The organism is Halalkalibacter alkaliphilus (genome assembly GCF_023555415.1).
Lineage (GTDB): Bacteria > Bacillota > Bacilli > Bacillales > Bacillaceae_D > Halalkalibacter > Halalkalibacter alkaliphilus.
Map to the genome: position 1 here is coordinate 57,672 of NZ_JAKRYL010000015.1, position 57,671 is coordinate 115,342.

General features: G+C 34.6%; 60 protein-coding genes and 1 pseudogene (2 of these 61 cut by a window edge). 43 read left to right on the plus strand and 18 right to left on the minus strand.

Annotated features, from left to right (window positions below):
- The 3 genes from MF646_RS14825 to MF646_RS14835 all read left to right on the plus strand — a co-directional run.
- Window positions 1-499: the end of a sensor histidine kinase gene (locus tag MF646_RS14825; RefSeq protein WP_250097294.1), read on the plus strand. 881 nt of this gene lie to the left of the window's left edge; only the last 499 of its 1,380 coding nucleotides appear in the window; the start codon falls outside the window, past its left edge; its stop codon occupies window positions 497-499.
- A gap of 12 nt (window positions 500-511) precedes the next feature.
- Complete coding sequence (locus MF646_RS14830) at window positions 512-1,408, plus strand: F510_1955 family glycosylhydrolase (protein WP_250097295.1); 897 nt, start codon at window positions 512-514, stop codon at window positions 1,406-1,408.
- A gap of 107 nt (window positions 1,409-1,515) precedes the next feature.
- On the plus strand, window positions 1,516-1,893 hold the full coding sequence (locus MF646_RS14835; RefSeq protein WP_250097296.1) for a hypothetical protein: 378 nt from the start codon (window positions 1,516-1,518) through the stop codon (window positions 1,891-1,893).
- A 57-nt stretch (window positions 1,894-1,950) separates the two neighbouring features.
- Here the strand turns inward: MF646_RS14835 and MF646_RS14840 are convergent, their stop codons facing one another.
- Entirely contained in the window at window positions 1,951-2,655 is a 705-nt protein-coding gene (locus MF646_RS14840; protein ID WP_250097297.1) for a lytic transglycosylase domain-containing protein, read from the minus strand.
- A 382-nt stretch (window positions 2,656-3,037) separates the two neighbouring features.
- Window positions 3,038-3,574, minus strand: a complete 537-nt coding sequence (locus MF646_RS14845; protein WP_250097298.1) for a DUF2179 domain-containing protein — start codon at window positions 3,572-3,574, stop codon at window positions 3,038-3,040.
- A 174-nt stretch (window positions 3,575-3,748) separates the two neighbouring features.
- Here MF646_RS14845 and MF646_RS14850 point away from each other — a divergent pair, with 174 nt between their 5' ends.
- Together MF646_RS14850 and MF646_RS14855 are read left to right on the plus strand one after the other, a co-directional pair.
- Entirely contained in the window at window positions 3,749-3,892 is a 144-nt protein-coding gene (locus MF646_RS14850; protein ID WP_250097299.1) for a YfhD family protein, read from the plus strand.
- A gap of 488 nt (window positions 3,893-4,380) precedes the next feature.
- A complete protein-coding gene (locus MF646_RS14855; RefSeq protein WP_250097300.1) occupies window positions 4,381-4,788 on the plus strand; it encodes a hypothetical protein in 408 nt (135 codons plus the stop codon).
- A 96-nt stretch (window positions 4,789-4,884) separates the two neighbouring features.
- Here the strand turns inward: MF646_RS14855 and MF646_RS14860 are convergent, their stop codons facing one another.
- Window positions 4,885-5,340 carry a GNAT family N-acetyltransferase gene (locus MF646_RS14860; RefSeq protein WP_250097301.1) on the minus strand — a complete coding sequence of 152 codons (456 nt, stop codon included), beginning with the start codon at window positions 5,338-5,340 and terminating at the stop codon, window positions 4,885-4,887.
- A 230-nt stretch (window positions 5,341-5,570) separates the two neighbouring features.
- Between MF646_RS14860 and MF646_RS14865 the strand changes: the two genes are divergently transcribed.
- The 3 genes from MF646_RS14865 (at window position 5,571) to MF646_RS14875 (ending at window position 6,954) form a co-directional block, all read left to right on the plus strand.
- Entirely contained in the window at window positions 5,571-5,789 is a 219-nt protein-coding gene (locus MF646_RS14865) for a YdbC family protein (protein WP_250097302.1), read from the plus strand.
- Window positions 5,790-6,118: 329 nt separating this feature from the next.
- On the plus strand, window positions 6,119-6,394 hold the full coding sequence (locus tag MF646_RS14870) for a hypothetical protein (RefSeq protein WP_250097303.1): 276 nt from the start codon (window positions 6,119-6,121) through the stop codon (window positions 6,392-6,394).
- Between the two features lie 137 nt (window positions 6,395-6,531).
- Entirely contained in the window at window positions 6,532-6,954 is a 423-nt protein-coding gene (locus MF646_RS14875; RefSeq protein WP_250097304.1) for a hypothetical protein, read from the plus strand.
- A gap of 89 nt (window positions 6,955-7,043) precedes the next feature.
- On the opposite strand, the gene MF646_RS14880 is transcribed toward MF646_RS14875, so the two are convergent.
- The gene (locus tag MF646_RS14880) at window positions 7,044-7,241 is read right to left on the minus strand and encodes a cold-shock protein (protein WP_250097305.1); all 198 of its coding nucleotides are present in this window, start codon (window positions 7,239-7,241) and stop codon (window positions 7,044-7,046) included.
- A 192-nt stretch (window positions 7,242-7,433) separates the two neighbouring features.
- Entirely contained in the window at window positions 7,434-7,610 is a 177-nt protein-coding gene (locus MF646_RS14885; RefSeq protein ID WP_250097306.1) for a hypothetical protein, read from the minus strand.
- A gap of 305 nt (window positions 7,611-7,915) precedes the next feature.
- Here MF646_RS14885 and MF646_RS14890 point away from each other — a divergent pair, with 305 nt between their 5' ends.
- The 8 genes from MF646_RS14890 (at window position 7,916) to MF646_RS14925 (ending at window position 20,173) form a co-directional block, all read left to right on the plus strand.
- Window positions 7,916-8,284, plus strand: coding sequence for a hypothetical protein (locus MF646_RS14890; RefSeq protein WP_250097307.1), 369 nt, complete (start codon window positions 7,916-7,918; stop codon window positions 8,282-8,284).
- Window positions 8,285-8,593: 309 nt separating this feature from the next.
- Window positions 8,594-10,369, plus strand: a complete 1,776-nt coding sequence (locus tag MF646_RS14895) for an SLC13 family permease (RefSeq protein ID WP_250097308.1) — start codon at window positions 8,594-8,596, stop codon at window positions 10,367-10,369.
- Window positions 10,370-10,549: 180 nt separating this feature from the next.
- Window positions 10,550-11,545 (plus strand): BMP family ABC transporter substrate-binding protein, encoded by a 996-nt coding sequence (locus MF646_RS14900; protein WP_250097309.1) that lies wholly within the window; start codon window positions 10,550-10,552, stop codon window positions 11,543-11,545.
- 35 nt (window positions 11,546-11,580) lie between these two features.
- Entirely contained in the window at window positions 11,581-13,371 is a 1,791-nt protein-coding gene (locus MF646_RS14905; RefSeq protein ID WP_250097310.1) for a sensor histidine kinase, read from the plus strand.
- A gap of 124 nt (window positions 13,372-13,495) precedes the next feature.
- Window positions 13,496-14,866 carry a hypothetical protein gene (locus MF646_RS14910; RefSeq protein WP_250097311.1) on the plus strand — a complete coding sequence of 457 codons (1,371 nt, stop codon included), beginning with the start codon at window positions 13,496-13,498 and terminating at the stop codon, window positions 14,864-14,866.
- A gap of 78 nt (window positions 14,867-14,944) precedes the next feature.
- Window positions 14,945-18,439 carry a BREX-1 system adenine-specific DNA-methyltransferase PglX gene (gene pglX / locus MF646_RS14915; RefSeq protein WP_250097312.1) on the plus strand — a complete coding sequence of 1,165 codons (3,495 nt, stop codon included), beginning with the start codon at window positions 14,945-14,947 and terminating at the stop codon, window positions 18,437-18,439.
- Between the two features lie 17 nt (window positions 18,440-18,456).
- A complete protein-coding gene (locus MF646_RS14920; protein ID WP_250097313.1) occupies window positions 18,457-19,389 on the plus strand; it encodes an acetamidase/formamidase family protein in 933 nt (310 codons plus the stop codon).
- Window positions 19,390-19,519: 130 nt separating this feature from the next.
- A complete protein-coding gene (locus MF646_RS14925; RefSeq protein ID WP_250097314.1) occupies window positions 19,520-20,173 on the plus strand; it encodes a hypothetical protein in 654 nt (217 codons plus the stop codon).
- Between the two features lie 83 nt (window positions 20,174-20,256).
- Here the strand turns inward: MF646_RS14925 and MF646_RS14930 are convergent, their stop codons facing one another.
- Window positions 20,257-20,571, minus strand: a complete 315-nt coding sequence (locus MF646_RS14930; RefSeq protein ID WP_250097315.1) for a DUF3892 domain-containing protein — start codon at window positions 20,569-20,571, stop codon at window positions 20,257-20,259.
- A gap of 250 nt (window positions 20,572-20,821) precedes the next feature.
- Here MF646_RS14930 and MF646_RS14935 point away from each other — a divergent pair, with 250 nt between their 5' ends.
- Together MF646_RS14935 and MF646_RS14940 are read left to right on the plus strand one after the other, a co-directional pair.
- Window positions 20,822-22,450: a Na/Pi cotransporter family protein gene (locus MF646_RS14935; RefSeq protein WP_250097316.1), complete on the plus strand. Its 1,629-nt coding sequence runs from the start codon at window positions 20,822-20,824 to the stop codon at window positions 22,448-22,450.
- 187 nt (window positions 22,451-22,637) lie between these two features.
- Window positions 22,638-25,220 (plus strand): helicase-related protein, encoded by a 2,583-nt coding sequence (locus MF646_RS14940; protein ID WP_250097317.1) that lies wholly within the window; start codon window positions 22,638-22,640, stop codon window positions 25,218-25,220.
- 49 nt (window positions 25,221-25,269) lie between these two features.
- Here the strand turns inward: MF646_RS14940 and MF646_RS14945 are convergent, their stop codons facing one another.
- On the minus strand, window positions 25,270-25,908 hold the full coding sequence (locus tag MF646_RS14945; RefSeq protein WP_250097318.1) for a CBS domain-containing protein: 639 nt from the start codon (window positions 25,906-25,908) through the stop codon (window positions 25,270-25,272).
- Window positions 25,909-26,015: 107 nt separating this feature from the next.
- Between MF646_RS14945 and MF646_RS14950 the strand changes: the two genes are divergently transcribed.
- On the plus strand, window positions 26,016-26,192 hold the full coding sequence (locus MF646_RS14950; RefSeq protein ID WP_250097319.1) for a hypothetical protein: 177 nt from the start codon (window positions 26,016-26,018) through the stop codon (window positions 26,190-26,192).
- A 353-nt stretch (window positions 26,193-26,545) separates the two neighbouring features.
- Here MF646_RS14950 and MF646_RS14955 read toward each other — a convergent pair whose 3' ends face one another.
- The 3 genes from MF646_RS14955 to MF646_RS14965 are packed head-to-tail and all read right to left on the minus strand — an operon-like array spanning window position 26,546 to window position 28,968.
- Window positions 26,546-26,845, minus strand: a complete 300-nt coding sequence (locus MF646_RS14955) for a hypothetical protein (protein WP_250097320.1) — start codon at window positions 26,843-26,845, stop codon at window positions 26,546-26,548.
- Window positions 26,846-26,860: 15 nt separating this feature from the next.
- Window positions 26,861-27,556, minus strand: a complete 696-nt coding sequence (locus MF646_RS14960) for a hypothetical protein (protein ID WP_250097321.1) — start codon at window positions 27,554-27,556, stop codon at window positions 26,861-26,863.
- A gap of 26 nt (window positions 27,557-27,582) precedes the next feature.
- A complete protein-coding gene (locus MF646_RS14965; protein WP_250097322.1) occupies window positions 27,583-28,968 on the minus strand; it encodes a hypothetical protein in 1,386 nt (461 codons plus the stop codon).
- 205 nt (window positions 28,969-29,173) lie between these two features.
- On the opposite strand from MF646_RS14965, the gene MF646_RS14970 reads away from it, so the two are divergent.
- Window positions 29,174-29,746 carry a nitroreductase family protein gene (locus MF646_RS14970; RefSeq protein ID WP_250097323.1) on the plus strand — a complete coding sequence of 191 codons (573 nt, stop codon included), beginning with the start codon at window positions 29,174-29,176 and terminating at the stop codon, window positions 29,744-29,746.
- A 66-nt stretch (window positions 29,747-29,812) separates the two neighbouring features.
- Here MF646_RS14970 and MF646_RS14975 read toward each other — a convergent pair whose 3' ends face one another.
- On the minus strand, window positions 29,813-30,460 hold the full coding sequence (locus MF646_RS14975) for a M50 family metallopeptidase (RefSeq protein ID WP_250097324.1): 648 nt from the start codon (window positions 30,458-30,460) through the stop codon (window positions 29,813-29,815).
- Window positions 30,461-30,632: 172 nt separating this feature from the next.
- Here MF646_RS14975 and cls point away from each other — a divergent pair, with 172 nt between their 5' ends.
- From cls to ablB, 3 genes are all read left to right on the plus strand, one after another.
- Entirely contained in the window at window positions 30,633-32,078 is a 1,446-nt protein-coding gene (gene cls, locus MF646_RS14980; protein WP_250097325.1) for a cardiolipin synthase, read from the plus strand.
- A gap of 71 nt (window positions 32,079-32,149) precedes the next feature.
- Window positions 32,150-33,517 (plus strand): sigma-54 interaction domain-containing protein, encoded by a 1,368-nt coding sequence (locus MF646_RS14985; RefSeq protein WP_250097357.1) that lies wholly within the window; start codon window positions 32,150-32,152, stop codon window positions 33,515-33,517.
- Window positions 33,518-33,536: 19 nt separating this feature from the next.
- Complete coding sequence (gene ablB / locus MF646_RS14990; RefSeq protein WP_250097326.1) at window positions 33,537-34,397, plus strand: putative beta-lysine N-acetyltransferase; 861 nt, start codon at window positions 33,537-33,539, stop codon at window positions 34,395-34,397.
- Between the two features lie 143 nt (window positions 34,398-34,540).
- Here the strand turns inward: ablB and MF646_RS14995 are convergent, their stop codons facing one another.
- Complete coding sequence (locus tag MF646_RS14995; protein ID WP_250097327.1) at window positions 34,541-34,867, minus strand: hypothetical protein; 327 nt, start codon at window positions 34,865-34,867, stop codon at window positions 34,541-34,543.
- 188 nt (window positions 34,868-35,055) lie between these two features.
- Between MF646_RS14995 and MF646_RS15000 the strand changes: the two are divergent.
- The 3 genes and pseudogenes from MF646_RS15000 (at window position 35,056) to MF646_RS15010 (ending at window position 37,974) form a co-directional block, all read left to right on the plus strand.
- Window positions 35,056-35,513, plus strand: a pseudogene (locus tag MF646_RS15000) (RDD family protein).
- Window positions 35,514-35,675: 162 nt separating this feature from the next.
- Entirely contained in the window at window positions 35,676-37,223 is a 1,548-nt protein-coding gene (locus MF646_RS15005) for an ATP-binding protein (RefSeq protein WP_250097328.1), read from the plus strand.
- Between the two features lie 181 nt (window positions 37,224-37,404).
- Window positions 37,405-37,974, plus strand: a complete 570-nt coding sequence (locus tag MF646_RS15010) for a hypothetical protein (protein ID WP_250097329.1) — start codon at window positions 37,405-37,407, stop codon at window positions 37,972-37,974.
- Window positions 37,975-38,048: 74 nt separating this feature from the next.
- On the opposite strand, the gene MF646_RS15015 is transcribed toward MF646_RS15010, so the two are convergent.
- From MF646_RS15015 to MF646_RS15030, 4 genes are all read right to left on the minus strand, one after another.
- A complete protein-coding gene (locus tag MF646_RS15015) occupies window positions 38,049-38,255 on the minus strand; it encodes an alpha/beta-type small acid-soluble spore protein (RefSeq protein ID WP_034742580.1) in 207 nt (68 codons plus the stop codon).
- Window positions 38,256-38,598: 343 nt separating this feature from the next.
- Window positions 38,599-39,126, minus strand: coding sequence for a DinB family protein (locus MF646_RS15020; protein ID WP_250097330.1), 528 nt, complete (start codon window positions 39,124-39,126; stop codon window positions 38,599-38,601).
- Window positions 39,127-39,209: 83 nt separating this feature from the next.
- Window positions 39,210-40,187 (minus strand): hypothetical protein, encoded by a 978-nt coding sequence (locus tag MF646_RS15025; protein ID WP_250097331.1) that lies wholly within the window; start codon window positions 40,185-40,187, stop codon window positions 39,210-39,212.
- Between the two features lie 283 nt (window positions 40,188-40,470).
- Window positions 40,471-42,237 (minus strand): ABC transporter substrate-binding protein, encoded by a 1,767-nt coding sequence (locus MF646_RS15030; protein ID WP_250097332.1) that lies wholly within the window; start codon window positions 42,235-42,237, stop codon window positions 40,471-40,473.
- 240 nt (window positions 42,238-42,477) lie between these two features.
- On the opposite strand from MF646_RS15030, the gene MF646_RS15035 reads away from it, so the two are divergent.
- Together MF646_RS15035 and cynS are read left to right on the plus strand one after the other, a co-directional pair.
- Window positions 42,478-43,416, plus strand: coding sequence for a S16 family serine protease (locus tag MF646_RS15035; protein WP_250097333.1), 939 nt, complete (start codon window positions 42,478-42,480; stop codon window positions 43,414-43,416).
- A gap of 389 nt (window positions 43,417-43,805) precedes the next feature.
- Entirely contained in the window at window positions 43,806-44,333 is a 528-nt protein-coding gene (gene cynS, locus MF646_RS15040; RefSeq protein WP_250097334.1) for a cyanase, read from the plus strand.
- A 112-nt stretch (window positions 44,334-44,445) separates the two neighbouring features.
- Here the strand turns inward: cynS and MF646_RS15045 are convergent, their stop codons facing one another.
- Complete coding sequence (locus MF646_RS15045; protein ID WP_250097335.1) at window positions 44,446-44,778, minus strand: hypothetical protein; 333 nt, start codon at window positions 44,776-44,778, stop codon at window positions 44,446-44,448.
- A gap of 490 nt (window positions 44,779-45,268) precedes the next feature.
- Between MF646_RS15045 and MF646_RS15050 the strand changes: the two genes are divergently transcribed.
- The 12 genes from MF646_RS15050 (at window position 45,269) to solA (ending at window position 53,903) form a co-directional block, all read left to right on the plus strand.
- The gene (locus MF646_RS15050; RefSeq protein WP_250097336.1) at window positions 45,269-46,114 is read left to right on the plus strand and encodes an aldo/keto reductase; all 846 of its coding nucleotides are present in this window, start codon (window positions 45,269-45,271) and stop codon (window positions 46,112-46,114) included.
- Window positions 46,115-46,364: 250 nt separating this feature from the next.
- Window positions 46,365-48,191 (plus strand): MotA/TolQ/ExbB proton channel family protein, encoded by a 1,827-nt coding sequence (locus tag MF646_RS15055; protein ID WP_250097337.1) that lies wholly within the window; start codon window positions 46,365-46,367, stop codon window positions 48,189-48,191.
- Window positions 48,184-48,876, plus strand: a complete 693-nt coding sequence (locus MF646_RS15060) for an OmpA family protein (RefSeq protein ID WP_250097338.1) — start codon at window positions 48,184-48,186, stop codon at window positions 48,874-48,876. Before MF646_RS15055 ends, MF646_RS15060 begins: the two co-directional genes overlap by 8 nt.
- A gap of 293 nt (window positions 48,877-49,169) precedes the next feature.
- Entirely contained in the window at window positions 49,170-49,391 is a 222-nt protein-coding gene (locus MF646_RS15065) for a spore germination protein (RefSeq protein WP_250097339.1), read from the plus strand.
- 13 nt (window positions 49,392-49,404) lie between these two features.
- Window positions 49,405-49,605, plus strand: a complete 201-nt coding sequence (locus MF646_RS15070; protein WP_250097340.1) for a spore germination protein GerPB — start codon at window positions 49,405-49,407, stop codon at window positions 49,603-49,605.
- 21 nt (window positions 49,606-49,626) lie between these two features.
- Window positions 49,627-50,244: a spore germination protein GerPC gene (gene gerPC / locus MF646_RS15075; RefSeq protein WP_250097341.1), complete on the plus strand. Its 618-nt coding sequence runs from the start codon at window positions 49,627-49,629 to the stop codon at window positions 50,242-50,244.
- A gap of 1 nt (window position 50,245) precedes the next feature.
- Complete coding sequence (locus MF646_RS15080; RefSeq protein ID WP_250097342.1) at window positions 50,246-50,422, plus strand: spore gernimation protein GerPD; 177 nt, start codon at window positions 50,246-50,248, stop codon at window positions 50,420-50,422.
- Between the two features lie 12 nt (window positions 50,423-50,434).
- Window positions 50,435-50,818 (plus strand): spore germination protein GerPE, encoded by a 384-nt coding sequence (locus MF646_RS15085; protein ID WP_275980323.1) that lies wholly within the window; start codon window positions 50,435-50,437, stop codon window positions 50,816-50,818.
- A gap of 51 nt (window positions 50,819-50,869) precedes the next feature.
- The gene (locus MF646_RS15090; RefSeq protein ID WP_250097344.1) at window positions 50,870-51,088 is read left to right on the plus strand and encodes a spore germination protein; all 219 of its coding nucleotides are present in this window, start codon (window positions 50,870-50,872) and stop codon (window positions 51,086-51,088) included.
- 49 nt (window positions 51,089-51,137) lie between these two features.
- Window positions 51,138-51,563, plus strand: a complete 426-nt coding sequence (locus MF646_RS15095; RefSeq protein ID WP_250097345.1) for an Hsp20/alpha crystallin family protein — start codon at window positions 51,138-51,140, stop codon at window positions 51,561-51,563.
- A gap of 146 nt (window positions 51,564-51,709) precedes the next feature.
- Complete coding sequence (gene yunB / locus MF646_RS15100) at window positions 51,710-52,459, plus strand: sporulation protein YunB (RefSeq protein ID WP_250097346.1); 750 nt, start codon at window positions 51,710-51,712, stop codon at window positions 52,457-52,459.
- Window positions 52,460-52,775: 316 nt separating this feature from the next.
- A complete protein-coding gene (gene solA, locus MF646_RS15105) occupies window positions 52,776-53,903 on the plus strand; it encodes an N-methyl-L-tryptophan oxidase (protein WP_250097347.1) in 1,128 nt (375 codons plus the stop codon).
- A 90-nt stretch (window positions 53,904-53,993) separates the two neighbouring features.
- Here the strand turns inward: solA and MF646_RS15110 are convergent, their stop codons facing one another.
- The gene (locus MF646_RS15110; RefSeq protein WP_250097348.1) at window positions 53,994-54,962 is read right to left on the minus strand and encodes a bile acid:sodium symporter family protein; all 969 of its coding nucleotides are present in this window, start codon (window positions 54,960-54,962) and stop codon (window positions 53,994-53,996) included.
- Window positions 54,963-55,286: 324 nt separating this feature from the next.
- Between MF646_RS15110 and kamA the strand changes: the two genes are divergently transcribed.
- From kamA to MF646_RS15125, 3 genes are all read left to right on the plus strand, one after another.
- A complete protein-coding gene (gene kamA / locus MF646_RS15115) occupies window positions 55,287-56,714 on the plus strand; it encodes a lysine 2,3-aminomutase (RefSeq protein ID WP_250097349.1) in 1,428 nt (475 codons plus the stop codon).
- Window positions 56,711-56,983: a YokU family protein gene (locus tag MF646_RS15120; protein WP_250097350.1), complete on the plus strand. Its 273-nt coding sequence runs from the start codon at window positions 56,711-56,713 to the stop codon at window positions 56,981-56,983. Before kamA ends, MF646_RS15120 begins: the two co-directional genes overlap by 4 nt.
- Before the next feature lie 136 nt (window positions 56,984-57,119).
- Window positions 57,120-57,671 carry the 5' end (the start) of an aspartate aminotransferase family protein gene (locus tag MF646_RS15125; RefSeq protein ID WP_250097351.1) on the plus strand. The gene runs 756 nt beyond the window's last position, so 552 of the gene's 1,308 nt are visible here — the first part of the coding sequence; it begins with the start codon at window positions 57,120-57,122; its stop codon lies off the right edge, out of view.

Here is a 57,671-nt window from a genome sequence, read left to right on the forward strand (position 1 = left end):
TCAGTTAATGAAACTAGATGAAGGGAAATTTACGATTGAAAAAGAGAACTGTAATTTAATTGAAATAGGTAAAAAGACGATTCAAAAAGTGAAAGTAGCTGCTTCTGCAAAGGAGCTTCATTTAGAATTTTTATACGAATCTAATGAAATCATGGCTACAATCGATCCAGAACGGATGGAGCAAATTATATTGAATTTATTAAATAATGCAATTCGACATACGCCCCCAAATGGGGAAATTACGCTAAAAATGCAACAGAATGAACATGAAATTTCAATTACCGTACGAGATAATGGAGAAGGTATACCATCTAATCAACTAAATTATATTTGGGAACGATTTTATCGAGTGGATCAATCACGATCAACGAGGCATGGTGGCAGCGGTCTAGGATTAGCGATTACGAAACAATTGGTTATTCTTCATGGAGGTGAGATCAAAGTTAAAAGTACGTTAGGGGAAGGGACAACATTCACAATTTTTTTACCAAGGAACTAGGGAGGGATCATTATGGGGAAGATAACGTTAATGGTCATATTAATACTATTTTTGACTGCGTGCGGTCAGTCGGACGAAGTTGGATCATTTATGCATGTACATGGACTAGAGTTTGACAAAGAGGGGAATAGTTTCTATCTAGCTACACACCACGGTTTAATTCATGTTGATGAATCAAGCTGGAAGCAAGTTGGGGAAGAAACAGAACATCATGATTTAATGGGATTCACGATTTTAGAAGATGGCAAAATGATATCAAGTGGACATCCTAGTTACCGATCGGAACTTGAAAATCCTTTAGGAGTCATTGTTAGTCAGGATGAAGGGGAAACTTGGGAGCCGATCGCTCTACATGGGAAAGTGGATTTCCACGTTCTTCATGTAAGTAGGGAAAACGAACAGATTATGTATGGGATTGACTCTTATCATTCTGAATTATATCGTACAGCAGACGGCGGATATGAGTGGCAGCAAGTTAATGTTAGCGGCCTGCCAGTACCTATTGGTGAAGTATATGCCCTTTCGTCTCATCCACAAAAAGCTGAATTACTTTTAGCTGGAACAGGTTTAGGAATATTTGTTTCAGAAGACGGTGGTCAAAATTGGGAGGAGTATAAGACAGAAATATTTTCAACTGCTTTTCAACAAGTAGGGCAATCGGGTGGCCTAATTGCCTACCTATTTGGGGAGAAAGAGGGGCTATATATCAGCGAAGATTTTGGAAATACGTGGAGTTCACTTAACTTACAATTAGATGAAGATGCAGTTACCTATATAAGTGTTCACCCGGTTTTTGAGAGTGAGATTATTGTTGGTACAAGCCAACAAAACATATATAGAACGATTAATCATGGTGAAAGTTGGGAAGTGCTGGCTTCGGAGGGAGAACCAATTAAGGCGCTTCAATGATATATTATCAGTGAGAGCCCACGCGGCCCCCTAAAACAAGTATTTTTTTGTGTTTTACTGCTTAAAATAGGGAACATTATTCATATAAGATTAAAAGTGGTGATGGTATGACAAAGAAAATTATTGATTTGGCGAACTCAGAACTAGAAGATAAGATTAAAAAGGAAGTTCAAGCTTTGCGCTTTACGAAAAATTTTCGATCAGCTTCAGCTGAAGAGTGGTATGTTTTTCTTGAAAGCTATCATGATCCTAAGACTGGAGGAGCGGCAGGAAAAGCAATTATCCATTATGATCTCCAAGGTAACCGTGATATTTATATTAATACAACGATCATCTTTGATGCGCCAGAGCTTTATAACGAAGAGTTGGACCCGCTTGTTTACGCAATCGCAGATGAATTAGTGAACCGCCTTGTTGGTTATGCGAATACACTATTATCAGTTCACGCAGGTCGAAATTCGTATGAAGCTGAATATATAAGATGAGGAAAAAGGAGATTCGAGCCTAACGGCATGGAATCTCCTAGCATAGAATTTTTAATTTTAGTTTGAATAGGCGATTAAATCTCCTATTTCTTCTGCATTTTCTTGAATCTCTATGGCATAAGCACTTTTTGCATGGCCATTTGCATCAATGTAATTTTCAAGGCCACCTACTCCGCGGTGATATGCGGTTAATGCATAATCCCAATCTTCATATTTATTATAAAGATAATTTAAATACTCAACTGATAACTGAATTGAGTAAAGTGGATCAAATAACAAGTCATCGTTATATGGCAATCCTGCCATTTCTGCAATCCAGGGTGCTGTATTTTTCATAAATTGAGCCATCCCATATGCATGTCCAAAGCGAGTTTCTGGACCAACAAGGGTAGGATCAAAGGAGCCACCTGTTTCTGTTCTTAACAATTCATAAACGATAAATGGATCAATATCACGTTGTGCGGCAATTTCTCCTAAGAAAATACCCCATTCTTTTTCAAACTTTCCTCCACTATCTTCCAATAACTGTTCTGCAAGCTTCGTAGATTCAACCCAAGTTTCATAAGAGAGAGTAACATCCGTTGCTTCAGAGTTTGTAGCAAAATATTCTTCCATTTCCTTCATCTCTAGCTTAGTTTTTTGTTCTTCTATTTCATTTTCAGTTTCTGTTATTGTTTGTTGTAATTTTGTATTTTCGAAATAAAGAAATCCGGCTAGGAAGGAAAGTAGTATGACTAGGCTTAAGGTAATTTTGCGCTTCATCATTGTTCCTCCTTAAAAATGTTTGTTAGTAACGACGTATATCGTAACGAAATCCGAACAGATCCTCAACACGGTAAAACATTCAGATATGATGATAAGGCAATGTTTGCTATGATTTCTACTTCTAAATCAATTTTGTCCTTCTTATATATGCTATTTCCTTTCATTTGCTTACAAATACACATAATTTACTGGGATAACTTTCCTAGTAAGGAGAAGGTTTCAAAAAGGAAAGGGAGGTGTCTGGATATATATGGTGGAAGCTGAATAACTTATTACTAAGCTAAACGAGATAAAAACATGAATGACTCTTAAGATAATTATGGAATTGTTCCAACAGAAACGTTAGGGTTATGGAATTGTTCCAACAGAAACGTTAGGGTTAGTGAGAGCTCTGCTTGTACGATTTTGCTTTCATTCCTTTAAGAAGATAACCTCCTTTAAACTTACGTGGTTCATAAGAAATGATAAAGGCATGAGGTTCATACTCCTCAATCATGTTAATAAGCTTTTGTTCCATGCTTCTTTTAGTCAAAATCTGCAATTGGTATCGGATACCATCCTTGCCTATTCCTTCAAAAACGGTTACCCCAAACCCTTCGTTTCGAAGGGTAGAGATTAAGTCTGTGTTTCTTGTCAGCAAATTCACAGTGAGAGTTGTATAACCTAAAGCTAACCTGTTTTCAATGTATCCTCCAATATATATACCAGCTCCAAAACCAAACGCGTAAGTAAGCATCTCTGCAATGCTTTGTTCCCCGCTTAGTACAATAGAAAGACCAAAAATGTGTACTAACGCTTCTAAAAATCCAAAAGCGGATGCGAGTACCGTCATGTTTTTTACGACAAAAATAATCCGAAGTGATAGTACGGGTACTAAGATAATTTGGAGTAATAATATAAGGAAAATGTTATACATTGCTTGTTACCTACTTTCATACAAGACGTATTGTTAGATTTCCCTTTTTGGTAGTCAATATGTATTATAGCCAGAATGTACCACTCATGTGTGAAATATTAGGCGTAAATAATAATAGAAGATAAGAAGGATAACCTTATCTTCTTCTACAATTTTGATTAGGGGGTACTACAATTGAGCAAGAAAAACCCGCAAGGCCAATATGATGATGTAGAGTATTCAGAAGAGCTAGCTGACGCTGAAGACAAAGAAGCAATGGCTAGAATGGAGCAAGCTGATAAGCGTGCACAAAAGAAACAAAGAAAAAGCCAAAAATAAAAAAAGTGGGAGAGGTTAATTGAAATAGCCTCTCCCATTTCTTATAATAATCGAATGTTAATAAAAGGTAATTTATTTAGCAAGAAAGAAGGTAGTGGTGGCTGTATTCATTCCAGCTGAAAAAAATTTTAGTTCTATGGTGTTTGTTTTTCATGTTTTATATTTTATTTTCATAAGTAATAATGAGTAGGATTTTATTCAAAGCAATGTTTTGTTCTTGGTTTTTCAATTTTTAAATCAGGAGGAGGTTAATGAAAGCAGCTTTTTTGTCTTTTTATATCTCGCTTTAAGGGGAGGCCCTTTTTCTTTGACAGACTTGTTGTACAAGTTGAATTAATGTATGTGATAGGAATATTATATTGGAGGACTGTTATTAAAGTTTATTTATATTATTGTCAATTTGATAAATAGAGAAAGAACATTTATGGGAGCATGACTTACTCTTGCAATAGAATAAATAAATTCGACTCAAACTTGGGGGAGAGCCGATGATGCATATTATAAACTTGATAGCATGGTGTATTTTTCTACTCATAACAGGTTTATTATTAAAATTAGCAAATGGTTGGTATCATACTTCTTTTTTTTCTACATCAAAAACTCTCGATGTTTTTGATGTTGCAACTCCAATAACAATATTTATATTATTTGGAGTGCTTCTTGCAAGCAAACATTTAATTAAACAACATCGAATCTATGGGGAGTGGAAACTACAGTATTCTAAATTTATCTTGCTTGGTATCTTGCCAGTAATGTTGCTACTAATTTTAGATATGACGCTAAATCAGGTAAAGGCATATACAGTAGCGACATTTGATTTATATCCAATATCTATCTTAGTTTTAATCATATGTGGTTATTATTCAACTCAAAGTTTGTATAAAGAAAGAGAATAGTAGGTGAAACTTTGATAAGGTCAATATAAAGAGTGTCTCAAAAACAGACATTTTTGAGACATCTCTTTAAGAATTTATGTTTTATACAATTAGAATTTAGCCATGTTTACATAGTTCCCACTTTAGCATATTATCTATTCTGTTAACTTTCTTCATCTGAATTTTTTCTAATACTTTTATAGATGGTTCGTTATCTTGCAGGCACTCAGCAATAATTTTATGGACATGTTCAATGGAGAATGCCCATTTGATGATTTCACGCACTGCTTCTGTAGCGAAACCATTTTGTTGAGCAGCTGGTAATATACCATAGCCGATTTCAATCGAATTTTCTTGATTAGGCTTGCCTTTAAAGCCAATATCCCCAATTACTTTGTTCGTTTCTTTATTAATAACGAACCATACACCCCAGCCCAAAAGGCTAGAATCTTGTTCAAGTTCTAGGAGATGACTTTCAATATGTGGTCCAATTGCATATGAACAAGCTTGTGCGAGTAAAACAGAAGTTTTTGTACAAGGAATCAGCGTAAGTCTTTCGGTTTGTAACTGCATTGTTTTTATTCTCCTTTGATTTATTTTGCTAGCACTATTTAGTTAATCAAAGTCATAGCCCCTTTCCTTGTTATAAAACAATTTTAAAAGAAATGAGAAAAATAGCCAATAGAATTGTGGAATATTTTAGAAGAGAAGGCACAATGAAGTACTTGATGTTCAATTATATTGTAATTGCTTAATAAAAGGGGTACGGTATAGTTGAAATGTTTTTATTGGAGGTTTGAAGAGTGGCGGAGATTAAATTTGAAATTGTAGAAACTGTAGCTGTATTATCAGAAGGATCTAAGGGTTGGAAAAAAGAGTTGAATTTAATTAGTTGGAACGGTCGAGATGCTAAATATGATATAAGAGACTGGGCACCTGACCATTCAAAAATGGGAAAAGGAGTAACTTTGTCAGAAGAAGAAATCGACATCTTAGTGCAAGCATTATCAAAAAGAAAATAATGTGTTCTTTTATTAAGAGAGGTACCTGTTTTTAATGGCTCTATTAAGTAGAAATGGCTAATCACATTGCATAGAGGGCACTGAAAAGGTGAAATTTGACCTTTTCAGTGCCCTCATTTTGAAGTGGCTCTTTTTTATTTTGGATAAAACTATAAATAAACTGATACGAATGTGATGAAACGCACAGATAGTCGAATCAACTACTATTTATAATAAACTCAACCAAATAGATTGGGGTTGCAGGATGTACCTGATAAGAATTCAACTCTTTTCATTCATGTTAATTATTCGGTAAAGACTGCAAAAAAATAAATGAAAGAGTGATTAAATTGGTAGCAAAAGAACTGATCAACATGAAAGAATATTTAAGAGAAGAAGTAAAAAACGATTATTATGTAGTATGGGAACAGGTTGAGGTTTGTTTAGATGAAACAGAATCAACTTCAACTGAAGAATTTCTGAAAGTAATGTATGAACAAAGTGAAAGTAGTTCGCTTGTACTAATGTATTCATTTTTAATTGACAAAACAAGTAGTATTGAAGATTCTTTAGCTAAAGTTAAAAGAGAATGTAAGCATATTTTTAAAGAACGCGTTCTTGTTTAGAGGATGAATTTCAAATATGTAAAGCTCCACGGTTATAGAGGGCACTGAAAAGGGATAAATCAAACCTTTCAGTGCCCTCTTGTTATTGTGTAGGGCTCTATGTACAGATTTATAATATGCCTCAAAGATATGATATGATGAAGACGAACAATAAAACAACAAATATAGTTTTGTTTGGAAAAAGGTATAAAAACATTAACATCAACCTTTATAGCTTTACAATGATAGTATTCATTTATAAAATAAATCACGTTGAAGGGAGAGTGTATGACATCAAACAATACATCGGTAACACTGCGATTTTCTTTATAATATTAGTTGGGATTAGTGCTCTAATTGGATGGTATTTTGGTTTTCAATTTGTCAATGTGGCCTTTATTGTTGGAGCTATTTCATTGTTATTATCAACAAGTGGACTTTCTAGTGAAGCACACTTAGCAATGAAGACACTTGGCAGTCATGTTCCACGTGAAGGAAGTAAATTGCTTACGTTAAATCCATTGTTACTCAGCTCATTGCTATTATTGGTCATAAGTTTTCTATATGCTTTAGTTAGATAGGAAGGCTTAATACAGGTGTTCTACTTCTTTTGCTAATGCGTGCTTCTCAAATTTCTATAAAAAAAGACTCCCAATTGGAGTCTTTTTTATTACTTTTGAACGTTAGCAGCTTGTGGTCCACGAGCACCTTGTTCAATTTCAAATGTAACAGCTTGACCTTCTTCTAAACTTTTGAAACCTTCGCCTTGAATTGCAGAGAAGTGTACGAATACATCGTCGCTACCTTCAACTTCGATAAAACCGAAACCTTTTTCTGCATTAAACCATTTTACTGTACCTTGTGTCATGATATTGCCTCCAACGTGGATTATCCACTTTTATTACTATCCTTGCCCATGCATAACCCATCAAGACAAAACCACTTATTAAGAAAGTCTTAATTCTATCAGTGTATCCGAACAAAAATAATTATTTCCATCATAACAGCCATTTTATGGAATTGCAAGAACAATTCGCAATTTGGTTAAATAAGGGGTTTTTTATGATTTTGAATGTCTCATTTCTTCTTCAAAGAAGAATGTACTTGGGTGTTCTAAACAAGTATAGGAGTATCTTTTCATATTTGGTACATAACTAAACTTGTTAATAGTAAGCGTCTCACCGGTTGCCTTTAAAATTACTTTCTCATTAGCTTGAAACTTATTTTTACTTTTCATGAAAAACCCAACTTTCAATGTAATGTTTTTTTATATGAAGACTCATGGTCGTATGATCAGTACATATAAAAAATTATTATCCCATATTTGAATTACGTAAAATCTACATTTTTATATTATCTCATACTAATTGAAGTTATGTTCATTTTTATACTTTTTTCTCTATTTAATTTGTAAATTTACCTGTTATGTAGTAAAAATTGGTAATATAGGTTACACTTATTAATAAGGGAATTCCCTTTGGTCTTCTGATGTGCAGACTCACCAGCAGAAGGCGTGAGACCAATCACGAAAGGATGACCACTATGACAGATATGGTTTATCAAGCAAAAGCAGGCGATGGATTTAAGAGGACTGGTTTAAAGAGAACAAATTCTTTTTTTAATACTCCTCAAGAAGCGATTGTTGAAGCATTAGCATTAAAAAGGAAAATGGATACGATTTACAACAATGAAATTGAGTGGGATTATAATGGTAAGATTACTGGATCCGTTGAAAAGATGAGTTTTTTAAGAGGATATCTCGGAGGAGACCGGAAAACAAAACCTTTTTACTTACAAATCGTTTCTTTTGATTCAAAAAATAACACAAAATTATCTTCAACAAAGATTAGTAAAAAGATGAACTCAAACGATGAAAAAATCTTTAATAAAGTCATTAAATTATTTAAGTAGATAATTAAAGGAAACTCCACTACTTTGCTAACATATGATACAGCAGGTAGGGGGGTTTTTATTTTTCCTCCAGGAAAAACCGATTTTATTAAAACCAACTTGACAGATGTGAATTAACAGAATAATATAACCATAAGAAATAAATATATTGAACATAAGAAAATTAAATCGTGAAAGCTGATTGGAAATACCGAAGGCTTCTACTTTTATTTTTTTAAAGTAGAAGCCTTTTTTTATATTTAATTCATACTAAACTCATTGGTTTTATTGGTGAGGGGGTAGTTTAAAAGAGAACAGGGGATGGATAAGATGAACTTCGAAATTGTATTTGTGATAGTTGTAGTAATTGGGATGCTTATCTGTCTTATAAAAGAAGTAGCAAGACCAGATTTTATTTTGTTTTGTACATTAGCTATCTTGTTATTATCCGGAATTTTAACACCTGCGGATGCACTAAAAGGGTTTTCTAATGAAGGTATGTTAACCGTTGCTTTGTTATTTATTGTCGCAGGAGCCGTAAAACAAAGTGGGACTCTCAATCAACTTGTTGTGAAAGCTTTAAGCACTGGAAAAAGTCCAAGAATGTCTCTCATAAGAATGATGATACCGATTTCCGGTATGTCAGCTTTTTTAAATAACACACCAATCGTCGTAATGTTTACACCTGTTGTACGTAAATGGTGCAAAGACAGAAATATTTCTCCATCTAAATTTTTGTTACCTTTGTCATATGCAGCAATCTTTGGTGGGACATGGACATTAATTGGCACGTCGACAAACTTAGTCATTCATGGATTTATGTTAGAGAAAGGAATGAGTGGGTTTTCGATGTTTCAACTAGCCATAGTCAGTATCCCAGCAAGTATCGTCGGTATCTTATTCATGGTGACGATTGGTTACAAGATTCTACCTGATCGAAAAACATCTGAAGAAACATTCGATGAGAGTTCAAGAGAGTATCTTTCAGAAGCAATCGTTGAAACGCAGTCACCTTTAATTGGCAAGTCAATTGAAAATGCGGGCTTAAGGAACTTAAAAGGGTTATATCTTATAGAAGTTATTAGTAATGGAGAGCGGACTGCTCCTGTACCTTCCTTTTATAAGATCAAAGAAAATGATCGTTTAATTTTCACGGGACTATTTAGTACGATCGTTGAATTACAGAATATCCGTGGGTTAACTGTAGAAACAGGTACAGATCTTAAATTAGAGGATTTGCAAAATGGAAGTGCCTCTTTAGTTGAAGCGGTTGTGTCTCATCAATCTAGCTTAATCCAAAAAACTGTTAAGGAGAGTAAATTTCGTAGTAAATATGATGCGGGGGTAGTGGCAGTTCATCGAAATGATGAGCGAATTAATAATAAGGTTGGAGATATTAAATTAAAGCCAGGCGATACGTTACTATTGTTAGCTAACAAAGATTTTCTTAATAGATGGTCTAGTTCAAATGATTTCTATTTACTCTCACCGATTGATGAACCAGAAATTATTGATACAAAAAAATCGTATATTGCCATTATTACTTTAGTGTTGATGATTTTACTCGCTTCATTTGAAATATTGCCTATGTTTAAAGCTGCTGTCCTTGCTGTTGTAACCTTGTTCTTGACGAAGACAGTATCGTTTGAGGGAGCAAGAAAGTATATTCAATTTGATGTGTTAATTGTCATTGCTTGCGCGATTGGAATAGGAATTGCACTTGAGACAACAGGAGCCGCAGAGTTAATTGCTAATCAGTTTGTCCAATTGACAAAAGGATTCGGTATACTAGGAGCAGTATTCGTTGTTTATTTACTAACTAGCTTTTTCACAGAAATTATTACAAATAATGCAGCAGCAGTGTTGATGTTTCCTATTTCGCTGCATATTGCAAACCAACTTTCTATTGATCCGATGGCATTTTTTGTAACGATTGCAATCGCTGCTTCAGCAAGCTTTGCAACGCCAATTGGATATCAAACGAATTTAATTGTTTACGGTCCTGGAGGATATCGTTTCTCTGATTATTTGAAAATAGGAATACCGCTTAATCTATTATATTTAATAGTTACGGTCGTTATCGTGAATTTTGTTTGGGTAATGTAACGTAACATGTGAACATTGAGATTATTCACCATAACGATATTATGTAAACTTAATCGATTGTAATTCTTTTGGAAATGACAAACTATGTGGTATTTTGTCAAACAAAATAGAAAAAAGGTAGACCTCTGAACCTTTTTTCAGTAAGATTAATTTTATATATAGAAAAAAGGAGAGTTAGTTATGCAGCAACAATCTAAACAATCTAGGATTCTTTTGCTCATTACTATGATTGTTGCAATACTATTTATTTGTTTATTAATACTGAGAACAAGTTCTTTATTATATGACTCTGAATCTGTAATCAGTAATCAGGATACCGTAAAAGTGGCTATCATTACATCAGACCAAGTTAACGACCAAAGTTGGGGTGGTCTAGCCTATAAAGGTCAATTGAAAATTGAAGAAAAATTTCCAGTAACTGTATCGTTATATAGTGAAATATATTCCGATGAATTGATTGAAGCAACTATAAAAGAAACAATTGCAGAAAATACAGAAGTAATTATTGGCCACGGCCGAGAATTTTCAAATGTATTTACTAAACTCGCACCAATGTATATGGATACGCATTTTGTAACAATTCACGGTACTTCAGAGTATGAAAATCAGTCTGTTTATACTTTTAATCAAGGCAACATCGAACACATTGCTGCATTAGTCGCTTCGTTAAAATCAAAGAGCAAAAAAGTTGGAATAATTGATCCTATTGAAGCGAGAGAAAGCAAAAACGATTTTAAAAAAGGGTTGAGTCACTATAGTCCAGATGCTTTGCTTTATTATCAGCTCGTCGGTAGCCGAGATGATGGGAAACGAGCTGTGGAAATTTTAGAAGAATTTATTGAAGAGGGAGTAGATGTTGTTTACTCAAAAGGTAATGCATTTAACCGAGATGTTATTGAACATGCCAAGAAGTATGATATTTATATTATTGGTTATCTGGATGACCAGTCCTATATTGCTGAAGATTTAGTATTAACTAGTGTCATTAATGATGTGTCGCAAGCCTATGTTTCAATAATGGAGGATTTCTTTTCGCCTGATGGAATTCCGACTGGGACAGTTATGTTAACAGATCAAGATGGTGTGTATAGACTTGCTCCTCTTGGTCCTATGTTTTCAGATCAAGAAAAAAAACTTATTAATTCTGAATTAGAAAAAATACATCAATCCGAATAACATTTTATAATAGATCGTTCGTTGAAGGAGGATTTATGATTCACTTTTTTAAAAAAATAAGTTTTCGTAGTAAAATTTTAACAATCCTTCTTTTAACAACGATTCTCTTAAGTAGTTTCTCTTTTATTCTTATTCAATCGATTGAACAAATAAGTAATGTAAATAATGAAATAAATGAGCAAAACATTCCCGAATTAGTTTGGATTTCATATTGGGAAGATGAATTGCACATTAAGGGAAATATAGTTGAACAATTTCTCTTGAATGATCTCTGTTGCGACTTAGTGGACACATATAATTCAGTAACTGTTACTTCACAGAATCAGTTACTGTCTGAACATACCGCAGCACCACCTGAATCTATTGAGTATCTCAAAACTGAAATTCAACTGCTAGATTTTAAGATGAAGAATTATGTCCAGGGTTTGATTTCATTTGGTGATCATGTTGCGATAAGAAATTATATCGAAAGACAATTTCTCCCGCATCATAGGGAAATTTCTAATAAGTTGCAGCAAGCAAAAGAAAATGTCCTTATCTCTTTAACGGATCATTCAAATAATGTTTCTACCATTATTAATCAATCTTTGTACTTGTTGCTTTTTTTAACAATAGGAACGGTTATTATTTCTTTTGTATCAGCATACCGTTTAAGTGGAAGTTTGACGAAACCTTTAGAGAAAATGGTTCAGAAAGTTGACCGTATTGCTAATGGTGAGTACGGACTTACTATTCAATCTAGCGAACAAGTGGAATTTCAGAAATTAACTGGTTCTATTAATCAAATGTCTACGAAATTAAAAGACTCATTTCACAAAATTATTATGGATAAAATTTTCAGAGAACAAATTCTGAATTCATTACCAGTAGGAATTATAACTGCTGATGAAGAAACGAAGAATGTAACGTATAACTATGCGGCAAATCATCTATTAAAAGAAGATAATCCTGAATACGAGACTCAAAACCGTATGTTTTGGGATATTCTACATTCTAAAAAAATTATTAAGAACGTTAAAGTCCCATATTATTCTCGGGATACTGAACATGCGTTATTAGTTTCTCAGTCTGAGCTTCGGGATCAACATGCTAAGGTAATTGGCCGAATTTTTTACTTTGTTGACATTACAGAAACAGAAGAACTTGAAAAAAGGATGCATCAATCTGAAAAGTTGGCTTTGATTGGTGAGTTAGCCGCTGGAGCTGCGCATGAGATTCGTAATCCGTTAGCGGTCATTGATGGATTTATGTCATTAATGAATCAATCGTTATCTGAAACAGATACTAAGAAATTTCATATGCCACTTTTAATGAAAGAACTTGAGCGTATCAATTCAATTATTGAAGAATTGTTATTGTTAACCAAGCCGAGTGCGCCAGTGTTTAATAAAACGATACTAGAGGATGTTATAAATGAAATTCTGCCACTAATAATGCAATCAGTAGCGAATGGAAAGGTAGATATTCAAGTGAATTTAGAACCTATTCCTTTGCAACTTGATATAAAGCAAATGAAACAAGTGTTCCATAATTTGATAAGAAATAGTATAGAAGCTATTCCGAAAAAGGGAAAACTTTCTATTTACTCTAAGAAGAGTGAAGATCAGTATCAGATTTTTATAGAAGACAATGGTCCAGGTATTCCTGAAGATCTACAAGATGTAGTGTTTGATCCATTTTTAACTTCAAAAGAGAATGGAACGGGACTAGGTCTAACAATTGTGCAAAGAATTATTGATAATCACAAAGGGAAAATTAAGTTGCTTTCATCTTCCGAAAAAGGTACAGTTTTTAGCATCACTCTTCCGTTAAATGGAGATAAATAGAGGTGCAGAAATACACGCATTAAATTTCAAAAACAATTAAAAAGACGGCTCAGCCGTTTTTTTGTTTGCAATTTAGTTGAAGAATTGTAAAACCAGGAGTATAAGGGATAGAGTGGTGATGAGTATGAAACGTTTCATTGAAGAATATATGTTTGTTATTTATACATGTGTGCTCTTTCTCTTCGTGTTAAATACATTCATAGCTAATGCAATATTGGCGTATGTTGTAGGGGTATTGGCGATACCAATGCTATGTGTATCATTTTTTGGTGCGGCTAAGTTATTCCGAATTTTAGGTGTGATTTTTCTTTCGGTTGGCATCGCTTTGTTTATTTATGCTGGGTTGCCAATCTATCAAATCCCATTATTTTTGACGTCTACCATGCCATTATTAGCTTTTTTAGCTATGTTGCCATGGATGAACAGTGTGGTGCGAGCAGGGCGATTTGATCGTCGAATTAATGAAATAATGAAAGTAAATGTTACTAGTTTGGGAAGATTGTATGAGAGAAGTTCTTTTACCACGTATATACTTTGTACGTTTATCAATTTATCAGCGTTATCACTTTCTCAAGAAGTATTGAAGGAAAACATGGCGACTCTAAAGAAAAAAATACAAGACTCTTTTATTAGTAGATCGACCCTTAGAGCATTTGCTGTTGCACTAGCGTGGAGTCCAATGGAAGTCATGGTTGCTATCACAGTTGATGCTACTGGAGTGAGTTACTTAACCTTTTTACCTTGGTTATTTTTATGTTCATTTATCGTCTTTACTATAGATCTGTTATGGGGGAGGAAGAAATTTAATCATATTCCATATGAGCCCATTGGACTGAGTAGGCCTCGCGATTTACAACCGAAAGAAATCGCTGTGAAAATTGCGCAGCTTATTATTGCTCTGTCTATCTTTCTAATGATTGTTGTTAGTATCGGCAATTACTTTCAATTAAACTTTATCCTTTCTGTTACATTAGTTATTTTGCCATTTTCATTTGCTTGGGCTTTCATTATGAGACGAATTCGAAGTTTCGTTACAATTGGTTGGAACTCATGGAAGCTGCGAACAAATAGTATGCAAAACTTTGTTGTTCTCTTTATATCGTTAGCTTTTTTTTCAAGTAGTTTAAATGAAACACCGTTTCTTGGAATCATTCAACAACCATTTATAGTTGCATCGGAAACACCGTTTTTAATTTTGCTGCTAGTCCAAGCAACATACCTTGTGATGAGCATGATAGGAGTGCACCCAATTGCGACAATAGGTGTACTAATGGAAGTGTTGCAGCCATTATATGAGGTTATCAATCCTCTTAGTATTGGAATGGTCTTAATTACAGGTGCATTGGCAACAGCGACGGTTGGGGCATATGGTGTAACGGTTACCATCACTTCTATGAATACAAATCAAAATCCTTATCGAATTACTATTAGAAATTTGCCGTTTGCAATTTTATATGGAGGAGTCGGAACTCTTATTGGTTTTTTCTTACTGTAAGAATGAGCTAGTTTGAGTTCTTTAATAATTAAAAAGGTGAAGGAAAGAAGAGAATATCCCCTTATTTGGGAGGTTTATATGAAGCGATCAGAATTAAAGGCGTTTGCTATACAAACAAGACGCGACCTACTTTATGAGGTGTCTACACGTGCGGAGTTATTTGGTCTAGAAGAAAATAAGTTGTTGCAAATAGAAGAAAAACATGAGCAACTTCTTGTTAATGGTCTGTTGTACTCAACAAAAATGAAGTCTTCTCTTCAATCATTGCAAAGTGAACTGAACTATAAGGGGTTTGATCAGTTGATAGAGGAGGTGGCCTATACGTGGTTTAATCGAATGGTAGCCATCCGATACATGGAAGTAAATGAGTTGATTCCAGACCGGTTACAGGCAATGGACTCCCTATCTGAATCTACACTTAGACAATTCATTAGTGCAATACAGGTCTACATTGATCTGAATGAAGAAGTACTATTCTCTTTCTTCAAAAATGGAGCAATTGATTTACTGAATCGTAAGCTTTTCCTTGCTCAATGCAATCTGTTACATGCAATCTTCCCTGCTTCATTTGATAAAATTGAAGATTATACGGAATTGTTGATGCCGAATATGTTATTAGATCAATATTCTTGTATAAATCAATTTTTACGAAGTGAAAGCTTGACGGAAAGTTTTTCCGAGGTCGAAATCATTGGATGGATGCACCAATTTTATAATAGTGAACCTAAAGATCAAGTATTTGCTAATCTAAAGCAAAATAAAAAAATGGAAACACAAGATATCCCTGTAGCTACACAGCTTTTTACACCTAAATGGATAGTACAATATATGGTTGAGAATACATTAGGTAAATTATGGATTAATGCTAATCCAGTTTCAAATTTAAAGCACTCCATGCCCTATTATATTAAACCAGTTGAGAAGGAAGTTATCGTTCACAACAAACAATTAGATTATGCCCCTGTTAACCTAAAAGAGATCACATTTCTTGACCCATGCGTTGGATCAGGTCATATTCTTGTGTATGCATTTGATTTGTTGTACGAAATGTATGTTGAGGCTGGCTATGAACAAGAGTTGATTCCTCGATTGATTTTAGAAAATAATCTTTATGGAATCGATATTGATAATCGTGCAGCACAGCTTGCAACCTTTAGTTTGATAATGAAAGCTTGTCAAAAATCAAAAACAATATTACAAAATGACATACAAATAAACATTATTTCGATACAAGAGTCGAAGGGCCTTGATGCTATTTCTGTCGCAAATCTATTAGCAAATAATGAAAATGAATCAACTGAACTCATACAGCTATTTACATCATTTGTTAATGCGAAACAACTAGGATCCGTTTTGAGGCCGAATCAAATCAATTTTGATAAGTATATAAACAGAATTAAGGAACCGGAGCTAGAATTAGCAATCGATAATTATGATGTGTGTGAGGAATTAGATCTGGCACTTCAGCTGCTAACACAAGGAAAGATGTTAGCGTCGGCATACGATATTATTGTCACAAATCCACCGTATATTGGAATAAGAGGGTTAAGCAAATCAACAAGTGATTACATTAAAAAAAATTTTCCCTATAGTAAGTATGACATGTCAGCCGTTTTTATGGAACGAGTGCTCCATTTCACAAAAGAGAATGGTATCTTTTCCATGCTTAACCAGCAATCATGGATGTTTTTAACAAGCTATGAAAATTTACGGTTACAGCTTTTGAATGAGAGTACTATTATGTCCATGTTACATTTAGGAGCGCATACATTTGAAGATATTGGTGGGGAAGTTGTTCAAAGTACGGCATTTGTTTCAAAACGTAGTTATATTAATGGGTATAAAAGCATCTATTATCGACTTGTTGATTATAAGAATACAGAACTTAAGAGAGAAGCTTTTCTAGAGGGCAAAGGTAAATATACATGTATACAAGAAAGGTTTTCGATTATCCCAGAAACACCTATCGTATATTGGATATCTAAGAAATTAACAAATGTTTTTTTAAAGGGAACACCATTAAAACAAATTGCTGAACCGAGACAGGGGCTAGCTACAGCTGATAATAATCGGTTTCATCGTTATTGGTATGAAGTTCGATTTTCGGATATCGGCTTTTCACATGACCGTGAGTCTGCACTAGAAAGTGAAAGAAAATGGTTTCCATTAAATAAAGGTGGCCCTATACGGAAGTGGTATGGAAATAACGAGATGGTTGTAAATTGGCAGCATGACGGAAAAGAAATACGAGAGGATAAACTACATAAACTATCGATTGGAAAATGCTTGCCTAGTAATTCAAAACCAAAGAATGTACCATATTATTTTCGAGAAGGAATTACGTGGTCGTTAATAAGCTCAAGTAAATTCGGTGTACGTTGTTATCCAAAGGGAATGATTTTTGATGTTGGTTCTCATGCTATCTTTTGTGAAAAAGAAGACTATTATTACTTTGCAAGCTTTTTAAATTCTATAGTTGCAAGTACTCTTTTACATACATTGAACCCAACAATTAATTATAGTTCGGGTGTTATTGGAAAACTCCCTATTATTCAAAAAGAAAGAAATGAACAAATTGACTGGTTAACGAAAGAGAATATTGAAATAGCGAAGCAAGATTGGGATTATGAAGAAACGTCTTGGGATTATTCTCAACATCCGTTTCTAGTTTATAAAAATGAACGGTTTTTATCCTTAATTTTTATTAAATGGCAAGAAATAAAAGAGAAAATGTATGCTTCATTGAGAGAGAACGAAGAAAGACTGAACAGGATTTTTATAGAACTTTACGATCTAACAGATGAGTTAACACCGGAAGTTAAGGAGAAAGATATAACGATATCGTTAGCTGAAAGAGAACGTGATACTAAATCATTTCTTTCTTATTTTATTGGGTGTTTATTTGGAAGGTACAGTCTTGATGTACAGGGGTTAGCTTTTGCAGGGGGAGAGTGGAATCACTCTTTATACCACTCCTTCCAGCCTAATAAGGATGGCATTCAATTGCTAACAGTTGAAGATTCTTTTGGGGACGATGTTTTTACCCGTTTACGGTACTTTTTAGCGGCATGTTTCGGAAGTGCTTACGTTGAAGCTAATCTATTATGGTTGGCACAATCTCTAAAGATGAAACAGAACGAAACAGCTGAAGAAAGAATAAGGAGGTATTTCTTAGAAGAGTTTTTCAGAGACCATCTAAAAACATATCATAAACGTCCAATATATTGGTTATTTAACTCAGGAAAAGAAAAAGGATTTAGGGCGTTAGTATATATGCACCGGATTCAACGGGATACGATCGTCAACATTGAAAACCGTTATGTACGTCGACTAATCAAAAAGAAAATGGATCAATTGAAGGAGTTACAAGAAATGCTCGCAAATCAAACGTGTTCAAATAAGGATAAAAAGAAGATTCAAAATAAGGTCACAGTGCTTGAAGCACAAGTGATTGAGTTAGCTAATTATCGGGAGAAGTTTGATCAATATCATGAAGTAGCTCTAGAATTGAACTTGGATGAAGGAGTCGAAGCCAATCAAAGACTTTTTTCAAATATATTATCAAATCGTTAGGAGGAAGGTTTCTAAATATGAAACATGTTATTAATGCAAGCAATTTTACTTTGCACGGTTCTTTTAGTAAAGATTATCAGCCAATCCTAACCATTCAACCAGGTGACTCAGTCCAATATTCAACGGTTGATATTGGTTGGGGATTTACCGAAAGAAATGGAAAGAAAACACAATATACTTCAAGGGAAAATGAAGGGATGTGGGGGCATCCAGTTGTCGGACCTATAGAAATTAGTGAAGCCAGAGCAGGAATGACACTTGAAATTAAAATTAATGAGATTGTTCCTAGTTGGTATGGGTGGAACTGTGCTGCGGGTAAATCAAATTGGCAGAATGATCAGTTAGGCTTATCAAATCAAGAACCAATTAGATTCGATTGGACAATTGATAACGAAAAACGTATTGCAATAGGGAGAAGGAATAATAGAGAATTCTCCGTTCCAATTCAGCCCTTTATGGGCGTAATGGCGACAGCACCAAGTGAACCGGGTGTTCATTCAACGATTCCTCCTCGTTACTGTGGAGGCAATATTGATTGTAAGGAGCTTGTAAAAGGAAGTACGTTATATTTACCGATAGCTGTTGATGGTGCATTGTTCTCAGTAGGAGATGGCCATGCAGCACAAGGCGACGGTGAAGTGTCAGGACAAGCAATTGAATGTCCAATGGAACTCGTTGATTTAACTTTTTATGTAAGGGAAGAATTATACTCACATATGCCGTATGCCAACACACCTGCTGGATGGATAACTTTTGGATTCGATGAAGATTTAAATAAAGCAACAATCCTTGCATTAGATGGAATGATATCTCTTATTCAACAACAATACAAAGTCAGTAAATCCGAAGCAACCGCGTTAGCTAGTGTGGTCGTTGACCTTCGCATTACACAAATTGTGAATCAAGTTAAAGGGGTCCATGCAATATTACCACATGGTGCATTACGTTAACCTGTACTAACATTATAAAAAATTAAAGAAAAGATTACTTTTTGGATTGAAAATCACAGCTTTGGTTCAAAATAGGATTAGCAGGAACAAATTTAGCAAAAGGCTAATACTATTAAAGAGGTGATCGTTCATGACATTAGATTGGTTTGATAGAGTATCTGCAGAGCTGCAAGACGATCTAGAATCAATTTGTGAACAGTATGATCAAATTGGTCATATGTCTATTGATAAAGGAGCTAAGCACCCTCGAATTGAATTTTTTGTTGAATCTGAGGAAAACGACCGTGAGTATTTTTGCACGCTTTTTTTTGATCCATTTAACAATGAGTTCTATATCGAGTCATTTGATTTAGATCTTGACCTTAGTTCACGAACGATACTCGAAGATATAGATGATATTATCGATGCTGTTCATGAAAGTTTCCATGAATTTATGGAGGACGAAGACTATGTGACAGCATATGAATACGAGTATGATGATCAGGGTGAGGATTATATTGACAGTGATGAAGATGAATATGAGACGTTAGAAGTTGATTGGGAAACACCAGAGGTGACTGCCTATATTGATGAAAATGAAGATGTGGAAATCACCTATAAATTCGGTGTGATCCAGGAAACAGGGGATGGAATCCTCCAAAGAACGAACCGTGTAAAAACAGAGGATGATGAGTTAATTAAAGATGAATTTAACTTCATCTTCAGTAAGGATGAAGCTAGTACGATTATTGCCATGATTGCTAGTCATATGGATTCAATACAAAGTTTAGATACAGGGTACTAAACGTAAAAGGCCAAGGCCCTCCTTACACCGGAGAGGCCTTTTGACTTTTTAAGATGAAGTTACTGCTCTCATACCCTTTATTATTAGAATTCTGGTAAATTGTCTAAATTGTTTTCTTTGATCCCATCGGGTTCACTACGTAAAATATCGCGTCCATATTTATGAAACACATCTACATGTGCCAGGCTTCCTTGTTTTGCTTCTGTTAAGGCGGTTAAGTAATCGAGTTCACGACCACTACTGGTTTTAAAAGCAATTAAATCGCCATCATCATTCTTTCGAACGGCAATAATGCTTTCTTGCGCACTACTTGCTGTCATAGCCTCTTCTTGAGCTTGACTTTTTGCCTCGTTTAGGTACTGATTATACACTTCTTCAAAATGGTTATTTGTTGTCATAAAATTTACCTCCATTATTATCATTTCACTTAGTTTATGTATTTTAAAAGTTTGAATACAAAAAGGGTAATTGTCTAAAAATACAAGAGTAATAAATAAAACATGTTCAACGAAATTGAGAGATGGCGTTTACAATATCTTTACAATATCTTTACATTGGAATCATTTACATTCTCTTAACAATTCCTTAATATGTGAAAGGGGGCAATCGTTGTAGAACCTTGTCGAAACGATATTTAGAGAAGGGTTGATGAAATTGGATTTACAAACAATTTTGTTTATGTTTTTGGGAGGCTTAGGGATCTTCCTATTTGGGATAAAGTACATGGGAGATGGACTTCAAAAAGTAGCAGGTGATCGTTTAAGAGATTTGTTAGATAAATTTACAACAAATCCAATCATGGGTGTTATTGCAGGACTAGTTGTCACGATTCTGCTGCAAACGAGTACTGGTACAACCGTTCTCACAATCGGCCTTGTTAATGCGGGATTTATGACGTTAAAACAAGCTATTGGGGTGATTATGGGAGCGAATATCGGAACAACAGTAACAGCGTTTATCATCGGGATTAAAATATCAGCGTACGCGTTACCGATTATCGCTGTTGGTACGTTCTTAATTTTCTTCTTTAAAAATCAAAAGGTTAACAACTATGGACAAGTTATCTTTGGCTTTGGAGCATTATTTTTAGGTTTAAATTTTATGGGTGATGCTATGAGGCCACTGAGAGAGGTTCAGGCTTTTGCGGATTTAACTGTAAGTATGAGTGATAATCCGTTATTAGGTGTATTAATTGGTACTATTTTTACCGTTATTGTTCAAAGTTCTTCAGCTTCAATTGGTTTATTACAAACTTTGTTCTCTCAAGGTTTAATGGATTTAGATGCTGCTTTACCTGTATTATTTGGTGATAATATTGGTACGACGATCACAGCTGTCCTTGCTTCTTTAGGTGCTTCTATAGCAGCGAAAAGAGCAGCACTAACGCATGTTATTTTTAACTTAATTGGTACCATTATTGTTTTACTTTTATTTAGACCATTTGTGTTCTTAATTTCTAATATACAAGACAGTTTATTGCTTAATCCTGAGATGACGATTGCTTTTGCACACGGTATATTCAATGTATCTAACACTTTGATTCAGCTACCGTTCATTGCAATGTTAGCAATAATTGTAACAAAAATTATTCCAGGACAAGACTCAGCGATTGAGTACAAGGCTCAACATTTAGATGAGCGCTTTATAAGAGAGGCCCCATCGATTGCCCTTGGTCAAGCGCAAAAGGAAGTTCTTAGAATGGCTGAACTCTCAGAAAAAGGTCTAGAAGAAGTCGGAAGATATATGAAGACCCATGAAAAGAAACATGGTGAATTAGTGCCTCAATTTGAGGATGCAATTAATAACTTAGATCGTAAAATAACTGATTATTTAGTTCAATTGTCTTCCCATTCTTTTACTGTAGAAGATTCGAGGCTGCATTCAACCTTAATGGATACAGTAAGAGACATTGAACGTATTGGCGACCATATGGAAAATATTATGGAGTTGGTTGATAGTCAAATTAGAAACAAAGTGAAATTTTCTGAATCGGCTATTGCCGATTTAGATGAAATGTTTGACTTAACTTTATCTACTTTAAGACAGTCGATTAAGGCGCTAGAAACACAGGACTTAAATGAAGCAAAGGCTGTTCTAGAAAAAGAAGACAAGATTGATAAAATGGAACGTGATCTTCGTAAAAAGCATATTACTCGTTTAAATGAAAATCGTTGTACAGGGTCAGCAGGAATTATTTACGTTGATATTGTAAGTAATTTAGAGCGAGTAGGAGATCATGCTGTTAATATTGCTGAAGTGGTAATTGGCGAAGAGTAAAGCGAAACGGCTAGAGTTTATCTAGTCGTTTTTTGTTATATATAAACACAGAGAGATACCGATCCAAAAAATGTAAAGGTTTTGATTTGATTACAATGGACATTACAGCATAAAATAATAGTAACAAGTACTTTTCTTGTCAGGCAAATCTGTCCCTGTCATGTCACACCTTCTGAAGGAGTACAAAATGAATAAATTAACTACCGTATATCCACAAGCAGTTGAGCATACAAAAAGAAAAATAACGGAAGATATAGAACGTTATTTAGAAGAAAAAGAATTCATACCGACTTTTGAGCAGTACATAGCAGATCGCCATAACTATGTAGAGCAAATTTGGGTTAATGTATGGCTAAATAAAATTACAAATGATGTGTCAAAAAGAGAAAAGAAGGCTTTTTTAACAGAAAGAAATTACGAAGTAGATGGAGTGGATAAAAAAATCATTAACCGCCTATTCCGTAATGAAATGAGAGACTACCGGCCATTTAATGTGATCGGTTGGCTAAAAGAGAGGTTCTCTGGCAAAGAACAAGAATGGAATGAACTTTTTGATAAAGCAAAAATGAATTACGCTAAGCGAAAAGAAGAAGAACGCTTAGCTGAAAAACGTAAAAAGGTTGAATCGAATATTGAAGCTGTTTTACAAGAAATAATGGAACAAGATCAAGAACATTTGTACCTTTATATACGTCATCGAGTAAGTCGGCAATTGGCGTCTGATTTTAAGGCGAAGCCAAAGTATCGAAAAATTGAAACATTTAAGATTGAAGAAGAATTAGAAGAAATTGGACCGTTTTCGCCAAAAGATTATTTTACTGTTTCAAAGTTCTTTGATGAATTAACTGGAGCTGTACAAAAAGCGTATTACTGGGAATATGAAAGATATTTATTCGCATACCAGCGTTTTATTAATGAAAAATTAAGGTTGTATGTAAGTAAGCTTGTATTAGAACGTCTATCAAGCGAAACCTATACTCAATATAATGAAGTTTTCAATCAACCTCTAACCGATATAAGGGTAAGTGTGATTGTTAAACCGTATCTTCCATATTGGGAGAAACGATTTTTTTCTAATATCCAATCAGAGTTGCTTGATGATCTATTGAGCCTTGCAGAGGTTCCATTTGATATGGATGAACACAAAAAGATTTATCACAACGACTTGATTGAAAGAGAACGAAAGAAAGCGGAAGAAGAGGCGGAGGCAAAAAGAAAGCAGGAAGAGGAAGCAAGAATTCTTGATGATATTTTCGGGCGTGAATATAGACCATCATCAGGGAGGAATATTCGTTATGTCTTGCATATTGGTGAGACTAACACTGGCAAAACACATCATGCGTTGGAACGGATGAAAGCAGCTTCAAGTGGCTTATATTTGGCTCCACTTCGGTTACTTGCTTTAGAGGTCTATGACAAATTAAATGCAGAAGGAATACCTTGTACATTAAAAACAGGAGAAGAAGAAAAAACTGTAGAAGGCGCAGCTCATAATTCTTGTACGGTTGAAATGTTTCATGAAAAAGAGTTTTATGATGTGGTTGTTATAGATGAAGCGCAGATGATTGCAGATAAAGATCGTGGCTTTTCATGGTATAAAGCAGTAACGAAAGCAAATGCAAATGAAGTGCATATTATTGGGAGTCGAAATGCAGAATCGATGGTGCTTGAATTATTAGGGGATTCTGAAGAAGTAGAAATCCATGACTATACGAGAGATATCCCACTTAAAGTGGAAAGAAAAGAATTTAAAATGAGTCACACGAAAAAAGGCGATGCATTAGTTTGTTTCTCAAGAAGAAGAGTTCTTGAAACAGCGTCACAGCTACAAAAGAATGGGCACTCTGTCAGTATGATTTATGGGAGTATGCCACCTGAAACTAGAAAAAAACAAATGCAGAGATTTATTGAAGGTGAGACGACAGTTATTGTATCGACAGACGCAATTGGAATGGGTTTGAATTTGCCAATACGTAGAATTGCTTTTTTAGAAAATGAAAAGTTTGATGGAACTAGAAGAAGAAGGCTCACTTCACAAGAAATTAAACAAATAGCAGGACGGGCAGGGCGAAAAGGGATCTACGATGTCGGGAAAGTCGCTTTTACGAGTGAGATAAAGATTATGAAACACCTTTTACAACAAGAAGATGAATCGATTCAGTCATTTGCGATTGCACCCACTAATGCTGTGTTTGAACGATTTCAAAAGTATTATCGTGATCTAGGGACTTTCTTTGAGCTATGGGAGAAATTTCAAAGTCCTAAAGGTACGAAAAAAGCTAGTCTGTCCGAAGAACGGGATTTATATGAAACAATAAGAGGTACTGAAATTGAAGCTCGTCTTTCGATGATGGATTTGTATGGATTTTTACATTTGCCCTTTTCATCAAAAGAACCAGGATTAACCGAGCAATGGCAAGAGAAAATGCTTGCTATTGTGAGGGGAGATGATTTACCAGAGCCCCAAATTGTGAAAGGGGCGCTCGAAGAACTTGAGCTTTCTTACAAATCGATTGGTTTGCACCTGTTGTTTTTATATCGATTGGAAAGAAGAACAGAAGCAATTTATTGGGAGCGTGTACGTGAGGAGATAAGTGACGGCGTCCATGAAGTCCTAAAAAATGATGTGAGGAATTTATCAAAAAAATGTAAATATTGCGGTAAGAGCATGTCATGGGAGCATGAATTTACAATGTGCGATGACTGCCACAAATCACGATATCGACAAAGGGAGAGAGGAGCGTACCGGAATCGAAAGTATTATAGGTGAAAAATGCAATATACCTCGTTTTAAAATGCGAAGTATATTGCATACATTATCACTCCACTTCAAGAATACGGTATCCATGTTTATTCAAATCTTCCAGTACTTTTGTTAATTTCGGTGTCGGTTCTATTTTTATAAGCAGTCTTCGCAGATATTTTGAATCAGCTTCAAATCCGATGTCAGAAATAATATTTACGTTATATTTTGTCATTATTTTGGATACACCTAGTAACGTTCCTACTTGATTATGAACACCTAAAAGAATTCGGATTCCTTTTACGTTAGTACCAAAACAAGATTCTAACGTTTTTTCTACAATTGAACGTTTGATAATTCCAACAAATTTGTTTCCATCAAGGACAGGAACAAATGGGTATCTAACAATGATAGGCAAACAATCCTCAAAATGACTTTTTCTTAGGTCAACATATTCTAAGGAGGTTGTTTGTTCTACACAATCAAAAATAGAGTGTTTATGCAATTCTTCTAGGGGTGTAGACAAAGGTTGCGACTCGTAATATTCAAGAATAGAGCGTTTGCTTAAAATGCCCAAAAAAGAAGATCCGTCTTTTGATAATACAGGAAGACTATAATGAGATTGCCCTAAGATGTCCAATGCTTTTCCAATGGTCATTTCCGGATTGAGTAAAATAAGGTCTTTTTTTTGTGTTAAACAATTACGAATAAACATACGAACCACCCCGATCTGGTATTGCTATCATTATTATTCGAACTAAGAAAATAGAATCTGCCTATACTTGATAAAATACATGAGTAAATATTTGTAGGAGTGATGATATGAGTAAGGAGAAAGTGTTAATATTAATCGGTTTTTTTCTTGTAAACGGACTTTTAATTGGAAGTTTATTTACTGGTAGGGACTATATTATGGAGATTCTTCTGTTCACATTGGTAGCAAATATTCTTTATGTTGGTTTGCTAGCTTACATAAAAAGACAAGCAAGGTCAGATTAACTGATCAAGAAAAATAGGACGAGTTCAAAAACAATTTTAGAATTCGTCTTTTTATGCATTCATATTAAAAAAGATAGTGCAATCACAAAAATAGATAAATGATATAAAAGGTCTAACGTATTTCTTCCAAATGATTTATTAAGTAAGTTCAATGCAACGTAACCAGACCTAATTACAATAATAACTAAAGCTACTTTTATTATAATGGTTGGAATCATGTCACACCTCCACTTATTAGGTCTTCTATAATATGAGGCTGTGGTGGAGATAAGACTAATAATTGTAAAGGGATTATCTTCAAAAGTCTGCTGTTGACCTTTTCAGATAACCCCTTGAGATAGCGCTTTATTCACCTATTCTTTACGTTTTTCAATTTCTTGCGTTACTACAAAAGCAAGATCTTCATTTCCAAAAAGTGAAAGTACGCCAAGTAACGTCTCATCAGCAATCTCTTCTGATTCATCTTTTGGAACGGTTAATTCAATCGCATGTTGTAGCGCGGGATTCTCAGTTTGGTTAGGATAAGCTTCTCCATAAATAGCAGCAGGATCTAAATCATGATTGACACACCACTGTGCAAATACAAGGATCATCATGTGCTCATCACGTTGGAAGTTACCAACGATTCGTTCTTCGACTTCTTTATGTTTCATTGTTTCTTTGCTCCTTTAATCTGTTTCATTCATAAGTGAGTTTAATTGTTTATAGAAGTTTTTGTTATAAGATGTAATGATATGAGTTCTTGCCTTCGAAAGGGGAATTACGGCTTTGCAACTGCGAGCCTGGCAAGATACATCATCTTGATTCACCTGAATTAAGTACTTTTTTCGTTTTTTGCATGAAGGGCATGTAGCACTGATCAACTGTACTGTTGCACCTCTTGAAAAAGCCCCGTCCGTTTTATCTTTTGTTTCCTTTGATAATTCTTGAAACAATACAGCATTTGTTGCAGCTCGACCTGTTCGTTTAATTAATGTTTCAAGAGTTAGTAATGGTTTGGGGTTTCTAACTGGTTTTTTCTTAACGGTAATATTATCATACTCATCCATTTCTAATAACCCGTATCCTTTAGGGATCTCTTCGAGGGTTAATAACCCTACCGGTGTCATCAAATAGGCATAATCGGCTATTTGATGATAGCCATAGTCTGAATGCAAGACCTCATCGCGAAGGAAGTCAGCACGAGTAGCTTTTACTTCAATTATCCGAGCTTCTTTCCTTTTTAGATTGATTCCTAGAGCATCTGCTTTAAAACGCTTCCTGTGTACAAAAAGCTTTACTTCGTTTGCGCACAGGTCTGTCATTTTATTTTTTAACCAATATAATGATTGTGTCTTAAGGTGTTTGTGAGTCGTACTTTCCATAATACATTCCTTCCAATTTCTCTTGTCTACAACCATCCAAAAACATAAAAACTATACAGAACTGCTGTTAATGTCAATCCAATCATACTAACAAACAGCAAATTTTGTTTTACAATTACACTTGTCGGCTTATCCATGAGCTTTGCGGCCATGAGCACTTGACCAGAAAAAGGTGATAATTGAGTTGATACAGTCCAAGCAATTAATAAGACTAATGCTAGGTATTCTGGACTCACACCGAATTGATCAGGTGATAAAGCACTCCCAATTCCTATAACGATAATAACAGGATGAATTCCAATTTGCGCAAGTAGTGTAGCTAAAATCACCAAAAATAAACTGATGAAAAAGACAGATCCAAATGAAGCTTGGAACAGCACCTTCGATAAAAAATTTCCGATATCAGTATGTGACATAGCCATTCCAAGAAAACCTGCACTAATAAAAACGGCCAGTTCATTTTTTAATTTGATAAAAGCTGTTTGAACCTGTTCGGAAACATCTTGAATAAATGTTTTTAAGTTGTTAGTTATCAAAGCAAAACAGATTGGCAAAACAATAGCTAGTAATGATACGACTGTTAGCATTCGAACATGTAGTAAGAAATCTAATAAAAAAGATAAGATGATTAGAATCGCACAGAAAGTGACAAATCCGCATATTGAAGATTGGTTTGAATGATCTTTCGGTGTTTGGTCCACTTTTTCAATGAGCGGATCATCTTCAAATGATATTTTCTTAAACATTATCATGCAAAAAACAATGTAGATACACGCAAGAATTAAACCGTAGCCACCAATGTCAAACCAAGCAACATCAAACAAAACAAGAACAAGACCAACATTAACAAAGTAAGGGGACCATAGCATCGACGTTGCAAATCCACGCATTATGGTTAATGTTAGTGCCTGATTTCGGTAGCTTGTGAAACTTTCATCTGCAATCCTCTTCACAATAGCCATAGAACCGAAGTTTAACAAGACACTCATTGTAGCAGTTAAGATAAAGCTTAGACGATATGGATGTTGTCCGGCTTTTTTTTGTCGTTCTAGTACCTTTTCTTTTAAGGCGGATAAATAACCAGCAGTTGACATAAATGTCCCAATTAACGGGATTAGCAAAAATAAAGTAAGTAAATTAACATTTTCACCGAACCCAAGTAGAGCTAAAGTGAAATCACTTTTTTCAATCATTAAACATACGGTCCCAGTAGCAAGCAAGAGCAAGACAATAACCCGGTTCATTGTTGTTAAGAAAAAGAGTGCACAAATAAGCAAAATAGCTGAAAAAGTACTATAAGTAACCTTTAAAATCGAACTTGGAAAGAATGAATCAATTAGGTAAAGGATTGAAGTTACATAACAAAGGACTCCTAAAACGCGTGTGAACAAATGAAAATGCGTAACAGCCATCTCCTTTTTCCTTTTAAATTCAAATGCTATTTTTCCACTTATTATTTTATTTTAAAGTGAGTGAGCGATTGCGTAAAGGGAAAAGAAAGTCTGGTTACTAAAGCGTTGTTATAAAAAGTAAGGAATTGCCGTAATAAAATAGCTATTAGCTTGATATGATTAGTTAAAACATTTTCCATCCTTACCTATAGAAAGGGTGTTTGTAATGGACATTATGGAGGCAATTTTAACGAGAAGGACGATCGGGCTCGTGAAGGAGGATCCGGTTCCCAAAAAATTCATTGAACAGATTCTCCATGCCGGAACGCATGCCCCTAATCATTTTCGAACAGAGCCATGGAGGTTCTTTGTCTTAACTGGAAATGCGAGGAACCGATTAGGGAATGTTTTTGAGGAAATTACAAAAGCAAGCCTCGAGGATCCTACAACAGAAGAAAGTCAAAAAAAATTAAGAAGAAGTCAAACCAATCCACTACGTGCACCAGTCATTATTGCGGTTGGAGTTGAACCAAGTATGAAAAAAAATGTGATTGTTAAAGAAGAGTATGCAGCTGTCAATAGTGCCATTCAAAATATGCTGCTTGCCGCACATGGATTAGGCTTGGGAGCAATTTGGCGCACGGGTACGATATGCTATGATGAAAAAGTTAAGGAATTTTTTGGGATGTCTGAAGAAGGGGAAATGTTAGCGTTTATTTATCTCGGGTATCCAAATATGAAAACCCCAAAAGTTAAGAAAACTCCATACGAGGAAGTTACAACATGGTTTGAATCTTAATAGGGATAACTGCGCCCTTTGTAGAAATGGATATGGCATTCCTTTCTACAAAGGGTGGTGACGAATTTATGAAATAAAAAAACGAAAGATATAATATGCACTGCTTACCGACTGAAAGAAAAAGAGAAACCCCCAAACAAATGCAGGGATATATGTTAGCTTTTGGAGTCCGTAGGCATCTCCCGAGTTCTGTCTATTGGACATGCTTAAAAGAAAAATAGTTATTGATGCTAGTATAGAGTGAACGAAAATGATGCTTGAAAGAAAGTAAACGACAATCTCCTTGACTAAACGTAGCTGAAAGTATATTAATAAAACACAACTTCCAATAAAGAATAGAAGCCAAATGACCCCATAAAAGTTACGAACCCAAAGTAGCAAATTTATTAATGCTAACCCCAAAAATGAATAAAATAAAACCAAAACGTGCCCCGCAGCTATAAGGTAGAAGCTTAACACAGAGACAACTGATGCGAATGTATATCCAGCATAAGTAACGATAACCGAACTTACCCAGGATCTTGAAGATGTAAACGCTACTCCCTCAGTTGTTCGATATAAAGAGATTGAATAAACTTTCCCACTTGTTAACAGGGATGCGATTGCATGACCACTTTCGTGAACTAAAGTATGAACTGTACCGAAAAGTGATTTGAGAAATGGGATAAATGTAATAATAACAGCTGCAAGAATATACAAATACAAATGATCCACATAAATCCCTCCTTCACTCTAAATCATAGCCAGATTGTCACTTTTTTAACATAAATGGTTTAGCAGTAGTTAGATAGAGTTAATTGAAGGCTCTCCTAGAAAAATTAGACAAAATGATGAAACGTGTTATTCTATTGGTAAAACAATTTATTCTAATAAGTGGAGGCCAATAATGAATTATCTTTCAATAATCGTCCCGTTCATTTTTATATTAAACATTGCTTTGGCGATTATGATTATCTTTTTAGAACGACGAAATGTCAGCTCTATTTGGATGTGGGTATTAGTCTTAACCCTGCTTCCGTTAGCTGGTTTCTTTTTATACATTATTTTCGGGAGGAATTTGAGTAAATCAAAGTTATTTAGATGGGACGAAAAAAGTTATCATCTTTTAAAAAAGCTCGTTTCCACACAATTAATGTCGTTTCGGGAAAAGAAAATAAACACTAGAGACGATACAATAATGAAATATAAAGATTTCATTATTATGAATCTTACTCATAACGCATCTCTTTTAACTCAAAATAATAAATTAGATGTATTTATTGATGGGAAAGAAAAGTTTCACTCTTTATTATCTGATATTGAGCAAGCAAATCAGCATATACATATTTTATATTATATTATTCGTGATGATGAACTTGGAAATCAGTTAGCGGATGCTTTAGCTAAAAAAGCAAGTGAAGGGATTAAAGTCCGATTGTTGTATGATGACTTAGGTTCACGTAAATTAAGTAAAAGATTTGTACAAAAGATTAAATCTGCCGGCGGAGAGGTGGAATCATTCTTTCCACCAAAAATTCCGTTTATCAATTTAACGATAAACTTTAGAAACCATCGCAAATTAGTAATTATTGATGGGAAAGTAGGGTATATTGGGGGATTTAATGTCGGAGATGAATACCTAGGATTAAATGAGAAGTTTGGATATTGGCGTGATACCCATTTACGTATAGTTGGTGAAGCTGTGAATAACATTCAAACACGATTTATTCAAGATTGGAATCAAGCGGCAAGAAAAGAGTTATTAATTAAAGACTATCGCCTTTCTTTTGAGAAGGAATATGGCCAATGCGGAATACAAATTGTATCAAGTGGACCAGATTCTCAACTCGAACAAATAAAAAAAGCATATATTAAGATGATTTTATCAGCCAAAGATTATGTATACATTCAATCACCGTACTTTATACCAGATGAGAGTCTTCTAGATGCCTTAAAAATTGCTTGTTTTTCTGGATTAGATGTACGTATTATGATTCCAAATAAGCCAGATCACCCATTTGTGTACTGGGCAACGTACTCCAATATAGGAGAGCTTTTAAAAATTGGTGCAAAAGTATATATATATGAAAATGGCTTTCTTCATTGCAAGACGATTGTTTCTGACGGAGAAATAGGATCTGTTGGGACCGCCAATATAGATGTGAGGAGTTTTCGTTTGAATTTTGAGGTTAACGCATTCCTATATTCTTCCAAAGAAGTTGCTGGCTTAACGGATATTTTTTATAAAGATATGGATCATTCAAGAGAGTTGACCCTTGAGCAGTATGAAAAGCGTACGTTAAAAATTCGCTTTAAAGAATCTGTTTCTAGATTGCTTTCTCCTATTCTTTAAGTCACATAGGAATGGAACATGTATGATTGGGGGTGTTCTTTTTGTTTTTTAAACCTTTTGAAACAAAACAAATGCTTGAGGCGATATTAGGCAGTATTGATGAGGCGATACATGTCGTGAACTCAGAGGGGATTACGATTTATTACAATCAAGTTGCCGCAAATAATGATGGATCTAGTATAGAGGATGTACTCGGGAAACACATTTTAGATGTGTTTCCTTCTCTAAATAAACAGTCAAGCACGTTGCTTAAAGTAATTCAAAATGGGAATCCGATCGTTCAGCAAACCCAAACATACACAAATATCAAAGGACAGCTTATTGATACTGTGAATACTACACTTCCTATTAAAGTCGGCGATAAGGTTATCGGGGCAGTTGAAATCGCAAAAGATTTAACGACAGTAAAAAAGCTTTCACAAACATTAATGGATCTTCAAGAGAAAGTGAATAACAAAAAATCAAAACCGGTTCCCATTATGGGTGCAAAGTATGGCTTTGATGACATTATTACAAACGACCCTGAAATGAACCGGGTAAAGAAACTTGCTCAAAAAGCAGCAAAGACTTCTTCGCCAGTATTGGTTTATGGCGAAACTGGGACAGGGAAAGAATTATTTACTCAATCGATTCACAATGCATCGATGAGGAGAAAAGACCCTTTTATTGCTCAAAACTGTGCATCATTGCCTGCTTCATTACTTGAAAGTACGTTATTTGGGACGAAAAAAGGGAGCTTTACAGGTTCAGTTGACCGAATTGGTTTATTTGAACTAGCTCATAAAGGGACGTTGTTTTTAGATGAAATCAATACAATGTCACTCGATTTTCAAACAAAGCTTTTACGTGTAATTGAAGATGGAGTCATTCGAAGGGTTGGTGGAATCGATTCTTATTTAGTTGATGTAAGGATGATTGTTGCTATGAATGAACATCCCTTAAAGTGTATTGAGAAAAATCAACTCCGATCTGACCTTTTTTACCGTTTAAATGTTTTCTTTCTAGAAATTCCTCCTTTAAGAAAACGCAAGCATGACATTCAATTGTTAGCCGAGCATTTCGTAAAGAAATACAATTATTCATTTAATAAATTGGTTGTTTCGATTGACGAAAGAGTAATACAAAAGTTAGAAAGTCATGATTGGCCTGGGAATGTTCGAGAACTTAAGCATACGATCGAATATGCAATGAATCTGGTAGATGAAGACACCATTACTGTGGAACATCTACCTATTTATCTTCAAGAGCAAGAAAGTGTTAGGAAACAAAGCGCTTCTTCATCTCTTCGCCAAACATTAGAACAAACAGAGATTTCTATGATTCAGCAAGCCTTAAAAGAATCCAATCAAAACATCTTACAAGCAGCCAATCGATTAGATATCCCTAGACAAACTTTACAATATAAAATGAAGAAACACGGCATTTCTTTGAAACATTGAAAAAGGAAGGAGAATGGATGTGAAGTTACCTGAAAACAAAAGGTTGATAACGGCTCAATATACAGTGGATTTATTCTTAGACCATTTTAATGAGCGACTGAGAGTCGATGATTACAGAGGTAATGTTAAAGCGATTGTAAGTGGAATAAGAGAGTTGCTCAAGGAAAGCAAATTTACAAAAGTAATTTTTCATTCAAAGCCAGAACATTGGAAAGAATTGTTACAGTATGGTTTTGAATTAGAAGCGATTTTTAAAGGTTATAACAATGGAACAGACCAATACACGATGGCTTTCTATACAACAAATGAACGTCGAACGAGTGAAGACTGGATAAAAGAAGATGAAATACTAGCAGATGTGTATAAAAAAGGAAGGGATTCTGAAACAAAAGAAGCACCTGACAATTATATATTTAGAAGAGCAACAATAAAGGATACAGACAAACTCGCCATGCTTTATCGAAAAGTTTTTAAAGTGTATCCAACTCCCATGAATGAACCTGAATATGTTAACAAAGTCATGAAAGCAGGTTCGATTTTTTATCTTGTTGAAAATAACAATGAAATAGTGAGTGCGGCCTCGGCAGATGTTAACTATACGTATAACAATGCAGAACTTACTGATTGCGCGACTTTGCCTGAACATCGTAAGTACGGATTGATGAAGACATTATTGAGTGAGCTTGAAGGTGTATTAAAGAAGGAACAAATATTTTGTGCATTTTCCATTGCTCGTTCCTTGTCTTTTGGTATGAACTCAGTATTTTACCAACTTGGCTATCACTATACAGGCAGGCTAAGAAAGAATTGTTACATTTATGATAAGCTAGAAGATATGAATGTATGGGTGAAGGACTTATCTATGGAAGCTTTAAACTAGAAGAATTTTAATTTTAAAGAAATACTTCATATAGAGGGCACTAGATAAGTAAAAGTCGACTTTGAGGTGCCCTCTCTTATGTTTGGTTGTTTTGTATACGATCTTATTTAGTAGTAATCTTTCGCTCTAAAAAAACCTGTTGCTTAGTTTTCTTTATCCTTTATCTTTTCCCGAATGCTTTCAAGCTCTTCTAAAGACAACTCTCCTAACGATTTCTTTATTTCTTCTTCAATTAGTTTTCTGTTGTTTTCGCGGTATTGATCCCACCATTCGCGTAATCCTTCTGTGTTACTTAAAAGATATTCAATGTCAATTTCTTCGACTTCATCATCAGACAAATAATTCAAAACAGCAGCTAGCCAACGATTAAGATTATTGAGTTCATCTTCGTATTTATTTTTGATAGCGGATAGTTCGTCGTTCATGTCCTTTTCAGTCTCTTCGTTATTTGTAGCAGTCTTACGAGGCATTGATTTCACTCCTAGACTTTAGTTTTTAATTATTAGTATTACCAATAAATACGTACACATTATCCTGAAATTACCTAATATTGAGTTAGGATACAAAAAATAAATCAGGAAATTCAATCAAAACCTGTAATAGAACAAGCTAATTGAAGAATAAAATATTTAGATAAAAGAATGAGAGGAGGAGTTATATGAATGTAAGTAATCCAGCCGGTTTTTGGGTTAGACTTGGTGCAGGCATTTTAGATTCGATTATATTATTTGTAGTGCTCGGTTTTATTTCATTTATAGTTTATGGACAGTTTTTTATTGATAGTTTCTCTTTTATCGATACGTTTAGTTTACTATATTACTTACTCTTGCCAATATTTTGGTACGGTTATACTCTAGGAAAGAGAGCATTAGGTATTCGAATTGTCAGAGTAGATGGTGAAAAAGTAGGTATTGGCACAATGCTTCTAAGGGAACTTGTAGGCGGGTTTGTTTATGCGATTACATTAGGAATTACGGTTATTGTTAGTGCTTTTATGGTTGGGTTAAGAGAAGATAAACGCTTATTCATGACATGATTGCAGGAACGTATGTAACATATGATTCTCCTCATGATACTAAAGAAAATGTAAAAAATACGGGCTATTCGAAAGGTTAAAAATAGAACCTTTCGGATAGCCCCTTCTTGATGTCTGACTTTGTATTATATACATTTGAATGCAATAGTTTAACAAGATTTTATGATTACTAATCTATCATCTTCATGGTATTATTAAGTATTAGTAGTTGTAGTAACTGATTTCAAAAGGAATGAGTAAAAATGTTAGATAAATATATAACTGAGGTGAAAAAGCGTTGCCTTGAGTCTGGGCTAGATCCAAATGAAATTCCTTTGTTTACAAGGGTTACAGATTTTGAACTTAACAGTATTCACGAGGAATATAAGGATACTTTATCTGTCATCAGACTTTTCATCAATAAATTTTTATCTAAAACTAAAGGAACGCCATTATTTGTAACAGTGACTGATGATAAGGGAACATTCATTGAGTATATGGGAGACGAAAGTTTGGAGCAGACTGTCGTTCATCAAGTGGGATTGAAAAAAGGGGTTCAATTTACGGAAAGCAAAGCTGGCGTTAGTTCGATTCTTGCTGCTATAGAACTTGAAAGGCCCATTCAAGTTCTAGGAACCGATCACTACCATAATTTCCTACATACGGCAGCCTGTTATAGTGTCCCTTTATATGTTAATGATAAATTGGTTGGTACGATTTCTATAATGACATTTTTGGATTATGCCCATCCAATGATTTTAGCCACATTAGAAACAGTTGTTGATTCTATTAAGAGTGAGTTAGACTTACGTGAGCAAAATCGATATTTAGACAAAATGAATCAAATGATGTTGGAACAATCGACAACAGGTTATATTGTACTGAATAAAGAAGGGAAGATAGTGAATGTCAATCCAAAAGCACAAGCTATCCTTCCAGAAGTGCAATTAAGGTGTAAATTTATTCAAGATATTGAGGCATTTAATAATTTATATAAGCAATTTCAAGATGGTCAAAATATACGTAGTTATGAGATAAGGATTCATAACTCGAAAAATAGCGTCTGTTTAGTTGATTATTTTCCTTTTTTAGAGGGGAGTTTAATTCAACTTCATGATATTTCCGAATATAAAAAAACGGAAGCTTACATTCAAGATGCAGAGAAATTGTCTATACTTGGTCAATTAGCTGCGGGAATCGCGCATGAAATAAAAAATCCATTAACAACACTTAAAGGGTTTATTCAACTAATCCAAGAGAAGAGTTACGACGAATCGTTTACACCTATTATGATTAAAGAAATCGAGCGAATAAATGACATTACTAACGAATTTTTAGACCTATCAAGACCAACCGTCCTAACAAAAGAAATATATGATATTCAAAAAATATTTCAAGAATTAGAAGTGTTTTTATCAAGTTTGGCTTTACCGAAAAATATTGAATTTCTGCAAACTTATAAAGGGGCTACAAGTATCTACTGTGATGGCAACCAGTTAAAGCAAGTTTTTATTAATATTTTTAAAAATTGTGTGGAAGCAGTTGAGCATAATGGGAAAATTCATCTTACTGTAGAACCGTACGATTCGGATAACATTTTAATCCGGTTAGAGGATAATGGAGATGGATTTCCAGAACACATACTTAACAAAATGGGACAACCATTTGTCACTACAAAAAAACATGGGCACGGATTGGGAATTATGGTATGTAAACGAATCATTGAAACTGTTCATTTAGGCCAATTGAAAATGTATAATAAAAACAGTGGAGCGGTAATAGATATCATTCTTCCTCATAGTAATAATTAGGATGTCGTCTACTATATTTCACCATAAAAAATAGGCACTTTCCTATAAATAGGAAGTGTCTATTTATATAAGCCCGTCTTTGAAGATATGTGTCATTATATAAAAGGGATAACTTTGAAAGGTGTTGAGGGATTGATAGGGAATGGAAAGACTATCACTTCATTAGGGGGGAGGGAGGATTGTGAACATCTTTGAAGTATCGTGGCAGGTTTTTAATTTATTTCTTTTTGTGATCCTTATTATTATTCTAGTGGTTGCTTTGCGGTTAGTAGTAAAGAAGAAAATATCATTTAAGGTTGCAACAGTTATCGTAACAATAGGAGTCCTTTTCATCATAGAATTTATGAAATATACAACATTTGAAAAGGTTTATATCCATCAACTTAATGAGGAAAGTATCGTCGAAAACATTACGATTGAGCTTGTTGAGTTTACTGATGATCATTTTCCTGAGAGATATGCGCATGTAACAATTAGAGATGAAAAGATCATTGACGAAATTATTGAAGACCTTACGTCAATGAGACTTAAAAAGGATACTGGTGAATATAACTTTCCAAGGGACTATTTTATTCGTATTCTAACTACCAATATGACGAAAGATAATTATTTGATTACTGATAGTTTTTCCTTTACACTGGACGATCAGCATATGAATGATTTTGAAATAGTAAACGATACGAATCATTTAAAAACAATTGAAGAACTTGTTGAAGATAAAGACGTTGACTGGATTTTTAGGGAAGAATGAACAATATCAATGTAGTACATAATAAAGGGGTGTCATAGGTCAAAAGACCTTTTGGACACCCCTTTCTTACTTTATTAAAACTGAGAGCCTCCCATTTGCTGCTCAGCCATTTGAACTAATCTTTTTGTAATTTCTCCACCAACAGAGCCGTTTGCACGGGAAGTTGTGTCAGCTCCTAGTTGAACCCCAAATTCTGATGCAATTTCATACTTCATCTGATCCAATGCTTGCTGTACACCTGGAACTAATAATTGATTTGAATTATTGTTGTTACTTGCCATGTTTAAAACACCTCTTTCTTGGTTTTGAGATTAGTATCTATAATTATCTTACTTTTATGTAAACCAAAGAGATGTAATTGTTACCAATATATAGAGGAATGAAAGTATACAATATATAAATTTAATCGTAATCTTAACTATGGCGTCTCCTAACTCTCTTATGATGCAGCCCGGGCTGGTTAAGTATTGTGGATGAGAGCTAAGAGACATATATAATAATATACAATTTTTGTAAGTTGTAGTCTAGGTAAATGGAAGCAAATAAAATTAGTGAACTTGTCATAGTATATAGTTTGAATAGAAATTACATAATATTACTTAACTGAAATGTAGTATTATGTCATTAGTTCTTATTCAAGATTCCTAAATATTCTTTCCATGGTCCAACATCCTCGCTGTATCTCTTAGCCATTACTCTAACGATTTGAGAAATGTGCGTTAAATCATGAATAGCCCAAGTAGCCAGCAACTCTCTTACTTTTACTACTCCAAATACAGGGTGCGATCCTGTTAATTCAAGATGTGAGTTAGGTTTGATAAGTGATTTTAGTTTTTTTATATTTTTTACTCTAATACATTTAAACTCTGACAGCTTTTGATTTATAGTACGTTTGGTTTCTTCGTCTAAATGTGAATATCGATTAAATTCCGGAAAAGGCTTCGTTTCTCCTTCTTGAAGAATTATTTCTAACCTTGGAATCCAATTATGTTTTTCCCCCTCAATTAGGTGATCAATCACTTGATACACATTCCAAGTTCCTTCACCTTCATTATTTTCAAACCATTCAGATGATAAGCCAGATAATAAATGCTCCAATGTTTGTGGTGTACTCTCTAGAACTTGAATTACTTCTTCAAAATTAAAATTCATATATTTTCTCCTTTATTAGATCTATCAAGAACGGATTCATGCACTTAAGAATTCAGAGAACAGACATTTATTGAAAACAATGTTTAATAGTGGTGTTCTTTATCCTCTTGATGCCCCTTAACTTTAGCTTCTATTGAAACAACCAGTTTATTTTGATAGCGTGTTGATCTAGGACGATGAAGACTTTTTTTAACTTTCACAGGCTCATGTATTTGATCAGATATTTTACTTAGTTGCTCTTGTAATTCCATTTTTTGATGGAGATCTAAATACTTGGAAAATTTAGAGTGACAATTTTCTGTGATCCACTTTAATGATTTTAACATGGCGTTATATAAGTGTTCATGTGCTATTTTGTTAAATCTTTGCTTTAATGTTTCTTCATAAACAAGAGTTTTTTGTTCAATGAAATTTGTTTGATTAATTGTTTTATTAATACAAGCTAGCTGAGACTCAGCTGAGAGATGTTCAAATTCTTTAATGTCATTAAATTCTTTAATCGTTGTAATATGTGTGTCCATAAATTCAGAGCTTAGAATTTTATTTATTGTTTCCTCCTTAACAGAATCTTTTAATGTTGCTGAATTAATCAGATCGTTTAATTTTTTATAATCCACTTTATTAGCACCAGATATGTTTTTTATTGTTACATCTTCTTTTGTTTTTTTTAGGTATCTATATATGGTAGCCTTATGACGTTGGCATTCTTTGGAAATATCTAAAACGGAATAGTTATGGCTTCGTAAATAGTTAATCATATCTGATATTTTGTTATGGTTTTTTCTTCTTTTATTTAGTTCATTTTTCAAGCGTGTAATCACACGTTCAAACTTATTCGTTTCTTTCATCACTAAACAAAAGGTGTGAGTTTTTTTATGGTTGGTAAGATTGAAATAATGTATCATTCCATCTACTAAATAATATTTATTGTCAGTTGTTGGTCCTTCAACGACTAGTGGGGGAGTTTGATCATGAGGTTTAGTTGACAGTAAATCCATTTCATTTTCAAAAAAGTTATCTTCAAGAATGATATCATCAAGCCGAATTTTTCTTAGTTTCATTTATCGCATCACCTAACTTATTTTTTTAATGGGTATTCTGTACTGCTTTGTCCTATGACAGTAATTATTTGAATTTTCGATATTTTTACCAATGTTAGTTATATACCGTATTAAATTATGTAAAAGCGAGTTTTTATTGAAGCAAGAAAAATGGAAAAGGAATATTAGATAGGAAACAACTTCTATCATCTTAGCTACACAGGAATTTTGCTACAGTCTTTTATCTGGGGTGTCTCAAAAGGTCAAAGAGACATCCCAGTTTGTTATTCTCAAGTATTTTGATTTATGGTTTGTACCACAATTTGTCATAGTTTAACAGGTTGAAGCTGTTAAACTCAATTCCTTGGAGCTTCTCGTCAGCTTCAATAAGAGCATGAGTTTGTCGTTGATATAGGAAAATAAGGTAATGGTTGTCTAAAAGAAATGACTCAATGTTTCTCAGGCTTTTGTATGCAGCTTGTGTATCTGGGCTTTGGCTAACAACATCCAGCATTGAAAGTAAATACCCTTTTGCTTCTGGTGGCAATGTGTTAAGGATAAAGCTAGTATTATCTGTTAGTGCATTTAACATAAAAAAAAGTCTGTCTTCACTAAGACTAATTTCTGTTACAATCAGATCAGTTTTATGAAGCTGATCCGATTCTGCAAGTTGGTGTATATCGATTATTTCAGATTGCAGTTTAATTCCTAACTCGCTAAATACTTCTGTTAGTTGTTCTAACTCAAAGCTGAAGTATGGATTTTGTTCGTAGTTTGTTGCAGTAAGCTTTAGCGTTTGACCTGTTAAACCTTGCTCTAAGAACCATTTTTTTGCTTCGTCAAAATTAGATTTTTGCCGTAATATTCCTGCATGTTCATCGAAAAGGCTATCTGGAAACCGAACTTCATGTTTTGGGTGATTGCTAAATCGCTTCGCTCGATCAATTGCATACGAAAGCATTCTTCTAAAGTTGGTGTGACGGTGGATTCCTGCCTTTTTGTGATTTACGACAAGGTAAATGCCTCCTAATTCCGGAAAAACAGAGTCGTATTTTTTCATTGACTTTGTCTCTTGATTTAAAAGTTTATAGTGAACCTGTCTAGGTATCGAATAAGGAGAGTTAGGTATATCAAATAATTCCACTTTGTCTAATAAGGGACGGTAGCCAAAATAATTAGAGAAAGCTTCGAGAACGAGATATCCTTTAATATAGTCAGTGATTTGATAAGGACCGCTTCCGATTGGTCTCATTTTAAAAGTTTCCGGATCCTTTTTATATAAGTGAATAGGAATAATCATGGATTGGTAATCCGTAAATAAGTGCATAAAAAGCTTGTTTGGTTGTAGTAAGTGAAAAGTAATGACGGTCGATGAATTTTCTTCTATATGAGTAATATCTTCAATCATTTTCGTTCTCCACCTATTAATCTTCATTTCTTTCCATAATTTAACATTATCTTTAACAGTTTGGGAGGTCAAAGGACTTCCATCGTGAAACAAAATACCCTTCCGTATATAAACACGCCATGTTCGCCCATTATCTAGTTGTTCCCAGTGATGAGCTAGCTCTGGAACAAATTCATGTTTCTCATAATTATATCGTATTAGACGATTGAATATATGGTTGGCAAGGTGCCATTCATGTTTTGTCGTCATATTGAAAGGAAGCAAAGTATGAATTTGGCGGTATAATGGGTATCTTAGAATGTCGAGGCCATCATCCCGGACCCATTGGAACTGATCTTCTACCAACTTAACGAACGAAGGTTCCAATTCAGGTTGTTGTTCCATCCACCTTAATGCTCGTTTAATGTCTCCATCTTCAATCCATGTTTGAACACGTTGTTGCTCCACTTCTTGAGGCTTCAATAGAAAGGTTAATGTGGAAGCATTTCCTCGTCCGGAACTTGGCTTCCAGCAAATCCATTCTTGAACTTGCAATTGTTTAATCACAGACTTGGCATGACGTTCCGAACAGGAAAGTAAATCGGCAATTTGAGAGATAAATACCTGAGCATCTGTAGGACCGATAGTAGAGTAAAGGGTGAAGTAATGTTTGCTTAATTTCATTTTCTTTTTTCCTCCTTTTATCTAAAGGGTGATGGTTAGGTATTTCGATATCTAGACTTATTCTTCCTGTTTTTTCTTTTTTTCATAGGATTTCAACTTTTAAATCAATAGAATTTATCTATGATTAACTTTTTATGTTAAGATATTGAGGTTCATATATGATGGTAAAATGAAATACTTCAAGTTTGGCCTTGGGCAAGATTTCACACGACAAGGAAATATATATTAAGGGGAACTTGTATGGAAAATGATACACGCCTTCAAAGGTATATACAAAATAAAAACAGTCATGAGCCGAAAATAATTCTATTGATACTGTATAGTCTTTTTATTTCAATTCCAGTCTATGTAATTTTAGGTAGTATCTATTATATTAATATCATTAATGGTTTTTTCTTTTTGGGTTCTCTCATTATAACGATGGTCATTGCTTTAATTTTTTTAGTTATCCATCGGAATAACAAACAGAAGAGACTGACAACCGTTTTTTTCATATTGTTCTTACTGCTCTTCTTTTATTATGAATTTCCTCTCTTAAACTATGAAAGTCATACTTATGTCGTAACTGGATACGAGGAACCAGAAGAACTTCTTAAAGAATCAGGTATACATATATTGTCAGTGAAATTAATCGATATTCATTACATAGATAACAAAGAAGTAATTAGAGACACCTATACTAGTGGTGATGTTGAAATTTACGAGTTGTACGAAATGACAAATCAGGATCGCTATAAAAGTAAAATAAGAGAGAGTGTAAAAACGTTAGGGCTTGAAAAAGAAGACTTCCATCAAATGGGGGAGAATGTGAAAAATTACATTCAGGAAGACATTGAATTTATTAATGCTTTCTTGGAACGCGAAAATATGATTGGAAACAGTGCTGGGTTAGCATTAGCGCTAACAGCTATGATTCATCAAGGAATATTAGTGAACCATATTCCATTTGGAGTCACTGGAACGATTGAACCTAATGGGGATGTTTTGAAAGTAGGAATGATTAAAGAGAAAATGTTAATTTCCGAACAAAAAGGGCTACCATGGATTATCGTACCTATGCAAAATGTTGAAGAAGCAGAGAGCGTGAAGTTTCAAGAAGAATTAGCGATTGAAATTTTGTCTGTTAGTCATATTGATGAAGTAAAAGAAGCTATCAAGCAATTAAACAAACCTATGTAGAGTATTTATAGAGGAGAGTAATAATAAAAAAAGCCAAGGCAAATGCCAAAGGCTTTTTTTATTAGAAGATGGAATTGTATCGCCAAATCATTCCATGAATAGGGCTACAATCCAACTGTTTATCGGGTGATTTTATATTATCAATTATTTTAAAAGTTGTATGGATTCCTGTTAGAAAATATAACAAGAAACATACATTTCAAATACATATTTAAAGTAGTATATTATTCTTACCTTTTTGTAATAAAAATTGGTATTTCAGAAGAAAGCTTAAAGTTACAGAAATAAATTCGGTGAGTTATTTTGAAAACGATAGGAATGATCTGGACGGACACCTAGGCTAAGGCAACGGCATAGACTACATATAGTTTATAAGAGGAGGAGTTTTCATGGAAAGTAACATACATCAAGCTTATGATTTACCTCAGTCTTACCAACCCCATCCCTTTCCAACGGCTGCTTATGTAAATCGTGCGATAGTTTCACAGGAATTATTAGTAGCTAAACGAATGAAACAGTTAACCTTTGAAGAAATAGCTACTAGGATTGGTGGAAGCAAGGAGTGGCTAGCGGCTGCCATGTTAGGGCAGGCAAGCATGGAAAGAGAAGATGCTTTCCAGTTAACAGAGCTTCTAGAGGTAGACTCTCGTTTGGCTTATGTGTTGGAGGAGCCTCCGATGAGAGGGTCCCTTGATCGGACAGTGCCGGTTGATCCGTTAATCTACCGTTTTTATGAAATAACACAAGTATATGGTACAACTCTAAAGGCACTCATTAATGAGATGTTTGGAGATGGAATTATGAGTGCCATCAATCTAGATATTAAAGTTGATAAACGTCCAGACGATGAAGACCCGGAAGGAGAACGAGTCGTTATTACAATAGACGGAAAATTTTTACCCTATGAAAAATGGTAGACGGGGGAAATCCATTTTTGTTTATACCATTTAAATTCAAATAGATGGATTTAAATGGTATATTTTTGTTCTATAAGGGGGGATAATTAAGTAGATAAAATTTTAATTACATTTAATATCGTTTAATAATCCCCAACTGCCGCTTTATGTCATTCAACTTTCTATAAGCTTCTCGGTACTCAACATCTATCTGAGTGACAACATTCATAATGATATTATTATCGTACTCTTTTTTTAAAATTGAAAATACAAGAGGTTTTTTCGTTTTAATTACTGTCATGACTTCAACAATAGGTATTGTGACAGTTGTTGTTTTTGTTTTTAATAAAGTTATGATGAACTCTTTGAATGTTAGTACAAATTTTCTTTCATCAGGTGTTTCCATTATTAATTCGTCAAATTGCTGTAGGGCATTTATTAGTTCAGGTTCTTTTGCGTTCATCATTTACTAACACTCCTTAAAAATTTTTACCTAATGAATCGTTTATATCTGTTATCTAAGGAGTTGACATTCATTAGTCTGGTTGACATAGTTTTTCTGTTAGTCCCTATTGTTTTACGAGGTTATTTTTTCAATACGCTGTTATTCAATTAATTATTGAAAACATGGATTATAGTGTAACAGAAAAATTCTTAATAGTTGATTTATTCTTTGAAAATAAGATGAAAGAACTATTAATTACGGTCTTTTCTATAGTATTTTATTTACACAAAACCTCACATAGTATTAAGTATTTAGTGGGGAGGATAAGTTATAAAGTAAAACTGAGGAAAAGAGAGCCTTTAATATTTTTTGAAGGTGAGCTTTATATTATTGAATTCTAGCAAATAATTATTTATATTATATTTTCAAAATTACAACAATAAATTGGTTATTTATAGTAAAGTTAAAACATCAAATATATAAATAAAATGATTGAGAGGAGCGATTATCTGTGGGAATACCTATTCCTGAAATAACACTAAATGATGGTGTTACTATTCCAGTTGTTGGATTAGGTACATATACACTTAAGGGATGTCAAGGAGCCAATGCTATACAAAGCGCTATTGATAAAAGAGGATATCGTTTAATTGATTCTGCTTATAATTACGAGAACGAAGGAACAGTAGGTGAGGCTGTTAGACGAAGTTCTGTTTCAAGAGAAGAATTAAGAATTACTTCTAAACTACCAGGACGATATCAAGAGTATAAAAAAGCTGTAATAACGATAGAAGAATCTTTATATCGTGCGAATTTAGATTATTATGATTTATACCTCATTCATTGGCCGAATCCAAAACAAGATAACTACTTAGAAGCTTGGCAAGCATTAATAGACGCTAAAAAGAAGGGACTGATTCGATCTATTGGCGTTTGTAACTTTCTTCCTGAACATTTAGAGCGTTTAGAAAGGGAAACCGGTGTTATGCCGAGTATAAACCAAATTGAATTACACCCTTTATTTAATCAAGAACAACAAAGAATATGTCATAAAGAGAATAATGTTACTACACAATCTTGGAGCCCGCTAGCTCGAGCGAATGAAGTCTTACAAGATAGTACTTTGCAACAAATTGCAGAAAAACATAACAAATCAATATCACAAGTTATTCTGCGTTGGCATTATCAACTTGGAGCTATTTCAATTCCTAAATCTTCGTCTCCTGAAAGACAATTTGAAAATATATCAATTTTTGACTTTTCCTTAGATGAAGAAGATATGAATCTTATATTAGGTTTAAATCGAACTGATGGCAGAATAAATAATCAAGACCCTGCTATTTATGAAGAGTTTTAAATTAAGAGTAATTAATAATGAAGCTCGTCAAAGTACTGTTATTCAAATCCGCCCATAGAAATAATGGGCGGATTTTTAGCTTTAATAACTAGCTTTTGTATAATTTAGCTTTTGAACATGATCCCCTTGTTTCCATGCATGATTTGTCCAGCTTCTGAATAAATATAAAAACGATCTTCTGACATTCTTTTGCATTGTATGACCTTTAAGTTACGTGACAAGCTATGTTTTACAAATAGGGGGACTTTGAATGGTTGAAGCTATTTTGAAATTTTTTGTTAGTGAACAGCAAGCTCAATCTATTTTATCCAATTCGTTAATTGAATTCATTTTCTTAATACTATTTTTGACATTTACCGTCACTGTTGTTATTCATTTTGTCTTATTTAGTAAATTACGAAGAATACGTAACTTTATTAATGATACAAATTCACTGGAGATTGCTCCTGTAAATAGGTTTCAGATGGAGTTTGGACATAAGAATCAACAGGAATCTGTAAAGGTAGAGACATTTGTCCAGAATAAGTTCTCCAGTTGGCGTGTGTTTAATATACCAGTTGTAAGTCTCATCAAAATGATTCAGATGACCGTATCCGTTTTTATATTAATTGGTGTACTAGGGACTTTCATTGGACTTGCTATATCGCTTGGAAGCATTAATGCTACAGGCGACCAACTTGTTGAAAATGTCGCAATGGTACTAGCAGGTATTGATGTGGCGTTCTATACGAGTATTGCAGGTATGGGTTTATCGTTAATTATGACAGTTATAACTCGAGTAGCGAATACGGAAATGATGCTAACAGATATTATGTTAAAAACAGAATCTTTTTTTGAGGAGACGGAACCAGATGCGATGGCTCGTCTCATTGATGTATCTGAAACGATCAATTCCTCTATCAATCAACTACGGGAAACGAATGAACAATCTTTACAGAGTATTGTTGACTCTTTTCATGGCTTTCAAGAATATACTGTGGGGTTGCAGCAATCTGCTAAAGATTTAGCAAAGTTTAATGAGGGTTTATCAGCAAACCTTAAGGATTTCACGGAAATTTTTAATAATGTTCAAGAAGTAACTAATGGCTTTGATAAAGGGGTCACGAAACTAAATAAAAATTTTGATCAATTATTCTCCTATTTTTATAAAATGGATCAGAGAAATGAAAAAATGACAAGCGCTTTTACTGAAACGTATAAAAAGGTAGCTGAACTAACAAATTCCCAAACAGAAACAATGAATCACTTCCAGCATTCCGTTGAAGACTTGAGAGACTTTTTCTCTTCGGTTTCTCATAGGCAAGAATCGATTTATGCATCTTTTGAGAAGATGATTTCACAGAGTGATCAATTTGCTAGGCTGATGAAAGAGAATAATCAAAAATTTGAACGAATTTTTGGAGAAGATGTAAGTTCAAAATTATTTGAAATGAACTCGTATTTACGAGAACTTAGGAATGATTTTCATACACTTGGAAATTCTGTTGTTCGTCTCCCAGATGCGTTAGAAACAGTGAACAAAGCACAATCGGAGTATAAGAGCTTATTATCCTACCGTTTTGATGAACTAAAGCAGTTTAATCTTGATTTTTCAAATCATTTACAAACACATTCATCCAATGCACAAGCCTTAGAGAGTTATATGAATGATGTATCGCGGTCCTACGAGCAACTAGGTATGAAGAACAATCAGCTATTATCTGACATCAATCGAATGATTACACAAATGTCGGATTCGTTTAATCATAAAGAAAATCAGATTGAGTTGAGTGTTTCGGCATTAAAGGATACCCTTTCTAAATATGTTGTCAACTTGGAAGGGACTCTTGGTGATCGTTTGGACAAAGTAAGTAAAAACTTAGCTGAGTATGTAGTTGATATGAATGAAGTGGTTAAAAAGGAATTTAAGCAAATTGGTGAAATGACAGACGATAACCAACAAAGAAATGCTCGTTTTTTACAGCAAACTCTCAATGAACTGAGTCAAGAATTTCACCAGTTGAATCGCCAGCTTCAATCTTTCTCTCAAGAGGCAAAAATGCAAAGCAGTCGTATAAGGGTTGGAACAAATGATTAGGAAGTATAAAAGACTCTTTCATCGTGAAGAAGAAGAAAGTCATTTTTGGCCGTCATTCACAGATTTATTAACAGCGATCTTACTTTGTTTCATCCTCATCTTTATTATAATGATGGTTATTAAATCATTTCAAATTGAAGAAATGAAACGAACGATTGACCAAATTATGGGAGTCAGAGTAGAGTTAATCAACGATTTGAATGAAGAATTTAGTGATTCTTCTCTTAACATTGAAATTGATGAGAAAACGGGTGCGTTAATTTTTAATACGGATATATTGTTTGAGTTTGATGCAGCCGTTTTAAAGCCAGAGGCATTCGAGTTTTTAGATGAGTTTGTACCTGCCTATTTAGATGTGTTATTGGAAAGTGGGTATGATGATTATATTTCTGAGATCATTATTGAAGGCCATGCCGACCAAATTGGCAGCTATTTATACAATCTAGAGTTATCGCAGCAAAGGGCATTTAGTGTAGCGGAGTATATTTTGAGTGAAGATTTTCCTTATAGAAACATTCAGGACCATTTAAAAGATAAATTAACGGTAAACGGGAAATCTTACACGGAAGGGCGGACTGATGAAGAAGGAAATTATAGCAATCAAGCCTCTCGTCGAGTTAAGTTTCGTTTAAAAGATGAAGAGATATTAGAAAAAACACGTGAGTTACTTGGTGCTGACAAGTGAAAACAAAGTGGAAAAGGTTAATGTATTGTATGATGCTGTCCAAAAGTCCGGAAAAGAGGTAGCGATGGCTTCGTTTGCTACGCGCCGTGAGTGTGTAACCCACTCCTCTCAATGCTTTTAAAAGATATATCGACTTCGCTCATAGCTTCGGGGGTTTCTCAAAAGGTAAAAACAGACCTTTTGAAAAACCCCCTTTCCCTTAAAATGTAATTACAAAACTACATATATTATATGAACATTTATCACGGTTCATCATATTTTACTATTAGCATCATTAAAAAGGATGGTTTCTTATGCCCGCAATCGTAGGAACGGTAAAAGTATTAAGTGTTGAAGGTAGTGGAGTTTTTAATATCGGGGATGTATTAAACATGTCTCCATCGAGCACATCAAAGGCATATGCAGGTGCAGGATCATTTAATACAGGAGATTATTTAAGGATAAGTAATCAGCATAGTCAAACGAACACATATGATAAAGATCTCAATGATTCCAACATTAAAACTATTATTTAGTTAGGAGGAGCAAATGAATTTTCATATTAATCAAAATATATCGATTCATCTTTTGAAGATCGAGGGGATATCCAATTCATCTGTATTGCAAATTGGAAGTGCAGGAATGATTAAATCTCTATCAAATCTTTATAATACAGGAGGGTTTACAGAACCGGCACCAGAAGCAACTACACCGGCTCCAATTGCCCCTCTCATTCCGCCCACGACATAATAGTAAAAAGGAGGAGATTTCGTGTACTATGATTACTCAAGTTTAATACAAAATCTCCAACAAATGTATGGATATTTACAAACTCAGCAACAAAGAATTAATCAGTTAGAGTTACAAATCCAAGAGCTTCAAAGTGAAATGAATACATTAAAACAAAATCAAACTTCAAATATCGAAAAAATTGAATATAAGTTTGATCAACTTAAAGTCGAAAGATTAGAAGGTACGTTGAATATTGGGATTACGCCCCAGAACGGAGAAAATTCAATTGAGGATTTTGCCGTTCACCAAGGTGAATTTAATGTTCCTCCTGCACCACAACATCCGCCTATTTTTAAAAATGTCCAACAGCGTGTACATGAATATTTAAATAAATCATGCTACCAAGACATCGATACAATCGAAAAACGTCTCAAATATCAATTAAATAACGAGTACCGTCAATTTATAATCGAAGATATTCGAAAGCAAATTGATCAACGCATTCAGCATTACCTTAATCAAATGAAACCACATAATTTGAATCAAGAGCAATTAGCTGAGATTGAGGAATTGACATTTAATAAAGTGAAAGATGATATTTGCAGAACCTATGAAGAATTTGTTGGAAATTTACCACGAGAGGAGATTGATTCGTAAAATGAACTTTACTGTTGTGAATAAAAATATTTGTGTTGATAATATTCGGATGGGCGACTGCTCTAGTGCATCTATCTTTTTAGTCGGGGACGCAGAAACGATTTCGTTATCTGCAGCTTTTGATACACCACCGGAATCACTAATTGTAGGGCCATTTGTTCCACTTGCTTCGCCATAAGGAGTGTCTATATTGTTGAAACGAACTTCAATCGTTCATAACATCAAAGTAATTAACGTAGGACTAAGTTCTATCTTCGAAATTGGAGATTCACTTTCAATTTCACCACGTTCGAAAGCATGGGCCTTACAACGTCAATTTGAACTTTTTTATGGCAATGAAGGTCATTTTAGGGATCCGGTTTTTACGAGACCATTGCCCAAACCTGATTTTGACGAACATGTCTGTTTTGTAAGGTACAACGAATCTCCTACAATCAAAGTGAACAATATTTTTGTTACGGCAGCTGCTGCATCAAGTGTGCTGCATATTGGATCAACTCAATTGATTGATTCTGAATCTAGAGTTAAGCATATTAGACAGTTATTACATGGTCAAGAAGCTAATGACGAGTAATGCAACGACTTTAATATTTAATAAAACTAAAAAATGAAAAGGGTGTTTTTTATGCCTTCCATCGTAGGAGGACCATTTAAAATTAATTCAAACGAAGGGGTTATCAATTTTGGGGATGCGCAAAACATTTCACCAAAAACAACGGGGAAATCTGTAACAGGTTCAGGGAGTGCAATTACAGGTGACTTTGTGATTACTAATAATGGATTTAGTGTAAATAATACCTTTGATCCTGATGTTGCAGACCAAAACATTGCAGGCAATGTTTAAATGTAAAGTAAGGAAGTTTTAGTCTCTCTTTTAAGGTGGGTGAATCGAATTGGACTTTAAAGAGTGGAACAATCCATTTCAAAACCAATTTCAAGGGGAATTCTGGAATAATTTTAACAACCTCTTTAATGGAGCTCATTCTCAACCTAGAGTGAATCTTTATCAATCTGGTCATGAATTAATCTGTAATGTCTTCCTTCCTGGTATCAAAAGAGTAGGAGATATCCACTTGTCTGTAAATGGGAGTACATTAGAGGTAAGCGGGTCTACTTCACTCGAGTATAATGGATTTCAAATTATTCAGCAGGAATTTCCACACGGCTCTTATAAACGGATAGTAGAACTACCTTTTTCAGTTCGTAAAGATAAAATTGATGCATCTTATAAAAGTGGCTTACTAACAGTACGCTTGTACCGGCTTATACCAGTAAACGAAAAAGAGAAATTAGGGATTCCTATCAGAGATGAAGAGTAGTTTAAAAGTCGTAGGTTCACTACTTTCCTTCATTAATAGAATACTTGCAATTAATGACATGTATTCTAAATGCTCAAGCTTGAACAAAATTTTAGGTCAAACTGTCACCTTTGCTGCATATAATTGTTGCGAAGGGGGTTATCAGCATGAGAGCACCAAGAAGAAGCAGGCCCCGACCTCGAAAAGGTCCGCTGCCATTTCGTTATGTTTTGCTTCTATCTTTTATTATCTTCGTTGCTTTAACTGTTCAAGGGTTATGGATTATTGAGAAGGGCATTCGTCCAACACTAATGGAAATCGCAACTACTGAAACAAAAGTTATTGCGACGAGAGCTATCAATGATGCGGTCTCAAAGAAAATCGCTTCTGACCTTGATCAGGATGAATTGTTTATTACTAATAGTGAAAACATCATACAGTTTAATACACAAATTTACAATCGGATTTTGTCTGAAGCCACATTGCGTGTTGAGAGACATTTGAAAGCCATTGAACGAGGTGAGGCTTTTGATATTTCGATTGACACCGAAAGTGATCCAATTTCGACAAATGACGGTGGACTTATATATAACATTCCACTAGGTCAAGCAACGAATAATGCACTACTCGCTCAATTAGGGCCAAAAATCCCTGTACGTTTCTCTGCTATTGGGGATGTAAAGACGGATTTAAATTGGGAAGTAATAAATACAGGGATTAACAATACCACGTTATCAGTAAATTTTGATGTGATAGTAGATGCTAAGATCGTCATCCCATTTGCAACTAGAGAGGAAGCGGTTAAAACGACCATTCCCGTTGGATTAATTAATATCCAAGGAGAAGTACCTGAATACTATTCAGAAGGTGGAGGGATGATTCTTCCAGCAGGCTCATCACCTGATGGCAGTAGGTAGATTGAATCTTGAGGGAGTTAAGCTGTCTTAAAAGCCTTAAAAAGAGATGGCATTGGCTCCGTTCGCAACTACCTTAAAAGGAGAAACTCAATCCTCTCAAGGCTTTCAAAAGATATAGTGACTTAAGCTCTTGTTTTAGGAGTGTCTCAAAAGGTTAAAAACAGACCCTTTTGGGGCACTCCTTTTAATTGTTGAAATAAAGCATTGCTATTAAAATTGCAATAAATTATGATCTAATAATAATCAATACATATAAATTCAGATCAAGGGTTAAAAAAGGAAAGGTTGTTTTTTACCGATGTATGGAGGGGAAATAATGAATTATGATGTAATCGTAATTGGTGCGGGTTCAATGGGAATGGCTGCAGGGTATTATCTATCTAAGAGTGGCAAGAAAATCTTATTACTAGACTCATTTAATCCACCGCACAACAATGGGAGTCATCATGGGGAGACAAGAATTATTCGTTATGCTTATGGTGAGGGTGAAGAGTATGTGCCTTTCGTACTTAGAGCCAAAGAATTATGGAGTGATTTAGAGAAAAGTTCAGGCAAACAATTGTTTTTGCAAACAGGTGTCATCAATGTTGGAAATGAAGAATCCGATTTTATTCAAAATATAATTTCTAGTTCCAAAAAGTATTCGTTGCCAGTAGATATTATGGATTCAAAAGAAGTTCAAACCCGTTGGCCAGGTTTTTCTTTGCCTAACAACTATATTGGTTGCTTTGAACCAACGTCAGGAGTTTTAAAATGTGAGGAAAGCATTCAAGCATACCAAGAACTTGCTGAGAAGAACGGGGCTACGATCATTACATATAGCAGGGTAAGAAATATTTCTATTAAGAATGAAAAAGTGACGATCCTTACAGATGAACATAAATTTTGTTCTGAGGCTTTAGTTGTTGCTGCTGGCGCTTGGACAGGACAGCTTCTTTCAATGTTAGATTTAGAACTTCCTCTTACACCAGTAAGAAAGACTTTTGCATGGTTTCATGCTGATGAAAAGGTTTATCATCATACCAAGTTTCCAGCTTTTGCGGTTGAGACTTCTCAAGGTATGTACTACGGCTTTCCAAGTATAGATGGTGCCGGGATAAAAGTCGGTCGCCATGATGGAGGAGATCCAATAAGCCCTGATGAATCAATGTTAGCCTTTGGTGAGGTAGAAGCAGATAAAGGAGATTTAGAAAACTACTTAAATAAATATATACCAGGTATTCAGCAATTGAAGTACGGTAAAACATGTATGTATACACTCACGCCAGATGAGAAATTTATCATTGATTTACATCCAAACTATTCAAACGTTGCTATTGCAGCGGGTTTCTCTGGCCATGGGTTTAAATTTAGCAGTGCTGTTGGACAAGCATTAAGTAATTTGATTATTTCAGGGAAAAATGATGTAGACATTTCTCAATTTGCGATCAATCGGTTTAAATAATTAAGAAAAAGTTTTATTACATGTACTTAAAACGTAAGGAAAAGGGTTATCCAAAGGCTTTTGACCTTTTGGAATAACCCTCATTAACTTTTAGATAGATGGTGTTTTTGTATTAATGTCTACCTTAGATTTTTTGCTGTCAATCCACCCCCAAATACTAACAAGAAGCGGGCCGGAAATGTTGTGCCACACAGAAAATAGAGCACTTGGCAATGCAGCCAATGGTGAAAAATGAACAGTTGCAAGTGAAGCACCTAAGCCTGAGTTTTGCATACCTACTTCAATGGAAATGGCTCTTCGTTTCGCTTCGTCTAATCCAACAAGTTTAGCTGTAAGATAACCTAAGACTAAACCGATAGAGTTATGAAGCATAATAGCAACAAACAGCAGTACTCCAGTAGTTGCAATGTTATCTTTGTTCGCACCGACAACAGCAGAAACAATAGCTAAAATAGCAACGATCGAAATTAAAGGAAGAACAGTTGTACTCTTATCAACAAAATTAGGCAGTAATCTTCTTACAATGATTCCCAAAGCAATTGGTATAATAATAACCTGAATGATTGAGATGAACATAGCTCCCGCATCAACAGGTAACCACTGGTCAGCTAAAAGAAATAAAATAAATGGAGTTAGAATCGGCGCCAGTAACGTTGAAAAAGAAGTCATAGCAACAGATACTGGGACATCTCCTTTAGCTAAGTACACCATCACATTGGATGCCGTTCCCCCTGGACATGCTCCTACTAATACAAGACCTGCTGCAAGCTCAGGAGGCAAATTTAACGCAATAGCTAATCCAAATGCAACAAGTGGCATAATAACAAATTGTGCGATGACACCAATAATAACTGGAATTGGCTTCTTTAAGACAACCCCAAAGTCAGATAACCTTAATGTTAATCCCATACCAAACATAATAATTCCAAGTAATAATGTGATATGAGGTGCAATCCAGGTGAAAGTATCAGGTGATATAAATGCAATCACACTTATTAAGATCACGATGACCGCAAAATATTTACTTACAAATTGACTAAAGGAGTGTAATCCACTCATTTCTCATTCCCCCAAACAAACGTTGTTTCTTTTTTTTATAAATTGTAACACTTTACAGCTATAATGACAAAAAATTTTGAAAACAGGCTAAATAAAAATAGAATATGCTGCCAAATTCTTGCATCTAATGCTCATTTTTCGGCAGACAAAAAAGTGAATAGAGCGACTTTTGTAATTTTTGCTGCCTAAATTCTGGCAGTTTTTTTAGTTGTGTCTTATTTTTTGTGGTAACAGCACCTCCTATAGAAGTATTTTTAAGAACAAATGAAGTTGGCATAAAAATTGCACTTAAATGGATGAGTCAATTATTTAGGAGGGTCTGTCATGAAAATGGATTTATATAAACCAACTCGTCACTGGAAGGACGTTGAACTTTGGAAAGATGTAACGCAAGAGAAGTGGGATGACTGGATTTGGCAATTAACCAATACCATTCGAACTCTTGATGATTTAAAAAAAGTAGTAAACTTAACACCTGAAGAAGAAGAAGGTGTTAAAATCTCGACGAAAACGATTCCTTTAAATATCACTCCATATTATGCATCACTCATGAATCCAGATGATCCAAGATGTCCGATTCGAATGCAGTCTGTCCCCATTGGAGAAGAAATTAACAAAACAAAATATGATTTAGAGGATCCACTAGAAGAAGATGAAGACTCCCCTGTACCAGGATTAACGCATCGTTATCCTGATCGTGTGCTGTTTTTAGTTACAAATCAATGTTCGATGTATTGTCGCTACTGTACTCGTCGAAGGTTCTCAGGTCAAATCGGAATGGGAGTCCCGAAAAAGCAATTAGATGATGCGATTAACTATATCCGCAACACTCCAAAAGTACGAGATGTTCTTCTATCAGGTGGTGACGGATTGTTAATTAATGACAAGATCCTTGAATATATATTAAAGAACTTACGTGACATTCCGCATGTTGAAATCATTCGAATTGGAACAAGGGCACCTGTCGTTTTCCCTCAACGAATTACAGAAAATTTATGCAACATTTTAAAGAAATACCACCCAGTTTGGTTAAATACGCATTTTAATACGTCAATTGAAATTACGGAAGAGTCCAAAAAAGCATGTGAAATGCTTGTAAATTCAGGAGTTCCAGTTGGGAATCAAGCGGTTATTTTAGCAGGTATAAATGATAGTTTACCAATAATGAAAAAGCTGAACTATGATTTAGTAAAAATTCGAGTTCGTCCTTATTACATTTATCAATGTGATTTATCCGAAGGGATTGGTCACTTCAGAGCACCTATTTCAAAAGGTCTTGAAATTATTGAAGGATTACGTGGTCATACGTCTGGTTATAGTGTACCTACGTTTGTAGTTGACGCCCCTGGTGGTGGGGGGAAGATTACTCTTCAACCAAACTATATGATTTCTCAAAGTCCAGAAAAAGTTGTTCTCCGAAATTTTGAAGGTGTTATTACAAGTTATCCTGAACCAAAAGGGTACGTTCCTGGGCGTGCAGATGATTATTTCAGCAATATTTACCATAATTACAAAGAAAACCATTCAAATACAGGGATATCGTCGTTATTAAACGATGAACAAAAAACAATTGTTCCAAAATCGTTGGAACGATACAATCGACGCTCGAGTTTTCAAGAGAATGAAGGATATTCAACACTTAAAGATCGCCGCCAGAAGCGTGATGAATTAAAAGAGAAAAAGTATCAAACAGAAATAAAAAAATATAATTATGATACAAATTCACAGTCTCAGAAAGGAGAGGAAAAATGAAGTGTGAATGGTGTGGGCAACATGAAGCTGAAGAAATAAATTGTACTGTTTACTGGGAGCTTCCCGATGGAACGCGCGCCATAGAAATAACAGACACACCAGGGATGGAATGTAAAAGTTGTGGTATGGAGTATCAAGCTGAAGAAATAATTCAAGAAATAGAAGACCAGCTGCTCCTGATTGATACAACTAAACTAGATAAAAGCATTAGCTACGAACAACTAATGAAGAAAAAACGTTTTCTGAAATATAATTATTTTCGTTTTTAATAAAGAACGGAACCGCTACCAAAATTTGAGCCTCTAGGATCGGGGTTCTCCTAGAGCCGTGTATCGTGTGAACCATTGCAGTATTTTTAAATACGCTAAAGTGAAAAAAGCCCTTCATAAAGAGAGAGGGATGAAAATGAAACGTTCATTACTAATTAAACCTATGATGGATGAAGACTACCCAACCGCTGTTCGAGCAGAGGGAATCTATATTTATGATGAGCATGGGAAGAAGTATCTAGATGGTTCATCAGGAGCAGTAACCGCAAGTCTTGGTCATGCGGTTACTGAAATCATTGAAGCTGTCCATGAGCAGTCGAAAGAAGTATCATTTGTTTACCGTTCACAATTTACAACGATCCCTGCTGAACAATTAGCACAAAAATTAAACACATTGATAAATGCAAAAGAGAACTATTGGTCATTCTTTGTAAATAGTGGATCAGAAGCAGCTGAAACTGCTATGAAAATTGCCATTCAACATTTTCAAGAACAAGGGAAAACCCAAAAGAACAAAATTCTCTCTCGCTGGATTAGCTATCACGGAATTACAATCGGGGCGTTATCGATGTCTGGTCATGTTAAACGTCGTGAACGATTTGTTCCTCTTTTAGAGGATTATCCTAGCATTTCAGCACCGTATTGTTATCAATGTCCATTTCATAAAACATTTCCAGACTGTCAGCTC

Bases quoted from the DNA above. Each gene is read 5' to 3' on its own strand.
- MF646_RS14905 (WP_250097310.1), top strand. From the start codon at position 11,581: ATGATTCACTTTTTTAAAAAAATAAGTTTTCGTAGTAAAATTTTAACA.
- MF646_RS15035 (WP_250097333.1), top strand. From the start codon at position 42,478: ATGGAAAATGATACACGCCTTCAAAGGTATATACAAAATAAAAACAGT.
- MF646_RS14950 (WP_250097319.1), top strand. From the start codon at position 26,016: ATGAGTAAGGAGAAAGTGTTAATATTAATCGGTTTTTTTCTTGTAAAC.
- MF646_RS14960 (WP_250097321.1), bottom strand. From the start codon at position 27,556: ATGGAAAGTACGACTCACAAACACCTTAAGACACAATCATTATATTGG.
- MF646_RS15055 (WP_250097337.1), top strand. From the start codon at position 46,365: ATGGTTGAAGCTATTTTGAAATTTTTTGTTAGTGAACAGCAAGCTCAA.
- MF646_RS15015 (WP_034742580.1), bottom strand. From the start codon at position 38,255: ATGGCAAGTAACAACAATAATTCAAATCAATTATTAGTTCCAGGTGTA.
- MF646_RS15020 (WP_250097330.1), bottom strand. From the start codon at position 39,126: ATGAATTTTAATTTTGAAGAAGTAATTCAAGTTCTAGAGAGTACACCA.
- MF646_RS14845 (WP_250097298.1), bottom strand. From the start codon at position 3,574: ATGTATAACATTTTCCTTATATTATTACTCCAAATTATCTTAGTACCC.
- MF646_RS15090 (WP_250097344.1), top strand. From the start codon at position 50,870: ATGCCTTCCATCGTAGGAGGACCATTTAAAATTAATTCAAACGAAGGG.
- MF646_RS14855 (WP_250097300.1), top strand. From the start codon at position 4,381: ATGATGCATATTATAAACTTGATAGCATGGTGTATTTTTCTACTCATA.
- MF646_RS14860 (WP_250097301.1), bottom strand. From the start codon at position 5,340: ATGCAGTTACAAACCGAAAGACTTACGCTGATTCCTTGTACAAAAACT.
- MF646_RS14910 (WP_250097311.1), top strand. From the start codon at position 13,496: ATGAAACGTTTCATTGAAGAATATATGTTTGTTATTTATACATGTGTG.
- MF646_RS14840 (WP_250097297.1), bottom strand. From the start codon at position 2,655: ATGAAGCGCAAAATTACCTTAAGCCTAGTCATACTACTTTCCTTCCTA.
- MF646_RS15060 (WP_250097338.1), top strand. From the start codon at position 48,184: ATGATTAGGAAGTATAAAAGACTCTTTCATCGTGAAGAAGAAGAAAGT.
- MF646_RS14955 (WP_250097320.1), bottom strand. From the start codon at position 26,845: ATGAAACATAAAGAAGTCGAAGAACGAATCGTTGGTAACTTCCAACGT.
- MF646_RS14835 (WP_250097296.1), top strand. From the start codon at position 1,516: ATGACAAAGAAAATTATTGATTTGGCGAACTCAGAACTAGAAGATAAG.
- solA (WP_250097347.1), top strand. From the start codon at position 52,776: ATGAATTATGATGTAATCGTAATTGGTGCGGGTTCAATGGGAATGGCT.
- MF646_RS15030 (WP_250097332.1), bottom strand. From the start codon at position 42,237: ATGAAATTAAGCAAACATTACTTCACCCTTTACTCTACTATCGGTCCT.
- MF646_RS14895 (WP_250097308.1), top strand. From the start codon at position 8,594: ATGAACTTCGAAATTGTATTTGTGATAGTTGTAGTAATTGGGATGCTT.
- MF646_RS15005 (WP_250097328.1), top strand. From the start codon at position 35,676: ATGTTAGATAAATATATAACTGAGGTGAAAAAGCGTTGCCTTGAGTCT.
- MF646_RS14880 (WP_250097305.1), bottom strand. From the start codon at position 7,241: ATGACACAAGGTACAGTAAAATGGTTTAATGCAGAAAAAGGTTTCGGT.
- MF646_RS15045 (WP_250097335.1), bottom strand. From the start codon at position 44,778: ATGATGAACGCAAAAGAACCTGAACTAATAAATGCCCTACAGCAATTT.
- yunB (WP_250097346.1), top strand. From the start codon at position 51,710: ATGAGAGCACCAAGAAGAAGCAGGCCCCGACCTCGAAAAGGTCCGCTG.
- MF646_RS14965 (WP_250097322.1), bottom strand. From the start codon at position 28,968: ATGGCTGTTACGCATTTTCATTTGTTCACACGCGTTTTAGGAGTCCTT.
- MF646_RS14940 (WP_250097317.1), top strand. From the start codon at position 22,638: ATGAATAAATTAACTACCGTATATCCACAAGCAGTTGAGCATACAAAA.
- MF646_RS14935 (WP_250097316.1), top strand. From the start codon at position 20,822: ATGAAATTGGATTTACAAACAATTTTGTTTATGTTTTTGGGAGGCTTA.
- MF646_RS15065 (WP_250097339.1), top strand. From the start codon at position 49,170: ATGCCCGCAATCGTAGGAACGGTAAAAGTATTAAGTGTTGAAGGTAGT.
- MF646_RS15070 (WP_250097340.1), top strand. From the start codon at position 49,405: ATGAATTTTCATATTAATCAAAATATATCGATTCATCTTTTGAAGATC.
- MF646_RS15110 (WP_250097348.1), bottom strand. From the start codon at position 54,962: ATGAGTGGATTACACTCCTTTAGTCAATTTGTAAGTAAATATTTTGCG.
- MF646_RS14875 (WP_250097304.1), top strand. From the start codon at position 6,532: ATGAAGACGAACAATAAAACAACAAATATAGTTTTGTTTGGAAAAAGG.
- MF646_RS14925 (WP_250097314.1), top strand. From the start codon at position 19,520: ATGACATTAGATTGGTTTGATAGAGTATCTGCAGAGCTGCAAGACGAT.
- cynS (WP_250097334.1), top strand. From the start codon at position 43,806: ATGGAAAGTAACATACATCAAGCTTATGATTTACCTCAGTCTTACCAA.
- MF646_RS15025 (WP_250097331.1), bottom strand. From the start codon at position 40,187: ATGAAACTAAGAAAAATTCGGCTTGATGATATCATTCTTGAAGATAAC.
- cls (WP_250097325.1), top strand. From the start codon at position 30,633: ATGAATTATCTTTCAATAATCGTCCCGTTCATTTTTATATTAAACATT.
- MF646_RS14830 (WP_250097295.1), top strand. From the start codon at position 512: ATGGGGAAGATAACGTTAATGGTCATATTAATACTATTTTTGACTGCG.
- MF646_RS14945 (WP_250097318.1), bottom strand. From the start codon at position 25,908: ATGTTTATTCGTAATTGTTTAACACAAAAAAAAGACCTTATTTTACTC.
- MF646_RS14995 (WP_250097327.1), bottom strand. From the start codon at position 34,867: ATGCCTCGTAAGACTGCTACAAATAACGAAGAGACTGAAAAGGACATG.
- MF646_RS14970 (WP_250097323.1), top strand. From the start codon at position 29,174: ATGGACATTATGGAGGCAATTTTAACGAGAAGGACGATCGGGCTCGTG.
- pglX (WP_250097312.1), top strand. From the start codon at position 14,945: ATGAAGCGATCAGAATTAAAGGCGTTTGCTATACAAACAAGACGCGAC.
- MF646_RS14930 (WP_250097315.1), bottom strand. From the start codon at position 20,571: ATGACAACAAATAACCATTTTGAAGAAGTGTATAATCAGTACCTAAAC.
- MF646_RS15080 (WP_250097342.1), top strand. From the start codon at position 50,246: ATGAACTTTACTGTTGTGAATAAAAATATTTGTGTTGATAATATTCGG.
- MF646_RS14890 (WP_250097307.1), top strand. From the start codon at position 7,916: ATGACAGATATGGTTTATCAAGCAAAAGCAGGCGATGGATTTAAGAGG.
- MF646_RS14900 (WP_250097309.1), top strand. From the start codon at position 10,550: ATGCAGCAACAATCTAAACAATCTAGGATTCTTTTGCTCATTACTATG.
- MF646_RS14920 (WP_250097313.1), top strand. From the start codon at position 18,457: ATGAAACATGTTATTAATGCAAGCAATTTTACTTTGCACGGTTCTTTT.
- kamA (WP_250097349.1), top strand. From the start codon at position 55,287: ATGAAAATGGATTTATATAAACCAACTCGTCACTGGAAGGACGTTGAA.
- MF646_RS14885 (WP_250097306.1), bottom strand. From the start codon at position 7,610: ATGAAAAGTAAAAATAAGTTTCAAGCTAATGAGAAAGTAATTTTAAAG.
- MF646_RS14985 (WP_250097357.1), top strand. From the start codon at position 32,150: ATGCTTGAGGCGATATTAGGCAGTATTGATGAGGCGATACATGTCGTG.
- MF646_RS15120 (WP_250097350.1), top strand. From the start codon at position 56,711: ATGAAGTGTGAATGGTGTGGGCAACATGAAGCTGAAGAAATAAATTGT.